At 59.7% G+C, this 55307-nt stretch carries 55 protein-coding genes and 3 pseudogenes (1 of these 58 running past the window's edge); 26 read left to right on the forward strand and 32 right to left on the reverse strand.

Annotated features, from left to right (window positions below; genetic code table 11):
- Window positions 1-127 precede the first annotated feature (127 nt).
- A pseudogene (locus tag BZ163_RS21630) lies at window positions 128-604 on the forward strand (sodium/glutamate symporter); the annotation flags it as partial.
- Between the two features lie 102 nt (window positions 605-706).
- Here the strand turns inward: BZ163_RS21630 and BZ163_RS21635 are convergent.
- A complete protein-coding gene (locus BZ163_RS21635; protein WP_007934608.1) occupies window positions 707-1486 on the reverse strand; it encodes an exodeoxyribonuclease III in 780 nt (259 codons plus the stop codon).
- A gap of 82 nt (window positions 1487-1568) precedes the next feature.
- Between BZ163_RS21635 and pyrE the strand changes: the two genes are divergently transcribed.
- On the forward strand, window positions 1569-2213 hold the full coding sequence (gene pyrE / locus BZ163_RS21640; protein WP_128872511.1) for an orotate phosphoribosyltransferase: 645 nt from the start codon (window positions 1569-1571) through the stop codon (window positions 2211-2213).
- A gap of 55 nt (window positions 2214-2268) precedes the next feature.
- Here pyrE and BZ163_RS21645 read toward each other — a convergent pair whose 3' ends face one another.
- From BZ163_RS21645 to coaBC, 9 genes and pseudogenes are all read right to left on the reverse strand, one after another.
- A complete protein-coding gene (locus tag BZ163_RS21645; RefSeq protein WP_128872512.1) occupies window positions 2269-3138 on the reverse strand; it encodes a hypothetical protein in 870 nt (289 codons plus the stop codon).
- Complete coding sequence (locus tag BZ163_RS21650) at window positions 3126-4250, reverse strand: type IV toxin-antitoxin system AbiEi family antitoxin (protein ID WP_256579086.1); 1125 nt, start codon at window positions 4248-4250, stop codon at window positions 3126-3128. The genes BZ163_RS21645 and BZ163_RS21650 overlap by 13 nt, the downstream gene beginning before the upstream one ends.
- A gap of 68 nt (window positions 4251-4318) precedes the next feature.
- The gene (locus BZ163_RS21655) at window positions 4319-4702 is read right to left on the reverse strand and encodes a hypothetical protein (RefSeq protein ID WP_128872513.1); all 384 of its coding nucleotides are present in this window, start codon (window positions 4700-4702) and stop codon (window positions 4319-4321) included.
- On the reverse strand, window positions 4689-5261 hold the full coding sequence (locus BZ163_RS21660) for a hypothetical protein (RefSeq protein ID WP_128872514.1): 573 nt from the start codon (window positions 5259-5261) through the stop codon (window positions 4689-4691). The genes BZ163_RS21655 and BZ163_RS21660 overlap by 14 nt, the downstream gene beginning before the upstream one ends.
- Before the next feature lie 18 nt (window positions 5262-5279).
- The gene (locus tag BZ163_RS21665) at window positions 5280-5540 is read right to left on the reverse strand and encodes a hypothetical protein (RefSeq protein ID WP_128872515.1); all 261 of its coding nucleotides are present in this window, start codon (window positions 5538-5540) and stop codon (window positions 5280-5282) included.
- A gap of 204 nt (window positions 5541-5744) precedes the next feature.
- Window positions 5745-6650, reverse strand: a complete 906-nt coding sequence (gene argB, locus BZ163_RS21670) for an acetylglutamate kinase (protein ID WP_010465204.1) — start codon at window positions 6648-6650, stop codon at window positions 5745-5747.
- 39 nt (window positions 6651-6689) lie between these two features.
- Window positions 6690-8093, reverse strand: a pseudogene (locus BZ163_RS21675) (phosphomannomutase/phosphoglucomutase); the annotation flags it as partial.
- A 254-nt stretch (window positions 8094-8347) separates the two neighbouring features.
- A complete protein-coding gene (gene dut, locus BZ163_RS21685) occupies window positions 8348-8803 on the reverse strand; it encodes a dUTP diphosphatase (RefSeq protein ID WP_128872518.1) in 456 nt (151 codons plus the stop codon).
- 5 nt (window positions 8804-8808) lie between these two features.
- Window positions 8809-10017, reverse strand: coding sequence for a bifunctional phosphopantothenoylcysteine decarboxylase/phosphopantothenate--cysteine ligase CoaBC (gene coaBC / locus BZ163_RS21690; RefSeq protein ID WP_128872606.1), 1209 nt, complete (start codon window positions 10015-10017; stop codon window positions 8809-8811).
- 136 nt (window positions 10018-10153) lie between these two features.
- On the opposite strand from coaBC, the gene radC reads away from it, so the two are divergent.
- The gene (gene radC / locus BZ163_RS21695) at window positions 10154-10828 is read left to right on the forward strand and encodes a DNA repair protein RadC (RefSeq protein ID WP_128872519.1); all 675 of its coding nucleotides are present in this window, start codon (window positions 10154-10156) and stop codon (window positions 10826-10828) included.
- Window positions 10829-10962: 134 nt separating this feature from the next.
- On the opposite strand, the pseudogene BZ163_RS21705 reads toward radC, so the two are convergent.
- Window positions 10963-12548, reverse strand: a pseudogene (locus BZ163_RS21705) (ABC transporter substrate-binding protein).
- Between the two features lie 447 nt (window positions 12549-12995).
- Between BZ163_RS21705 and rpmB the strand changes: the two are divergent.
- Window positions 12996-13229 carry a 50S ribosomal protein L28 gene (rpmB, locus tag BZ163_RS21710; protein WP_007894701.1) on the forward strand — a complete coding sequence of 78 codons (234 nt, stop codon included), beginning with the start codon at window positions 12996-12998 and terminating at the stop codon, window positions 13227-13229.
- Window positions 13230-13240: 11 nt separating this feature from the next.
- The gene (gene rpmG / locus BZ163_RS21715; RefSeq protein WP_007894709.1) at window positions 13241-13396 is read left to right on the forward strand and encodes a 50S ribosomal protein L33; all 156 of its coding nucleotides are present in this window, start codon (window positions 13241-13243) and stop codon (window positions 13394-13396) included.
- A gap of 105 nt (window positions 13397-13501) precedes the next feature.
- Here the strand turns inward: rpmG and BZ163_RS21720 are convergent, their stop codons facing one another.
- Window positions 13502-13864, reverse strand: a complete 363-nt coding sequence (locus BZ163_RS21720) for a cupin domain-containing protein (RefSeq protein ID WP_128872520.1) — start codon at window positions 13862-13864, stop codon at window positions 13502-13504.
- A 238-nt stretch (window positions 13865-14102) separates the two neighbouring features.
- Between BZ163_RS21720 and BZ163_RS21725 the strand changes: the two genes are divergently transcribed.
- Both BZ163_RS21725 and BZ163_RS21730 read left to right on the forward strand, forming a co-directional pair.
- Window positions 14103-15596, forward strand: a complete 1494-nt coding sequence (locus BZ163_RS21725; RefSeq protein WP_128872521.1) for an aldehyde dehydrogenase — start codon at window positions 14103-14105, stop codon at window positions 15594-15596.
- A gap of 190 nt (window positions 15597-15786) precedes the next feature.
- The gene (locus tag BZ163_RS21730; protein WP_128872522.1) at window positions 15787-16932 is read left to right on the forward strand and encodes an MFS transporter; all 1146 of its coding nucleotides are present in this window, start codon (window positions 15787-15789) and stop codon (window positions 16930-16932) included.
- Between the two features lie 30 nt (window positions 16933-16962).
- On the opposite strand, the gene BZ163_RS21735 is transcribed toward BZ163_RS21730, so the two are convergent.
- Together BZ163_RS21735 and BZ163_RS21740 are read right to left on the reverse strand one after the other, a co-directional pair.
- Complete coding sequence (locus BZ163_RS21735; protein WP_128872523.1) at window positions 16963-18528, reverse strand: phospholipase D family protein; 1566 nt, start codon at window positions 18526-18528, stop codon at window positions 16963-16965.
- Between the two features lie 59 nt (window positions 18529-18587).
- Window positions 18588-20021 (reverse strand): PLP-dependent aminotransferase family protein, encoded by a 1434-nt coding sequence (locus BZ163_RS21740; protein ID WP_128872524.1) that lies wholly within the window; start codon window positions 20019-20021, stop codon window positions 18588-18590.
- A gap of 179 nt (window positions 20022-20200) precedes the next feature.
- On the opposite strand from BZ163_RS21740, the gene BZ163_RS21745 reads away from it, so the two are divergent.
- A complete protein-coding gene (locus BZ163_RS21745; protein ID WP_128872525.1) occupies window positions 20201-20446 on the forward strand; it encodes a DUF1127 domain-containing protein in 246 nt (81 codons plus the stop codon).
- A gap of 143 nt (window positions 20447-20589) precedes the next feature.
- Here the strand turns inward: BZ163_RS21745 and BZ163_RS21750 are convergent, their stop codons facing one another.
- Window positions 20590-21903: an FAD-binding oxidoreductase gene (locus tag BZ163_RS21750; protein WP_128872526.1), complete on the reverse strand. Its 1314-nt coding sequence runs from the start codon at window positions 21901-21903 to the stop codon at window positions 20590-20592.
- Window positions 21904-22050: 147 nt separating this feature from the next.
- Here BZ163_RS21750 and BZ163_RS21755 point away from each other — a divergent pair, with 147 nt between their 5' ends.
- Window positions 22051-22404: a YkgJ family cysteine cluster protein gene (locus BZ163_RS21755; protein ID WP_064680422.1), complete on the forward strand. Its 354-nt coding sequence runs from the start codon at window positions 22051-22053 to the stop codon at window positions 22402-22404.
- Between the two features lie 125 nt (window positions 22405-22529).
- Here BZ163_RS21755 and BZ163_RS21760 read toward each other — a convergent pair whose 3' ends face one another.
- Window positions 22530-23018: an Lrp/AsnC ligand binding domain-containing protein gene (locus BZ163_RS21760; RefSeq protein ID WP_003206849.1), complete on the reverse strand. Its 489-nt coding sequence runs from the start codon at window positions 23016-23018 to the stop codon at window positions 22530-22532.
- Window positions 23019-23174: 156 nt separating this feature from the next.
- Here BZ163_RS21760 and dadA point away from each other — a divergent pair, with 156 nt between their 5' ends.
- The 6 genes from dadA (at window position 23175) to BZ163_RS21790 (ending at window position 29459) form a co-directional block, all read left to right on the forward strand.
- Window positions 23175-24479, forward strand: coding sequence for a D-amino acid dehydrogenase (gene dadA / locus BZ163_RS21765; RefSeq protein ID WP_128872527.1), 1305 nt, complete (start codon window positions 23175-23177; stop codon window positions 24477-24479).
- On the forward strand, window positions 24451-24804 hold the full coding sequence (locus tag BZ163_RS21770; protein WP_128872528.1) for a RidA family protein: 354 nt from the start codon (window positions 24451-24453) through the stop codon (window positions 24802-24804). The genes dadA and BZ163_RS21770 overlap by 29 nt, the downstream gene beginning before the upstream one ends.
- A 125-nt stretch (window positions 24805-24929) precedes the next feature.
- A complete protein-coding gene (gene alr / locus BZ163_RS21775; protein WP_128872529.1) occupies window positions 24930-26003 on the forward strand; it encodes an alanine racemase in 1074 nt (357 codons plus the stop codon).
- 126 nt (window positions 26004-26129) lie between these two features.
- Window positions 26130-26678, forward strand: coding sequence for a cupin domain-containing protein (locus BZ163_RS21780; RefSeq protein WP_008150195.1), 549 nt, complete (start codon window positions 26130-26132; stop codon window positions 26676-26678).
- Between the two features lie 170 nt (window positions 26679-26848).
- Entirely contained in the window at window positions 26849-27274 is a 426-nt protein-coding gene (locus BZ163_RS21785; protein WP_305881750.1) for a cytochrome c5 family protein, read from the forward strand.
- A 262-nt stretch (window positions 27275-27536) separates the two neighbouring features.
- Window positions 27537-29459, forward strand: coding sequence for an acetyl-CoA hydrolase/transferase C-terminal domain-containing protein (locus tag BZ163_RS21790; protein WP_128872530.1), 1923 nt, complete (start codon window positions 27537-27539; stop codon window positions 29457-29459).
- Window positions 29460-29586: 127 nt separating this feature from the next.
- Here the strand turns inward: BZ163_RS21790 and BZ163_RS21795 are convergent, their stop codons facing one another.
- Together BZ163_RS21795 and rep are read right to left on the reverse strand one after the other, a co-directional pair.
- On the reverse strand, window positions 29587-30159 hold the full coding sequence (locus BZ163_RS21795; protein WP_128872531.1) for a xanthine phosphoribosyltransferase: 573 nt from the start codon (window positions 30157-30159) through the stop codon (window positions 29587-29589).
- Window positions 30160-30215: 56 nt separating this feature from the next.
- Entirely contained in the window at window positions 30216-32225 is a 2010-nt protein-coding gene (gene rep, locus BZ163_RS21800) for a DNA helicase Rep (protein ID WP_128872532.1), read from the reverse strand.
- Between the two features lie 260 nt (window positions 32226-32485).
- Between rep and BZ163_RS21805 the strand changes: the two genes are divergently transcribed.
- Window positions 32486-34159, forward strand: coding sequence for a bifunctional diguanylate cyclase/phosphodiesterase (locus BZ163_RS21805; RefSeq protein ID WP_128872533.1), 1674 nt, complete (start codon window positions 32486-32488; stop codon window positions 34157-34159).
- Window positions 34160-34306: 147 nt separating this feature from the next.
- Here the strand turns inward: BZ163_RS21805 and BZ163_RS21810 are convergent, their stop codons facing one another.
- Complete coding sequence (locus BZ163_RS21810) at window positions 34307-35704, reverse strand: NorM family multidrug efflux MATE transporter (RefSeq protein ID WP_128872534.1); 1398 nt, start codon at window positions 35702-35704, stop codon at window positions 34307-34309.
- A gap of 158 nt (window positions 35705-35862) precedes the next feature.
- Here BZ163_RS21810 and BZ163_RS21815 point away from each other — a divergent pair, with 158 nt between their 5' ends.
- Together BZ163_RS21815 and BZ163_RS21820 are read left to right on the forward strand one after the other, a co-directional pair.
- Entirely contained in the window at window positions 35863-36783 is a 921-nt protein-coding gene (locus BZ163_RS21815; protein WP_128872535.1) for a LysR substrate-binding domain-containing protein, read from the forward strand.
- A 75-nt stretch (window positions 36784-36858) separates the two neighbouring features.
- The gene (locus tag BZ163_RS21820) at window positions 36859-38073 is read left to right on the forward strand and encodes an aldose 1-epimerase family protein (protein ID WP_128872536.1); all 1215 of its coding nucleotides are present in this window, start codon (window positions 36859-36861) and stop codon (window positions 38071-38073) included.
- A gap of 5 nt (window positions 38074-38078) precedes the next feature.
- Here the strand turns inward: BZ163_RS21820 and BZ163_RS21825 are convergent, their stop codons facing one another.
- A complete protein-coding gene (locus BZ163_RS21825) occupies window positions 38079-39572 on the reverse strand; it encodes a YifB family Mg chelatase-like AAA ATPase (protein WP_128872537.1) in 1494 nt (497 codons plus the stop codon).
- Window positions 39573-40332: 760 nt separating this feature from the next.
- Window positions 40333-40572 (reverse strand): hypothetical protein, encoded by a 240-nt coding sequence (locus tag BZ163_RS34920; protein WP_168187392.1) that lies wholly within the window; start codon window positions 40570-40572, stop codon window positions 40333-40335.
- Between the two features lie 192 nt (window positions 40573-40764).
- On the opposite strand from BZ163_RS34920, the gene BZ163_RS21830 reads away from it, so the two are divergent.
- The gene (locus BZ163_RS21830) at window positions 40765-41028 is read left to right on the forward strand and encodes a HigA family addiction module antitoxin (RefSeq protein ID WP_128872538.1); all 264 of its coding nucleotides are present in this window, start codon (window positions 40765-40767) and stop codon (window positions 41026-41028) included.
- Window positions 41029-41033: 5 nt separating this feature from the next.
- Here the strand turns inward: BZ163_RS21830 and BZ163_RS21835 are convergent, their stop codons facing one another.
- Both BZ163_RS21835 and BZ163_RS21840 read right to left on the reverse strand, forming a co-directional pair.
- Window positions 41034-41561 carry a Bro-N domain-containing protein gene (locus BZ163_RS21835; RefSeq protein ID WP_128872539.1) on the reverse strand — a complete coding sequence of 176 codons (528 nt, stop codon included), beginning with the start codon at window positions 41559-41561 and terminating at the stop codon, window positions 41034-41036.
- Window positions 41562-41979: 418 nt separating this feature from the next.
- A complete protein-coding gene (locus BZ163_RS21840) occupies window positions 41980-42240 on the reverse strand; it encodes an accessory factor UbiK family protein (RefSeq protein ID WP_128872540.1) in 261 nt (86 codons plus the stop codon).
- 414 nt (window positions 42241-42654) lie between these two features.
- Here BZ163_RS21840 and glnK point away from each other — a divergent pair, with 414 nt between their 5' ends.
- From glnK to sutA, 4 genes are all read left to right on the forward strand, one after another.
- Complete coding sequence (gene glnK, locus BZ163_RS21845; RefSeq protein WP_002555808.1) at window positions 42655-42993, forward strand: P-II family nitrogen regulator; 339 nt, start codon at window positions 42655-42657, stop codon at window positions 42991-42993.
- A 35-nt stretch (window positions 42994-43028) separates the two neighbouring features.
- Complete coding sequence (locus BZ163_RS21850) at window positions 43029-44366, forward strand: ammonium transporter (protein WP_128872541.1); 1338 nt, start codon at window positions 43029-43031, stop codon at window positions 44364-44366.
- A 213-nt stretch (window positions 44367-44579) separates the two neighbouring features.
- Window positions 44580-45005 (forward strand): secondary thiamine-phosphate synthase enzyme YjbQ, encoded by a 426-nt coding sequence (locus BZ163_RS21855; protein ID WP_128872542.1) that lies wholly within the window; start codon window positions 44580-44582, stop codon window positions 45003-45005.
- Window positions 45006-45107: 102 nt separating this feature from the next.
- The gene (gene sutA / locus BZ163_RS21860) at window positions 45108-45434 is read left to right on the forward strand and encodes a transcriptional regulator SutA (protein WP_064680405.1); all 327 of its coding nucleotides are present in this window, start codon (window positions 45108-45110) and stop codon (window positions 45432-45434) included.
- Between the two features lie 199 nt (window positions 45435-45633).
- Here the strand turns inward: sutA and BZ163_RS21870 are convergent, their stop codons facing one another.
- From BZ163_RS21870 to BZ163_RS21895, 6 genes are read right to left on the reverse strand one after another with little or no spacing between them, the layout of a single operon-like run.
- Window positions 45634-46341 carry an HAD family hydrolase gene (locus BZ163_RS21870; RefSeq protein WP_128872543.1) on the reverse strand — a complete coding sequence of 236 codons (708 nt, stop codon included), beginning with the start codon at window positions 46339-46341 and terminating at the stop codon, window positions 45634-45636.
- Complete coding sequence (gene xerC, locus BZ163_RS21875; protein ID WP_128872544.1) at window positions 46338-47237, reverse strand: tyrosine recombinase XerC; 900 nt, start codon at window positions 47235-47237, stop codon at window positions 46338-46340. Before xerC ends, BZ163_RS21870 begins: the two co-directional genes overlap by 4 nt.
- A gap of 2 nt (window positions 47238-47239) precedes the next feature.
- Complete coding sequence (locus BZ163_RS21880; RefSeq protein WP_128872545.1) at window positions 47240-47965, reverse strand: DUF484 family protein; 726 nt, start codon at window positions 47963-47965, stop codon at window positions 47240-47242.
- Between the two features lie 13 nt (window positions 47966-47978).
- Entirely contained in the window at window positions 47979-48809 is an 831-nt protein-coding gene (gene dapF / locus BZ163_RS21885) for a diaminopimelate epimerase (protein ID WP_128872546.1), read from the reverse strand.
- A gap of 4 nt (window positions 48810-48813) precedes the next feature.
- Window positions 48814-50061: a diaminopimelate decarboxylase gene (gene lysA / locus BZ163_RS21890; protein WP_128872547.1), complete on the reverse strand. Its 1248-nt coding sequence runs from the start codon at window positions 50059-50061 to the stop codon at window positions 48814-48816.
- 9 nt (window positions 50062-50070) lie between these two features.
- Window positions 50071-50256, reverse strand: a complete 186-nt coding sequence (locus BZ163_RS21895; protein ID WP_064680399.1) for a lipoprotein — start codon at window positions 50254-50256, stop codon at window positions 50071-50073.
- A 234-nt stretch (window positions 50257-50490) separates the two neighbouring features.
- Between BZ163_RS21895 and cyaY the strand changes: the two genes are divergently transcribed.
- The 3 genes from cyaY (at window position 50491) to rnk (ending at window position 51652) form a co-directional block, all read left to right on the forward strand.
- Window positions 50491-50823 carry an iron donor protein CyaY gene (gene cyaY / locus BZ163_RS21900; protein WP_128872548.1) on the forward strand — a complete coding sequence of 111 codons (333 nt, stop codon included), beginning with the start codon at window positions 50491-50493 and terminating at the stop codon, window positions 50821-50823.
- 4 nt (window positions 50824-50827) lie between these two features.
- Window positions 50828-51046 (forward strand): DUF1289 domain-containing protein, encoded by a 219-nt coding sequence (locus BZ163_RS21905; protein ID WP_128872549.1) that lies wholly within the window; start codon window positions 50828-50830, stop codon window positions 51044-51046.
- Between the two features lie 195 nt (window positions 51047-51241).
- A complete protein-coding gene (gene rnk, locus BZ163_RS21915; RefSeq protein WP_128872551.1) occupies window positions 51242-51652 on the forward strand; it encodes a nucleoside diphosphate kinase regulator in 411 nt (136 codons plus the stop codon).
- A 7-nt stretch (window positions 51653-51659) separates the two neighbouring features.
- Here rnk and BZ163_RS21920 read toward each other — a convergent pair whose 3' ends face one another.
- The 3 genes from BZ163_RS21920 to BZ163_RS21935 all read right to left on the reverse strand — a co-directional run.
- Entirely contained in the window at window positions 51660-54506 is a 2847-nt protein-coding gene (locus tag BZ163_RS21920) for a class I adenylate cyclase (protein WP_128872552.1), read from the reverse strand.
- Window positions 54507-54725: 219 nt separating this feature from the next.
- Complete coding sequence (locus tag BZ163_RS21925; RefSeq protein ID WP_128872553.1) at window positions 54726-54971, reverse strand: TIGR02647 family protein; 246 nt, start codon at window positions 54969-54971, stop codon at window positions 54726-54728.
- Between the two features lie 231 nt (window positions 54972-55202).
- Window positions 55203-55307: the 3' end of a hypothetical protein gene (locus BZ163_RS21935; protein ID WP_128872554.1), read on the reverse strand. 192 nt of this gene lie beyond the right edge of the window; 105 of the gene's 297 nt are visible here — the last part of the coding sequence; its start codon lies beyond the right edge, outside the window; the stop codon is at window positions 55203-55205.

The raw sequence follows: 55307 nt of genomic DNA on the forward strand, positions 1-55307 counted from the left end.
CACCCGACCTCGTCAGACATTGGGCTGGAAATTCCCTGTTGAAGTGTTGACGGATCATCTGCAACTGCTGGCAACCAATCGGCTCAACATTATCAACTGACTGTTGCACTTGGAACCTGAGGCCGCCTTGCCTACATTTGTTTGCGTCTTGTTCGTGGGTGTTGTTTTACGCAACGGACTTTCAGCACTGGGTTTGTATCAGGTGTTCGAACGTGAAGTCTCGGTGCTGGGTAATGTCAGCTTGTCGCTGTTTCTGGCGATCGCGTTGATGTCACTCAAACTGTGGGATCTGGCTTCGCTGGCGTTGCCGATCTTCATCATTCTGGCTGCGCAGACGTTGGTCATGGCGCTGTTTGCGATTTTCGTGACGTTCAGGGTCATGGGCAGTAACTACGACGCCGCCGTACTGGCAGCAGGGCATTGCGGTTTTGGACTGGGTGCCACGCCAACGGCCATCGCTAACATGCAAGCGGTGACACAGCGCTACGGACCTTCACAGATAGCGTTCCTTGTGGTGCCAATGGTGGGGGCTTTTTTCATCGATATCGTTAATGTCATTGTGATCAAGTTGTACCTAGCACTGCCATTCTTCGCCGCTGCATAAGAAAGATGCCCGTATCTCGCGATACGGGCATTTCCTGTCATCGGCCAGCAGATGGCCCGGTTCACACCGTTTTCTCGCGTTGGCTGGTGCGCCAGCGAAAAACTAGATGGTCAGCGTCCAGTCGTAGTCCACGATCAGCGGTGCGTGCTGCGAGAACCGCGGCTGGCGTGGCAAACGTGCGCTGCGTACAAAGCGGCGCAAGCCCGGCGTCAGCAACTGATAGTCGAAACGCCAACCGAGGTTGAGCATTTCCGCCTGTTCATTGTCCGGCCACCAGCTGTACTGGTCGCCTTCACGGCTGACTTCGCGCAGGGCATCGACATAGCCCATATTGCCGACAATCTCGTCCATCCAGGCACGTTCAGGTGCCAGGAAGCCCGGGGATTGCTGGCTGTCGCGCCAGTTCTTGATATCCAGCTTCTGTTGCGCCACGTACAGCGAGCCACAATAAATGTACTCGCGACGCTTGCGTCGCTGTTTATCCAGATAACGGGCGAAATCGTCCATTAGCTTGAACTTCTGGTTCAAATCTTCATCGCCGTTCTGCCCCGAAGGGAGCAGTAAGGTCGCGATGCTGACCTTGTCGAAATCGGCTTGCAGGTAGCGCCCGTAGCGGTCGGCTGTCTCGAAGCCGAGACCGCTGATGACTGCCTTCGGTTGCAACCGCGAATACAAAGCCACGCCACCCTGGGCGGGAACTTCGGCTTCGCAGGCATAAAGGAAGTAGCCATCCAGTTGGAAGGCTGGATCGTCCAGTTCAAAGGCGGAGGCGCGGGTGTCCTGCAGGCAGATGACGTCGGCATTCTGTGCTTGCAGCCAACTGAGCAACCCTCGCTCCACTGCAGCCTGAATACCATTGACGTTCACACTGATGATCCGCATAAATGGCCCCAAAAATCGCGTGCGTGTATGATACACGGCGTCAACCTAATTAGCTAAATCCGTGGTATTTGGGGTTTTTTTCATGCAAGCGTATCAGCGCGATTTCATTCGTTTTGCCATCGATCGCGGCGTTTTGCGCTTCGGCGAGTTCACCCTGAAGTCCGGGCGCACCAGTCCTTACTTCTTCAACGCCGGCCTGTTCAACTCGGGAAAGGCCCTGGCGCAGCTGGGTCGTTTCTATGCGGCAGCCATCGTCGAGAGCGGCATTCCCTTCGACGTACTGTTCGGTCCGGCCTACAAAGGCATCCCCCTGGCAGCGACCACTGCAGTGGCCCTGGCCGAACACCATGGGCGTGATTTGCCATGGTGCTTCAACCGCAAGGAGGCCAAGGCCCACGGCGAAGGCGGCAGCCTGGTGGGCGCACCATTGACCGGAGAGGTGCTGATCATCGACGACGTGATCACCGCGGGCACCGCGATCCGTGAGGTGATGCAGATCATCGCTTCCCAGGACGGTGCCAAGGCGGCGGGCGTGCTGATCGCGCTGAATCGCCAGGAGCGAGGCAACGGCGAGTTGTCGGCGATCCAGGAGGTGGAGCGTGACTTCGGCATCCCGGTGATCAGCATTGTTTCGCTGAACCAGGTGCTCGAATTCCTCGCGGACGATCCGCTGCTCAAGCAACACTTGCCGGCCGTAGAAGCGTACCGCGCCCAATTCGGCGTCTAAAGAAAAGGCCCTGTGAGAACAGGGCTTTTTTTGAGTGCTGGTATCAGGGTAGCTGTTACTCCCGTAGTCGCAATGCGCGCAATAAGGCATCAATCTGCCCGAAAGCGTCCTGTTGCCACTGACCCGGTGTGCGATCTCCCAGGATTTGGCTGTCTTCGACGAAGCGTCTTACTGAGGTCGGGCCGTAGCCCTCGGCGATATCAAACTTTTCGCAAATGAACTGAAAACCCTGTTCGCCACTTCCCGTTTCAAGTACTGGTCGACACTCTTCTGCAAGTGCTTCTATGCCTCCGGGATAATTGCGAATGCAGTAGTAGATGTCGTATGCGTCCTTCTGTTTGTGCCTTCCGTTCAGGGCATATCCCTTCATCGCGAGCAGTGCAGGGATCGAGCACACAGCGACCTCGACACGATTTTTTCCGCCCGTAGGCATGGGGCCTTCAATTGCAACCATCTGATAGAAACGCATGGCCAAGTCGGCGCCGTCGGCGCGTTGAACTGCAAAGTCGTTGAGAATGGGTGGCTTGTTTTGGATGATTTCGGCGTCGCGCGGCATCAAGAAATCCACGATCACATCTATCGCAGCTCCACCGTCCTGCACGGGAACCTGGCGGACTAGTTGGAATCGCCGAAGTGCTCCTCTTTGCTCGTATCCATTGCCCATCAGTGCTTCGATCAATGTTGCGTACTCGCCATCACCGAGAGCCTCTGCGTTCAGGCTTAAATCGACATCAAGGGTACCAACGTGTTGCATATCGTCATTCGCAAGCAGAAGCCACGGCACCGCTCCTCCGATCACTGCAAACTTGCCTCTGAAGGAACCAAGAATTTGACCCATTTCGACTAATACCGCCTTCACTGCAGTCGTCGTTCTGTCGTCATAATCTGAAGCGGATTGAGGCTCTTGAGGTGCTAACGGGGCCATGTCAATTTTTCCTGTCGTAGATACTCGGCAGCTTCCTTTCCTCGCTCTCCTGCTACCGATAGATCCAGATAGGTCTGAACTGGACTGGTGCATATGGCGCCCGGCGCGGCTTCAACGGTGTCCAGTAGAAGTCCTTCGTCCTTGGGTAAAGTGATCACTACGTTTTCTCCCTTTGACGCGGGAACTAGCTGCAGTGCTTTGACCAATTTCTCTAGACCTTGAATGTCCGCATAAAAGTAATTCGTGCTGACTCGAGCATAGGGCGCAAGCCATTGAGCGGCAGAAAATGAGGAAAAAAGCGCGTGTGCGTTTCTGCTTTCTCCGATAGCGTTCCGCGCCGCATTTTCCAATGCGCTGCCATGTAAGGTTGTATAGAACTTTTTACGGTCCCCTGATGGAGGCTCGTATGTTTCGACCCATGCATCCAAAAGGGCTTTAGGATCGGATAGACATACACCCTCGTTTGTTGTTTTTGCCCATTCTCGATTCAGCAGAGCGGTGCGGACATTGCTGACTTGACCCAGACTCGCTCCGGAAGCTTCGGAAAGCTCCATCACCCGCCAGACTCTGTCCGGTTCCCGAAGCATCATACGAATGATCTGAGCTGATTTTGGTTTGAAGAGAGACTTCAGCTCCCTGTTCTCCGAGGGTGGCCTGTCAGCAACTTGGTGGTCAATGAATACACCATCGAATGAAATCCAGGAATTGCCTTCCAGGTCCAGATATCCCACACCTTTTTCCCGACACGCTTGTCTGGTTACGGGTGAAAGATAAGGTGCGACCACGATAGGCGTAGCCTGTGTGTTCCGCTCGTTCACGTAGTCGCGAAGCTGAAGTATGGCTGCGTTTATGAATCTGGGCTGACCACTTGCTTTGACCTCGCAGACGAGAGAGTGCGATTTACCTGATGTGTTTACCTCGACAACGAAGTCGGGAGTCCAGGCTTTTGAAAGCGGGACAGATTTCAGGCTTTTAATCTCGAGGATCGGTATTTTACTCAGGAGGTTTCGCAACGCGTCTCTTGCGTGCATTTCGAGTTCTTTCATTGATTTAGCCCTTTTCAACGAATGCTGAAAATAGCCATTCTGGTGAAAACTGTCGATGATTTTCATCCAGCATGATTATTTCAGCGAATGTTGAAAATAGGGATAGCAGTGAAATATGGAAAGCGGACGTGCTACTAGCCCAGCTTCCGCCATTTATCGATAAGCCGCACAGCGAGCCATACATTGAGCAGCGCAAACACCAGCAGCGCCAAGACGACGAACACGTAAAGCGTGCGATCCACGTCGAAATCCCACAGGTCCAGCGTGCTGCTGCCCATGATTCTCACTGCAGCAGGAAAGTTGACGTAAAACAGCGCCAGGAAGGCGCTTGTCAGAGGGAGGGCGCAGGCGAACAAAACGTTCGTTACCTTTTTTCGGCTACGTTTTCTGGCGAGCGGACCAGATAGGCTTTCATCCAGCTCCAGTGCTTCATGCAGCCTCTGCCACGCCAGGTTGAACATGAAGGTGGTCAAGGTCAGCAGCAATCCACTGACCGCCACGATGTCACTGAACGGCATTGATCCCCAGCGTTGCGCAGAGCAAGTCGTGAGAATCCTCGCTGATCTCGAACTGCCCGGCGCTGCCTTTACGTTTTGTGATGGGTTTGAAGGTCGGTTCGTTCTGTGTGATCAGCATGTTCAGCTCATCACGAATGACGTCCGAACTGATCACCACCAGGTACACCGTCTGCGCATGTTCCGCAGACTCGATCACGGCTCGCATGCTGTGTCGCAAGATTTCGTCCAGCTGATTGCGAAAGCGTGAAACCGTGTTTTTCAGCAAGGTTTTGCTCTGGCTTTGGGTCAACTGGAAAATCGTCGATATCTGCGATTCGGTCGGCAATGTTTGCCCGAAGTAGTTTTGAATCAAGTACAGCAGGCGATCCTGTTTAGCTTCATCGGCCCGACTCGGCATGCCGCCTTCGACCAGCATCTTCAAATATTCGGTCAGGCTGGCCTTGGCGATACGCTGCAAAGCATGAGCGATTTCGCTATCGGAAATCTTCAGGGTCTTTTTGACCGGCTCCTTCTGTTCCTGCTCGAAAGCCTGGGCGTCGATCGTGAACGAGATCTGCATGGCCTAATGTCTCCGAGGCTATTTTTCGCTGGCAGGGTTGGAAGTTTCGACCTGCTTGATCCCGGTGGGTTTGTCGGTTTTTTTCGGATATGGATCAACCACGGCGTCGCCTTGGCCGGTAAGAACTTTCCATCCATTGCGTGTGTGCGTCGATTTCTGGTGCTGAGGGCACGGTGGGATCGAGGTTTTTGCCTGATTCGAATACTTATGCCCGCAGTCCACGCATTCAAAGGTGCCTGCTGAAACATCGCTGCCGTAAGGAACGTATTCTTTTTGCATGAGGTCGATCTCCTGTGGATTCAGGGAAGATCCTATTCGGACTAATGCTGGCCGGATGTCGGACGTTTCGCTTAGTTAGGTCAGACATTTCCTATGCGCATAAAAAAGATCGCAGACTTCGTCAATTCCTACAGGGTTTTCGTATATCCGAAAATCCGTCGTTGCAGGAGTTGCCGAAGGCTGCGATCTTTTGCTATTGCTGAATCAGTGACGCTTGCGATTACTGATCAAAGTACCCACACCAGTGTCGGTGAAGATCTCCAGCAGAATCGCATTCGGCACCCGGCCATCGATGATCAGCGAACTGCCAACGCCGCCTTGCACGGCTTCCAGCGCGCAACGGATCTTCGGCAGCATGCCGCCGTAGATGGTGCCGTCGGCGATCAGTTCGTCGACCTGTTGGGTGGTCAGGCCGGTCAGGACCGTGCCCGACTTGTCCATCAGGCCGGCGATGTTGGTCAGCAGCATCAGCTTTTCGGCTTTCAGCGCTTCGGCGACTTTACCCGCCACCAGGTCGGCGTTGATGTTGTAGGACTCGCCGTTGGCGCCGACGCCGATTGGCGCGATCACCGGGATGAAGTCGCCTTTGACCAGCAGGTTCAGCAGGTCGGTGTTGATCCCGACCACTTCGCCCACCTGGCCGATGTCGATGATTTCCGGCTGGGTCATCTCCGGTGTCTGGCGGGTCACGGTGAGCTTTTTCGCGCGAATCAGCTCGGCGTCTTTACCGGTCAGGCCGATGGCGCTGCCGCCATGACGGTTGATCAGGTTGACGATGTCCTTGTTCACCTGGCCCCCGAGGACCATTTCCACCACGTCCATGGTCTGCGCGTCAGTCACGCGCATGCCATCGATGAAGTGGCTCTCGATCGACAAGCGCTTGAGCAGGTCGCCGATTTGCGGGCCGCCACCGTGCACCACCACCGGGTTGATGCCCACGGCTTTCATCAGCACGATGTCGCGGGCGAAGCCGGTTTTCAGCTCCTCGCTTTCCATCGCGTTGCCGCCGTATTTGATCACCAGCGTCTTGCCGACATAGCGGCGGATGTAAGGCAGCGCTTCGGACAGGACCTTGGCGGTGTTGGCGGCGGCTTCGCGTTCGAGGGTCATTCAGGGCTCCGGCACTTCGATAAAAGGCGCTTCAATAAATCAAAACGGTAGTTGGAGATCAGGTGCAACACGCTTCAACTGGACTTTGAATACGTCCTTGATGCGCTGCAATTCCGCCTCGTCATCGGCCTCGAAGCGCAGCACCAGCACCGGTGTGGTGTTGGAGGCGCGAACCAGGCCCCAGCCTTTGGCGTAGTCGACTCGCACGCCGTCAATGGTGGTCAGGTCAGCGCCTTCGCCCCACTTCGCGTCGTGCAATGCATCAATGATGCTGAATTTGCTCTCTTCGGTCACATGGATATTGATTTCTGGCGTAGAAATATCGTTCGGGAAGGTCGCAAACAACTCTTCCGCGGTGGATTTTTCCTTGCTGAGGATCTCCAGCAGGCGCGCGGCGCTGTAGATGCCGTCGTCGAAACCGAACCAGCGCTCCTTGAAGAAGATGTGGCCGCTCATTTCGCCGGCCAACAGGGCGCCGGTTTGTTTCATTTTCTTTTTGATCAACGAGTGACCGGTCTTCCACATAAGCGGACGACCGCCATATTCCTTGATCAGCGGCGTCAGGCGACGGGTGCATTTGACGTCGAAGATGATTTCCGCGTCAGCGTTGCGCGCCAGTACGTCGCGGGCGAACAGCATCAGCAGGCGGTCCGGATAGACGATGCTGCCGGTGTTGGTCACTACGCCGACGCGGTCGCCGTCGCCGTCGAAAGCCAGGCCGAGGTCAGCGTTGGTTTCCTTGACCTTGGCGATCAGGTCCACCAGGTTTTCCGGCTTGCCTGGATCCGGATGGTGGTTCGGGAAGTTGCCGTCGACCTCGCAGAACAGCGGAATGACTTCGCAGTTCAGGGCTTCGATCAGCTGCGGGGCAATTACGCCGGCCGCGCCGTTGCCGCAGTCGACCACGACTTTCAGGCGGCGGGCGAGTTTGATGTCCTGGACGATTTCGGTGTTGTAGCGATCGAGGATCTCGACCTGGGTGATGCTGCCCTGGCCGCTGCTCAGGTTGTTGGTCTTGAGGCGATCGTGCAGGGCCTGGATCTGTTCGTTGGCCAAGGTGTCGCCAGCGATGACGATCTTGAAGCCGTTGTAGTTCGACGGGTTGTGGCTGCCGGTCAACATGACACCGGATTTGCCGGCCAGTACGTTGGCGGCGTAGTACAGCGCAGGGGTTGGCACCAGACCGACGTCGCTGACGTGGCAGCCGCTCTCGGCCAGGCCTTTGATCAGTTGTTCTACCAGTTCCGGGCCGGACAGGCGCCCGTCGCGGCCAACGGAAACGTTGGGTTCGTTCTGGGCCAGGCTCTGGGAGCCGATGGCGCGACCAAGCCAATAAGCGGTTTCAGCGTTCAAGAATTCCGGGACGGTGCCGCGAATATCGTAGGCGCGGAAGATGCTGTCGGGGAACTTGGGTGCAACATTTGCCGGGGTGCTCATTACTGGGAATGCTCCATCTTGAAAGTGGCTGGGCCTGTCGGCGAAAAACTCACCGGCTGGCTCAAACTGAAGGGTATGACGGCGTTTTCGGCAGAGAGTTCGTGGTGTGTAAAGGCCATGCCACCTGCTTTTGCGGGGGAATCACCGGCCAATGCCTTGATTTTGAGCCGTAAACCTTCCAGATGAACTTTGTGCAAATTTCAGCAAACAAAGCACCTGTGGCGAGGGAGCAAGCTCCCTCGCCACAGGTATCGTGCTGATCAGTGGCTGCCGGAATGCCCGAAACCACCCGTGCCGCGCTGGGTTTCGACGAACTCTTCGACCATCTCGAAGTGCGCTTGAACCACCGGCACCAACACCAGCTGAGCCAGGCGTTCGCCGACCACCATGTTGAATTCGGTCTGGCCACGATTCCAGCACGACACCATCAGCGGGCCCTGGTAATCGGAATCGATCAGACCGACCAGGTTACCCAGCACGATGCCGTGTTTATGACCCAGGCCGGAGCGCGGCAGAATCAGCGCCGCCAGGCCGGGGTCGCCGATGTACACCGACAGGCCGGTAGGAATCAGCAGGGTTTCGCCCGGCTTGATGACAGTGTCTTTTTCCAGCATGGCGCGCAGGTCAAGGCCGGCGGAGCCGGGCGTGGCGTACTGCGGCAGCGGGAATTCGGTACCGATGCGGGGGTCGAGGATCTTGGCTTGCAAAGCGTGCATGTAAATTAAACCTGGTTCAGACGTTCGGCGATAAAAGTGATCAGCTGGCGGGCAATCTTGCTCTTGCTGGTCTGGGCGAAAAGTGTGGCGTGTAACTCACGGTCGATCACGCTGCAGGCGTTTTCTTCGCTGTTGAAGCCAATGCTCGGGTTGGCGACGTCATTGGCGACGATCAAATCGAGGTTCTTGTCTTTCAACTTGCGGGCAGCGTAGTCGAGCAGGTGTTCGGTTTCGGCGGCGAAGCCGACACTGAATGGACGGTCGGGACGGGTGGCGATGGTGGCCAGGATGTCTGGGTTGCGCACCATCTGTAGCAACAAGCCGTCGCCGTTCGTAGGATCTTTCTTGAGTTTCTGTGGGGCAACGACTTCCGGGCGGTAGTCTGCGACTGCTGCCGAGGCGATAAACAGGTCGCAGGGGATCGCGGCTTCACACGCGGCGAGCATGTCGCGGGCGCTGACCACGTCGATGCGGGTGACGCGATCCGGCGTCGGCAGGTGCACCGGCCCGGTGATCAGCGTGACACGGGCGCCGGCTTCTACCGCGGCTTCGGCCAGGGCAAAGCCCATTTTCCCTGAGCTGTGGTTGGTGATGTAGCGCACCGGGTCGATGTTTTCCTGGGTCGGGCCGGCGGTGATCAGCACGTGTTTGCCGGTCAGTGCCTGACGCTGGAAGCAGTCCGCCGCACACTGGGCGAGGTCGGTGGCTTCGAGCATGCGGCCCATGCCGACGTCGCCGCAGGCCTGGCTGCCTGAGGCCGGGCCGAAGACTTTGAGAGCGCGGTTTTCGAGGGTTTGCAGGTTGGCCTGGGTGGCTGGATCGCGCCACATGGCCTGATTCATCGCCGGGGCAACGGCGACCACGGCGTCGGTGGCCAGCACCAGCGTGGTCAGCAAGTCGTCGGCAATGCCTTGGGCCAGGCGGGCGATCAGGTCCGCGGTGGCGGGGGCGATCAGCACCAGGTCGGCCCATTTGGCCAGTTCGATGTGGCCCATGGCGGCTTCTGCCGCAGGGTCCAGCAGGTCGAGGTGGACCGGGTGCCCGGAGAGGGCCTGCATGGTCAGCGGGGTAATGAACTCACTGCCACCGCGGGTCATGACCACGCGCACTTCGGCGCCCTGGTCGATCAAGCGGCGAACCAGATCGGCGCTTTTATAGGCAGCAATGCCACCGCCGACGCCCAGAACGATGCGTTTCCGATACAGCCGCTGCATAGGTCTGCCTTTCATTTCGTTGATGACTGCATGGCGATACCCCCTCCCCAGGGATGAAATCGCCCGCAAAAAAGATGGGCTACGATATCACAGCGACCGCTACGGAACAGCGGCGCCCATATTCCAGGGAGGTGTTATGAGTATTCGCGATTGGCCGGCAGCCGAGCGGCCGCGGGAGAGATTGCTTGAACTGGGGGCAGCGAGTCTTTCGGATGCCGAACTGCTGGCCATTTTTTTACGAACCGGTGTGGCCGGCAAAAGCGCGGTGGACCTGGCGCGACACCTCTTGAGTCAGTTTGGCAGCCTGCGCTCGTTATTCGAGGCTGATCAGGCCGAGTTCAGCAGGCACTTGGGGCTTGGGCCGGCGAAGTTCGCTCAGTTGCAGGCGGCGCAGGAAATGGGCAGGCGGCATTTGGCCGAACGGGCGCGCCAGAAATCGGCGCTGGAAAATCCGCAGGCGGTTCGGGATTACCTGAAGTCGATGCTCCGCCACGAGCCTCATGAGGTGTTCGGCTGTCTGTTTCTGGACTCCAGGCATCAAGTGCTGGCCTTCGAGGCGTTGTTTCGCGGCTCGATCGACAGCACCAGTGTCCATCCCCGGCAGGTGGTCAAGCGTGCCCTGGCCCACAACGCCGCAGCATTGATCCTCTGCCACAATCACCCGTCGGGCAATACCAACCCCAGTCAGGCCGACCGCACGTTGACCAAGCGCCTGCAGGAGGCGCTGGATCTGATCGATGTGCGGGTGCTCGACCATTTCATCATCGGGGATGGCGAGCCGCTGTCCATGGCCGAGTATGGGTGGCTGTAGCGGGAAGCCCGACAAACACAAATTCCCTGTGAGCGGGCTTGCTCGCGAAAGCGGTGTGTCAGGCAACATTGATGTCGACTGACACGCCCCCTTCGCGAGCAAGCCCGCTCCCACAGGATTTGTGGCGACGCTGATTATTTGAGGCTGACCTTGGAGTAATCCTGGCGGCCAAACGGGCTGACCGAGTACCCCTCGACATCCTTGCGCGTCAGCGCGAAGGCGGTCGGGTGGGCCAGCGGCAGCCATAACGCCTGCTGCTGGATCTGCGCCTGGGCCTGTTCGTAGAGCTTGGTGCGCACACCTTGCTCGCTGGTGGTCTTGCCGGCGTTGATCAATTTGTCCAGGTCCTGGTTGCAGTAGCGGGCAAAGTTGGTGCCCGACTTGAGCGCGGCGCAGGAAAACTGCGGCGTAAGGAAGTTGTCCGGGTCCCCGTTGTCGCCGGCCCAGCCCATGAACAGCAGGTCGTGTTCACCGGCCTTGGCGCGGCGAATCAACTCGCCCCATTCGATCACCCGAATCTCGGCCTGAATACCGATCTGCGCGAGGTCCGATTGCAGCATTTGAGCGCTGAGGCTCGGGTTCGGGTTGAGCAGGCTGCCGGAAGGTCGGGTCCAGATGGTGGTCTTGAAACCGTCCTTGAGCCCGGCCTTGGCCATCAAGGCTTGCGCCTTTGCGACGTCATGCGGGTAGCCCGGCAAACCTTTGGCGTAACTCCAGGTGTTCGGTGGATACGGGCCATTGGCGGGCTCGGCGGTGTCTTCGAACACGGCCTTGACGTAGTTGGCCTTGTCGAACGCGAGGTTGATCGCCTGGCGCACTTCAGGCTTGTCCAGCGGTGGATGCTGCTGTTGATGGCGACGAACGCGGTCATGAATGCGTCCGTCTTTTCCACTTTCAGGTTGGGTTCCTTCAGCGCCGATTGCACGTCCAGGGGCTTGGGCGACAGGGCAATCTGGCACTCGTTGCGGCGCAACTTCTGCAGGCGCACGTTGGCATCCGGGGTGATGGCGAAGATCAGCGGGTCGACCGACGGCTTGCCACGGAAGTAGTCGGCGTTGGCCTTGTAGCGAATCGAGGCATCTTTCTGGAAGCGCGTGAAGATGAATGGGCCGGTGCCGATCGGCTGGCTGTTGAGCTTCTCCGGGGTGCCGGCCTTCATCAGTTTGTCGGCGTATTCGGCGGAATAGATCGAGGCGAAACCCATGCTCAGGGTCGCAAGGAAAGTCGAGTCGGGATGGTCGAGGGTGAAGCGCACGGTCAATGGGTCCAGCGCGTCGATCTTCTTGATCAATGCCGGCAACTGCATCGACTGGGCATGCGGAAAGCCGCTCTGGGCCACTTTGTGCCACGGGTTGGCAGGGTCGAGCATGCGGTCGAAGCTGAACTTCACGTCTTCGGCGGTCAGGTCGCGGGCCGGGCTGAAGTATTCGGTACGGTGGAATTTCACTTTCGGGTGCAGCTTGAAGACATAGGTCAAGCCATCGGGGGTGACTTCCCAGCTGTCCGCGAGTCCGGCGACCACGTTGGCGCTGGCCGTATCGAAATCCACCAGGCGGTTCATCAGCACATCGGCCGAGGCGTTGGTGGTGGTCAGCGAGTTGTATTGCACCACATCGAACCCTTCCGGGCTGGCCTCGGTGCAGACACTCAAGGCGGCTGCCATAGCCTGTGGGCTCAGCAGAAGCGGGGCAAGCAACAGCGGTAGGGCAGCGAGGCGCATGGTCGGATTCCTTTACAGATCGAAGGCCCATCTGCAAGTGCAGTCTGGAAAAGGCTTACCCTAGTGGGCTCTTTTGCAAATGACTATCCCCTTTTTCATTTTAAGGGGAGTATGTGCGATTGATGTGGGTGTGCGGCGGTTGGCAAAAAACCTCGATAGGTGGCTCGGCCGATTTTCTGCGACGAGCGGTCGCTATCGACGACAGCCTTTGTCTTGGGCGCTCGAAGCCAGAAAAAACCGCTTTTTATCAGCTCCACGCACACGGAATGTTGTTGCTTTCCAGTCTTTCTGGTATAAAGCAGCGCTCTTTTCTAGGGGCCCGGTTCCTTCACTTGTAGGTGTAGCCGGTAAGACCTCTAAAGAAACGCGGCGCCTGGCGCCAAATGACTGAGAGATTAAGCGGCCAACCCATGCCGGGTTGGGCATGTGGTTTTAGAGGGCTGAGGCATGTCGAGAGTATGTCAAGTTACCGGTAAGGGTCCGGTAACTGGGAATAACATTTCCCACGCAAATAACAAAACCCGTCGTCGTTTCCTGCCGAACCTGCAGCATCACCGCTTCTGGGTTGAAGAAGAGAAACGTTTCGTGCGTCTGCGCGTATCTGCCAAAGGCATGCGTATCATCGACAAGCGTGGCATCACTGTCGTGCTGGCCGAAATCCGCAAAGCTGGCAAGATCTAAGGGAGCTAATCATGCGTGAATTGATTCGTTTGATTTCGAGCGCCGGTACTGGTCACTTCTACACTACCGACAAGAACAAGCGTACTACCCCGGACAAAATCGAGATCAAGAAATTTGATCCGGTTGTTCGCAAGCACGTGATCTACAAAGAAGGCAAAATCAAGTAATTGATTTTTCCTCTTACGAAAAAGGCCCGTATCGCGAGATACGGGCCTTTTTTGTCGCTTGGGGTTTTGTGTTGCTCTTCAGGCCGGCCTGGACAACCCAAATCTTCAGACCTTCTGTTCAAACGCCACGTAGATCTTGCGGCATGGCTCCAGCACCTCCCAAGTGCCCCGAAACCCGGCCGGAATGACGAAGCGATCGCCCGCGCGCACGGTTTTGCTGTTGCCGTCGTTGTCGCGCAGCACTGAAACGCCCTGAACGATCTCGCAATATTCGTGTTCGGTGAAGTTCACATGCCACTGACCGACTGCACCTTCCCAAACACCAGCGTTCAGCTGACCGCAAGGGCTGTTGTAGTGGTTGTAAACCACTTGCTCGGGATCGCCCTTGAGGATTTTCGCTTGATCCGGCTTATAGCGCTCGGGCTCGGTAGCGGCCTGGTTGAAGTCGACGATGTCCTGGATGCTCATTGTTGTAATCCCCCGTGATTGCGGCGCGAGTGGCTGGAATACGCAAAGTCTATGTTTATTAAAATGAACACCGCAAGCCCGTTTACCGACCTTGTGTCAAATATATTGAAACAACCCCGGCCACTGGTTTAGGGTGGCGGTTGCCCTGGGCCGAAAGTGCAGGCTGGCCGGGCAGCATTCCTGAGATCGCCCGCGAAGAACGCGGGGCGCTCGCATTCAACAAGAGGAGGACACTCGTATGACCACCCTGACTCGTGCCGATTGGGAGCAACGGGCTCGCGATCTGAAGATCGAAGGCCGCGCCTACATCAATGGCGAATACACCGATGCCGTCTCCAGCGAGACCTTCGAGTGCATCAGCCCCGTCGATGGCCGTCTGCTGGGCAAGATCGCCAGCTGTGACGCCGCCGACGCCCAGCGCGCTGTTGAAAACGCTCGCGCCACGTTCAATTCCGGCGTCTGGTCGCGCCTGGCACCGACCAAGCGCAAAGCCACCATGATTCGCTTCGCCAGCCTGCTCAAGCAGCATGCCGAAGAACTGGCGTTGCTTGAAACCCTGGACATGGGCAAGCCGATCAGCGATTCCCTGTACATCGACGTTCCCGGCGCGGCGCAAGCCCTGAGCTGGAGCGGTGAAGCCATCGACAAGATCTACGACGAAGTCGCCGCGACCCCGCACGATCAGCTCGGCCTGGTCACTCGCGAGCCTGTCGGTGTGGTCGGCGCCATCGTGCCGTGGAACTTCCCGTTGATGATGGCCTGCTGGAAACTCGGGCCAGCGCTGTCCACCGGTAACTCGGTGATCCTCAAGCCGTCCGAAAAATCGCCGCTGACCGCTATTCGCATCGCTGCGCTGGCCGTCGAAGCCGGCATTCCGAAAGGCGTGCTGAACGTCCTGCCGGGCTACGGTCACACCGTCGGCAAAGCCCTGGCCCTGCACAACGACGTGGATACCCTGGTGTTCACCGGTTCGACCAAGATCGCCAAGCAACTGCTGATCTACTCCGGCGAATCGAACATGAAGCGCGTCTGGCTCGAAGCCGGCGGCAAGAGCCCGAACATCGTGTTCGCCGATGCACCGGACTTGCAAGCCGCTGCCGAATCGGCTGCCAGCGCCATCGCCTTCAACCAGGGCGAAGTCTGCACGGCGGGTTCGCGTCTGCTGGTCGAGCGTTCGATCAAGGACACTTTCCTGCCACTGGTGATCGAGGCCCTCAAAACCTGGAAGCCGGGCAACCCGCTGGACCCGGCGACCAACGTCGGCGCACTGGTGGATACCCAGCAGATGAACACCGTCCTGTCCTACATCGAATCCGGGCACACCGACGGCGCCAAGCTGGTGGCGGGCGGCAAGCGTATTCTTCAGGAAACCGGTGGCACCTACGTTGAGCCGACGATTTTCGACGGCGTCAACAATGCGATGAAAATCGCTCAGGAAGAGATCTTTGGCCCGGTGCTGTCGGTGATTGCGTTCGATACCGCCGAGGAAGCTATTCAGATCGCCAACGACACGCCTTACGGCCTGGCCGCAGCGGTGTGGACCAAGGATATTTCCAAGGCGCACCTGACCGCCAAGGCACTGCGCGCCGGTAGCGTGTGGGTCAACCAGTACGACGGTGGCGACATGACCGCGCCGTTCGGTGGTTTCAAACAGTCCGGCAACGGTCGCGACAAGTCGCTGCACGCGTTCGACAAGTACACCGAGCTGAAGGCGACCTGGATCAAGCTGTAAGCCAGTGACGGCGCCCGGCTTTCAACCGGGCTCCTGAACGACGCAGATCCCTTGTGGGAGCGGGCTTGCTCGCGAAGGCGCCGTAACAGCCAACGATGATGTTGGATGTGATGGCCTCTTCGCGAGCAAGCCCGCTCCCACATTTGTTTTGTGTCGTCTGTGAAAAATAATATCCACAGGAGCGTGGAACATGCGTTGGGCGACTTATTTCGCCGTGTTGGCGTCTGTCTTGAGTGTCGGCCTGGCCTTGGGCGTCAGCATGCCGTTGGTATCGTTTCGCCTCGAAGGCTGGGGTTACGGTTCGTTTGCCATTGGTGTCATGGCGGCCATGCCGGCCATTGGCGTGCTGTTGGGTGCGAAGATCTCCAGCCATCTGGCGGCGCGCCTCGGTACGGCCAATCTGATGCGCCTGTGCCTGTGGGCCGGGGCGTTGTCCATCGGTTTGCTCGCACTGCTGCCGAGCTATCCGGTGTGGCTGGTGCTGCGGCTGATGATCGGGGTGATCCTGACCCTCGTGTTCATTCTTGGTGAAAGCTGGATCAACCAATTGGTGGTCGAGCAATGGCGCGGCCGATTGGTGGCGCTGTATGGCAGCAGCTACGCATTGAGTCAGCTGGCCGGGCCGTTGCTGCTGGGCGTGGTGGGCACTGAGCATGATTACGGATTCTGGGTCGGCGTCGGTTTGTTGACCGCGGCACCGTTTCTCTTGCTGGGTCGCAGCGGTGCACCGACCAGCGAAGCCTGCAGCGTGACCTTCAGGGACTTGCTGGGCTTCTGCCGTGGCCTGCCGGCGATTGCCTGGGCGGTGTCATTGTTTGCCGCGTTTGAGGCGATGATCCTGACTCTGCTGCCGGTCTATTGCCTGCGGCAAGGCTTCTCCACCGACATTGCCTTGGCGATGGTCAGCACGGTGGTGGTGGGCGATGCGTTGCTGCAGTTGCCGATTGGCGCGTTGGCCGATCGCTTGTCGCGGCGCACGCTGTTTACCGGCTGTGCGGTCGTTTTGCTGGTGTCGAGCCTGGCGATCCCGTTGCTGATCGACACGCTGCTGATCTGGCCCCTGTGGGTGTTGTTCGGCGCCAGTGCCGGCGGCCTGTTCACCTTGTCCCTGATCCTGATCGGCGAACGCTATCGCGACGACGCCCTGGTGCGCGCCAACGCGCATATTGCACAGCTGTGGGGGATCGGTTGCCTGATCGGCCCGTTGGCGGCCGGTGCCGGCAGTCAGTGGATCAGCGGGCATGCGTTGCCGTTGTTGATGGCGGCCGGGGCGTTCGGATTGGTGATTCTGCTGTCGCGGCAAGGGGCGTTTGGCGCAGTCGCCGAGCCTGCTTGACGCAAAACTGCCAGTCAGCCACCTACAGGGTTACAACATGCGCTCCAGGCCGACCGCCGTGCTGAACCAGGCGTTGAACCGCCGCCACCAGCTCCCCGGCTCTTTGGTCAAGACGTGCATTTTGCCGTCGTCTTCAGTCACCCAGACGACCTGGTCATTCTCCAGCTTCACCTGATAGCTCAGCGCCGGCGCCATACCCTCCAGTGCCGCTTTTTGCACGTATGCGGCCAGTTCCGGGCTGTCTACCAGCACGCCAACCTCTGTGTTCCACAGTACCGAGCGCGGATCGAAATTGAACGAACCGATGAATGCTTTCTGCTGGTCGAAAATCATCGCCTTGCTGTGCAGGCTGGAATCGGAGCCCCGGTAAGAGCGGCTGTAGAAGACTGGCCCGCTGCCGCCACCTTCGCCGGGCTGGCGGCGCAATTCGTAGAGTTTCACCCCATGTTCCAGCAACGCCTTGCGATAGGGCGCGTAGCCGCCATGCACTGCCGGTACGTCGGTGGCTTCGAGGGCGTTGGTCAACAAGCTCACCGACACCCCGGCATCGGCCCGGCCGGTGAGGTAAACCAACCCCGGCTGACCGGGCACGAAGTACGCCGAAATCATGATCAGCTCTTTGCTGACACCCGTCAGTTCAGGTGCCAATTGCGTGGTCAGCAGCAAATGCGGATCGGGTTCACCCTTGGACAGTACTTTGCTGGGTGCATCCCACAACGCCTGGTTCCAGGCCCAGATCAACTCACGGCGCCAGATATCCATGCGTGGGTTGGTGGTGAAGGTCATCAGTTGTTGATACAGCGCATGATTCTGTTTGCGCGTTTCTTCCAGCGATTCTTCCAGGCGGGTCCGGCTGTTCTGCAGGTCCCTCTGCGTCGGTTTGCGCGACAGAAACTCATCGATCGGTTTACTCAGCGCACTGTTCCAGTATTGATCGAAGCTGTGTCCGAGTTGTTCGGCGACCGGACCGATGCCGAGCATGTCGATGTCGGTAAAATTCAGGTTAGGCTCGGCATCGAAATACTCGTCGCCCAAATTGCGCCCGCCCACGATCGCCGCGCTGTTATCCGCCAGCCACAACTTGTTGTGCATGCGCCGGTGTTGCAACGACAGGTCGAACAGCCGGCCCATGGCGCGCGTCACGCCCGTGGCACGGCCCAGGTGCAGCGGATTGAACAAGCGGATCTCGATCTGCGGATGCGCTGCCAGCGTGCCGATGGTCCAGTCCAGACCGTCGCTGGTGGTGTCGTCGAGCAGGATCCTCACCCGCACACCGCGGTCGGCAGCCTTGAGCAGTTCTTCCACCAGCATCCGGGTGCTGATCCCGTCATGGACAATGTAGTACTGCAGATCGAGGCTGCTTTGGGCGTTGCGAATCAGTTCGGCGCGGGCAGTGAAGGCTTCACTGCTGTTGGACAGCAAGCGAAATCCGGATTTGCCCTCATGGGGCGCCGCCTGAGTCTGGATCGAGCGACCAAACGCCGAGTCGCTGGCAGGCAGCGCCTGGCTCGGTTCGCGTTGAACGTCGAAGCTGGCGCAACCGCCAAGCAAGGAAGTGAGAAGGAGAAGCGCAAGCAGGGGCAGTCTGGATCTCACGTAGGATTGTTCCGATTGGCGGCCGTTGTCGGCATAGGACGCCGATTCCCAGAGAAAGGTCAGTCGGTGCAGCTGTCTGTTTCCGCCAGCAGCCTGATTGCCGCAGCGCCGACCCGGCGCACCGCTTCTTCTATCTGTGGTGTTGGTTTGGCAGCGTAGTTCATCCGCAGGCAATTGCGGTACTTGCCCGAAGCGGAAAAGATGCTGCCGACGGCAATCTGTACGCCCTGGTCATGCAAGGCGCGATTGAGTTTCAGGGTGTCGAAGCCCTCTGGCAGTTCGACCCAGAGCATGAAACTGCCTTGCGGGCGACTGGCGCGGGTGCCCGCCGGAAAATAGCGCGTGACCCAGTCGATCATGGCGTCGCGATTGCGTTGGTATTGGCTGCGCATCCGCCGCAAATGCGGCTCGAAGTGCCCGGCCTTGAGGAATTCGGCAATGGCGATCTGTGGTTGTGGCGCGGTGGAGCCAGTGCTGATGTATTTCATGTGCAGCACCCGCTCCAGATAACGCCCCGGTGCCACCCAGCCGATGCGCAGGCCCGGTGCCAGGGTCTTGGAAAAGGAGCTGCAGAGCAGGACGCGGCCGTCCTCGTCGAAGGACTTGATCGTGCGCGGCCGCGGGTAGGTGTAGGACAGTTCGCCATACACATCATCCTCGATGATCGCCACGTCAAAGCGCTGTGCCAGGTTCAACAACGCGCGTTTTCGCGGTTCCGGCATGATGTAGCCCAACGGGTTGTTGCAGTTGGGGGTCAACTGTATGGCCTTGATCGGCCATTGCTCCAGTGCCAGTTCCAGCGCGTCGAGGCTGATCCCGGTGAGCGGGTCGGTGGGGATTTCCAGGGCTTTCATGCCCAGGCCCTTGAGGGTCTGCATGGCGCCATGAAAGCTGGGTGAATCCACGGCGACGATGTCTCCCGGCTCGCAAATGGCACGGATGCTGGTCGACAGCGCTTCGTGGCAACCGGTGGTGACCACCAGGTCGCTGGCGCTCAACTGGCAGCCGGAGTCGAGCATCAGGCGGGCGATCTGTTCGCGCAGTTCGAGGGTGCCGTGGATGTTGTCGTAATACAGGCCGGGCATGTCCTGCCGCCGGCTGATCCGTGCGAGGCCGCGCAGCAGCGGTTTCATGGTCGGCGTGGTGATGTCCGGCATGCCGCGACCCAGTTGCACCACGTCCTTGCGTGGCACCGCGCGAATCAACTCCAGGACCTGATCCCATTGCGAAATATCCACCGGCCGTTGCGCCGGACGGCCAATCGCCGGCAACTCCGGCAGCGCTCGACTCACCGGCACGAAATAGCCCGACTTGGGTTTCGGCATCGCCAGGCCGCTGTCTTCCAGCACCCGATAAGCCTGCTGCACGGTGCTCAGGCTGACGCCGTGCTCGACGCTCAACGCCCGCACCGACGGCAGCCGGTCACCCGGGCGATAGAAGCCCTGTTCGATACGCGTGCCGAGCAGCTCGGCAAGGTTGACGTAGAGGGTCATGGCGCTGTCTCGGTGTGGTTCATTAGGCAAACCCATACAGATGAGGCGAAAAATTGCGATTCAGAGGGCAAAACAACGAATCTGTATGGACTTAATAGTTTTCTGTTGAATCTGTAATGCTTTTCGCCGTCCACGCATCATGAAAGCTCTGGTGACCCAAGTAAACAGGAGCGATCAATATGAATGGCTTAAGCGATGTGCGACTGACGTTACGCAGTCAGGAACTGGCGGCAGGGCAAAATCACCGAGCATGCGAGACGATCCTGCGCAACGCACCGTCCGGCTTGGGTCGCTGGGGTCTGTTCTGGCATCGTTTGCACACACGCAAGGCGTTGCTCACGCTCACGCCGGAGCAACTCAGGGATGTGGGGTTGAGTCGGGAGCAGGCGCGGGAGGAGGGGCTTAAGCCGTTTTGGCGGATCTGATTCTTGCAGTGTTTTTTAGATCCATTCGCTGGCAAGCCAGCTCCTACAGGGGACCGCGCGTGACAGAAGATCTGTGACCCACACGCAACCCCCTGTAGGAGCAGGCTTCCAGCGAAGGCGCCCGCAAAAACGCAACAAATCCCTCAGACCAACTCCTTAAGCCGATGCCACAACATCCCCAACGCCAACAACGGCGACCGCAAATGCTTGCCGCCCGGAAAGGTAATGTGCGGCACCCGGGCAAACAGATCGAACCCACCACTGTGCTGCCCGCTGATCGCCTCAGCCAACAACTTGCCCGCCAGGTGCGTGGCATTCACCCCGTGACCGGAATAAGCCTGGGCGTAATACACATTCGGCTGATCCTTGAGCCGGCCGATCTGCGGCAGGCGATTGGCACCGATGCCGATCATCCCGCCCCATTGATAGTCGATCTTCACCCCGGCCAGTTGCGGGAACACCTCCAGCATCTTCGGGCGCATGTAGGCGGCGATGTCCTTCGGGTCGTGTCCTGAATAATGACACGCGCCGCCGAACAGCAAACGTCGATCCGCCGAAAGTCGGTAGTAATCCAGCGCCACCCGCTGATCACAGACCGCCATGTTTTGCGGCAGCAGCGAGTGGGCCAGTGCTTCGCTCAAGGGTTCGGTGGCGATGATGTAACTGCCGGCGGGCAGCACCTTGCCGCTGAGTTCGGGGTTGAGATCATTGAGGTAGGCGTTGCAGCCCAGCACCAGCGTCTTGGCGCGAACCGAGCCCTGGAGGGTATGGACCTTGACCTCTGGGCCGTATTCGATGCGGGTGGCGGCCGAGCGCTCGAACAGTTTCGCCCCCAGTTGCTGTGCGGCGGCGGCTTCGCCCAAGGCCAGATTGAGCGGATGCAAATGCCCCGAGCCCATGTCGATCAGGCCACCCACATAACGGCTGGAACCCACTACCGAGTGCATTTCGTTGGCTTGCAGCAACCGGGTTTCGTAACGGTAGCCGAGGCTGCGCAGTTCTTCGGCGTCTGCGGCAAAGCCTTCCAGGTCGCGAGGCTTGTTGGCGAGATCGCAGTAACCCCAGGTCAGGTCGCAGGGAATCTGAAAACGCTCGACCCGTTGTCGGACGATTTCCACCGCTTCCAGCCCCATGAGTTTCATCTGACGCACGCCGTCTGCACCGATTACGTTGGCGAATTGATCGAGCCCATGGCCAACGCCGCGAATCAATTGCCCGCCGTTGCGCCCGCTGGCGCCCCAACCAATCTTGTGGGCTTCGAGCAGCACTACGCTCAGGCCGCGCTCGGCCAGCTCGAGCGCCGTGTTCAATCCGGAGAACCCGCCACCGACCACGCACACATCGGCCACCAGGTCGCCTTGCAGCACCGGGTGATCAGGCTGCGGCAGACTGCTGGCGGCGTAATAGGACGCCGTGTGCCGATGGCTTGGGACAGGTTGCTGAGCACGGGCATTCATGTGCGTGTTCCTGATTCGGGTGTATAGAAAATTTGACGGAGCATAAGCCTGACCTTCCGTTACGGGCAACACTGGTCGGTTGTTGCTGTCTGGATCGCGGTTTTTGCGTCAGAATCCCGGTCTATCCCGCATTCGGTCAATGCTTCGATGAGCTGCAACAGCCAGAAAATTCGCACGCTGCGCCAGCAGATTCCCTCGTTCGAGTGCGTGCCCGGTTGCCATGACTGCTGTGGACCGGTGACCACCTCGCCGGAAGAAATGTCCCGCCTGCCGCGCAAGACCCGGGCCGAGCAGGACGCGGCGATGGATGAGCTCAATTGCGTCCACCTGGGGCCTGACGGCTGCACCGTGTATGACGAGCGGCCGTTGATCTGTCGGCTGTTCGGCACTACCAAGACCTTGCCATGCCCTAATGGGCGCGGGCCGGTGGAGTTGATTCATCCGCGGGTCGAGAAACAGATTCATGAGTACATGGCGTCGACCCGGCAGGTGCTTGTCTAAGGGGAAACCGAGTCGCCTTCATTCGCGAGCAAGCCCGCTCCCACAGTTGAAATGCATTCCATTGTGGGAGCGGGCTTGCTCGCGAAAGCGTCCGCTCAGGCAACAAATCCCTCTGAGTCAGACCCTCAATCCGGAATCGGCAGATTCAAGCTCTCCTTCACCTCTTCCATCACGATATAGCTCTTGGATTCGCGCACATGGGGCAGCTTGAGCAGAATATCGCCCAGCAGTTTGCGGTACGAAGCCATCTCGGAAATCCGCGCTTTCACCAAATAGTCGAAATCCCCTGACACCAGATGGCACTCCAGCACGTGAGGCAGTTTCAGCACTGCGCGTCGGAACTCTTCGAAGGTATCGCCGGATTTGTAGTCGAGACTGATCTCGACGAACACCAGCAGACTGCCCTTGAGGTGCTGCGGATTGAGCCGCGCGTTGTAACCCATGATGATCCCTTCGCGCTCCAGGCGCCGGACCCGCTCGGTACAGGGCGTGGTCGAGAGCCCGACCTTTTCCCCGAGCTCGGTGAAGGAGATCCGCCCGTCCGCTTGCAGGATCCGCAGGATATTGCGGTCGATCTTGTCCAGCTCACGTTTGGTCTGAGTGTTGGTACGCATAGGGGATGCGCCTCCGTGAAAAGGGTTTTTGCCGAGAATTGTCGCCAAATATAGGCATTTATACAGTGAAAAGCACTGGCTAATCTTTTTTACACTGCCAGCATCAACGGTCTGAACAATAAACGTCAGCGGCAAGCCGCGATGAGGGATATGAAAATGCGCGTTATGGTCTTGGGTAGCGGCGTCATCGGTACGACCAGTGCTTATTATCTGGCCCGCGCCGGGTTTGAAGTGGTGGTGGTGGACCGTCAGCCGGCTGCGGCCATGGAGACCAGTTTCGCCAACGCCGGGCAGGTATCGCCGGGTTATGCCTCGCCGTGGGCCGCGCCGGGTGTGCCGCTCAAGGCCATCAAATGGCTGTTGCAGCGCCACGCACCGCTGGCAATCAAGGCCACCGCCGACATCGATCAATACCTGTGGATGGCGCAGATGCTGCGCAACTGCACCGCCAGCCGTTATGCGGTGAACAAGGAGCGCATGGTCCGTCTGTCCGAGTACAGCCGTGACTGCCTCGACGAGTTGCGCGCCGAAACCGGCATTGCCTACGAAGGCCGCAGCCTCGGTACGACCCAACTGTTCCGTACCCAGGCTCAGCTCGACGGCGCCTGGAAAGACATCGCCGTACTGAAAGAGTCCGGCGTGCCGTTCGAACTGCTCGACCGTGCCGGCATTGCCCGGGTTGAGCCGGCGCTGGCCAGCGTCACCGACATCCTCGCCGGTGCCCTGCGCCTGCCGAACGACCAGACTGGCGACTGCCAGATGTTCACCACCCGTCTGGTCGAAATGGCGACCAAGCTGGGTGTGGAATTCCGCTTCGAACAGGACATTCAGCGCCTCGACTACGCCGGTGATCGCATCAATGGTGTCTGGATCGACGGCAAGCTGGAAACCGCCGATCGCTATGTACTGGCGCTGGGCAGCTACTCGCCGCAACTGCTCAAGCCGCTGGGCATCAAGGCGCCGGTGTATCCGCTCAAGGGTTATTCCTTGACTGTGCCGATCACCAACCCGGCGATGGCGCCGACTTCGACTATCCTCGACGAGACCTACAAGGTCGCGATCACCCGTTTCGACAACCGTATCCGCGTGGGCGGCATGGCTGAAATCGCCGGTTTTGACCTGTCGCTGAACCCGCGTCGACGCGAAACCCTGGAGATGATCGTCAATGACCTCTATCCTCAGGGCGGCGATCTGACCCAGGCGAGTTTCTGGACCGGCCTGCGTCCGACCACACCGGATGGCACGCCGATCGTTGGCGCCACTCCGTTCAAGAACCTGTTCCTGAACACCGGTCACGGCACGCTCGGCTGGACCATGGCGTGCGGCTCCGGTCGTTTGCTGGCTGACCTGATGGCGAAGAAAACGCCGCAGATCAGCGCCGAAGGCCTCGATATTTCCCGTTATGGAAGCAAAACCCAGGAGTCCGCAAAACATGTCAATCCAGCGCCAGCTCACCAATGAGCGCATGAGCCAGATCGTTGTCCACAGCGGCACCGTCTATCTGGCAGGGCAAGTCGGCGACGACATGAGTGCCGGGATTGAACAGCAGACCCGTGAAACCCTCGCCAACATCGAGCGTTTGCTGGACTTGGCCGGGACCGACAAGAGCCGTCTGTTGTCGGTGACGATCTACCTGAAAGACATTGAAGCGCACTTCGAAGGCATGAATGCGGTCTGGGACAAGTGGCTGCCAAAAGGCGTCGCACCGGCTCGCGCGACGGTTGAATCAAAGCTGTGCGAACCGCAAATCCTGGTGGAGCTGTCGGTTGTAGCGGCTCTGCCGTGATGGCTCTGAAGTAACTGCTCTGAAAGGAGTAGCTCGGAACGATCCCTCTCCCGGCGCTGCAGGCGGTTTATACCCTCAGCCAGCGCCGGTTTTTCTTCCCATTGACCGACCAGAAGTCTGCCGCCATGCGTCCTGCCCGTGCCCTGATCGACCTTCAAGCCCTGCGTCACAACTACCAGATCGCCCGTGAAGTCTCGGGTGCCCGCGCCCTCGCGGTGATCAAGGCCGATGCCTATGGCCATGGCGCAGTGCGTTGCGCCCAGGCACTGGAAGCCGAGGCGGACGGGTTCGCCGTGGCCTGCATCGAAGAGGCCCTGGAGCTGCGCGCCGCCGGCATTCGTGCGCCGGTGTTGCTGCTCGAGGGTTTTTTCGAAGCCGATGAGCTGTCGCTGATCATCGAGCATGACTTCTGGTGCGTGGTGCATTCGCTGTGGCAGCTTGACGCCATCGAGAAGGCCGCACTGAGCAAGCCGATCACGGTCTGGCTCAAGCTCGATTCGGGCATGCACCGGGTCGGCCTGCATCCGAAGGATTATCAGGCGGCCTATCAACGGTTGCTGGCCAGCGGCAAGGTCGCGAAGATCGTGCTGATGAGCCACTTCGCCCGGGCCGATGAGCTGCACAGTCCAGCCAGCTCCGAGCAAGTGGCCGTCTTTGAAGCCGCGCGCCAGGGCTTGTCCGCCGAGGTCAGCCTGCGCAACTCGCCGGCGGTGCTCGGTTGGCCGCAGATTCCGAGTGATTGGGTGCGCCCGGGCATCATGCTCTATGGTGCTACACCCTTCGAAGAAGCCAATGCCGTGGCATCACGCCTGCAACCGGTGATGACCCTCGAATCGAAAGTGATTTGCGTGCGTGAACTGCCGGCCGGCGAGCCGATCGGTTATGGCGCGAAGTTCATCACCGCCAAACCGATGCGCGTTGGCGTGGTGGCCATGGGTTACGCCGATGGCTATCCACGTCAGGCGCCGACCGGCACCCCGGTGATGGTCGCCGGCCAGCGCAGCCAATTGATCGGGCGGGTGTCAATGGACATGCTCTGCATCGATTTGACCGATGTGCCGCAAGCGGGCCTGGGTTCGACCGTGGAATTGTGGGGCAAAAATATCCTCGCCAGCGACGTGGCCAAGGCCGCCGACACGATTCCTTACCAGATATTCTGCAACCTGCACCGGGTGCCGAAGCTCTATTCCGGGGTTTAGCCCAAGGCACCCCGGACCGAAAGTCGCCTCGCCGCACAGGATTCAGGCCAAAGTGTTGTAAATACTGAACGCTGTCGCCATGATAACGCTCAATATTCCAATAACCTGAATCCTGGAGGCGCAAGCTTGGACGTCGGTGAACGACTGCAATCCATCCGTAAGCTCAAGGGCCTTTCCCAGCGTGAACTCGCCAAACGGGCGGGTGTCACCAACAGCACCATTTCGATGATCGAGAAGAACAGCGTCAGCCCCTCGATCAGTTCGCTGAGGAAGGTACTGGGCGGGATTCCCATGTCCATGGTCGAGTTCTTTTCCGAAGAGATCCTGCAGGAAAAACCGACTCAGATCGTCTACAAGGCTAACGAGCTGATCGACATTTCCGATGGCGCAGTGACCATGAAGCTGGTCGGCCGGGCCCACCCGAGCCGGGCTATCGCCTTCCTCAATGAAATCTATCCGCCAGGCGCCGACACCGGTGACGAGATGCTCACCCACGAGGGCGAGGAAACCGGGATTTTGCTCGAAGGCAGACTGGAACTGGTGGTCGGGCTGGAAACTTTTGTACTCGAAGCCGGCGATAGCTACTACTTTGAAAGCACCAAGCCGCATCGTTTTCGCAATCCGTTCGATGCGCCGGCGCGACTAATCAGCGCAGCTACACCCGCGAACTTTTAACAAAAGAGGCGCCCTGCCAGCATGGCGGAGGTGCCCGGACTGTTTTTCCGCTGCACGACAAGACCCCTTCGACTTTGGGGTTGTTTCAGTGTGGCGGGCTTACCGTTATACTTGCGCCCGCCTGCGAACCGTGGCCGTGGGCGTGACTAGCCACCATTGAGGGTGAACGCGTGAATCTAATTATGAAAATGCTGGCTGCACCAGCAACCGTATTGGCCCTATGGGCAGTCAGCGCGCAAGCTGCGACTAACGACGATATTGCAAAACGCCTTGAACCAGTCGGCAAGGTTTGTGTTCAGGGGCAAGAGTGCAAGGGCATGGAAGTGGCCGCTTCTGCGGGTGGCGGTGATGCCAAGACTCCAGACTCGGTGATTGCGAAACATTGCAATGCTTGCCACGGCACCGGCCTGTTGGGCGCGCCGAAAGTTGGCGATGCCGCCGCTTGGGGCGAGCGCGCCAAGAAGGAAGGCGGTCTTGATGGTTTGCTGGCAAAGGCGATCTCCGGGATCAACGCGATGCCGCCTAAAGGCACCTGCGCCGATTGCTCCGATGACGACCTCAAGGGCGCCATCCAGAAGATGTCCGGCCTGAAGTAAGGCTTCATCATTCGCAAAAAAGCCGCTTACAAACGAATTGTAGGAGCGAGCTTGCTCGCGATGGATTCAAGACCGCCGCGGTTAACCAGTTAACACGCGTCATCGTTACCGACCATCGCGAGCAAGCTCGCTCCTACAGTGGACATCATGCCGCTTGCGAGCGGCTTTTTTGTGCCTGCGATTTGCCCTTGGGACTATTCTTTGCAGCAAAGGCCCGGCAAGTCCGGTCCAACCCCATTCACGGAACGTAAGGGAGGATCAGATGGTGCAGCTGTGTTCTATCGAGCAGGCGGTCGATGACGTGTTGGCACGATTGCCGGCGCATATCCACATGGGCCTGCCCCTTGGCCTGGGCAAACCCAACCACTTCGTCAACGCGCTGTTTCAACGCATTGCACAATTGCCCGAACGGCAACTGACCATGTACACCGCCCTGTGCCTCGGCCGCCCGGCGTTAGGCGACGGCCTGCAAAAGCGCTTCCTGGAACCCTTCATCGAACGGGTGTTCGGCGACTATCCGGAACTGGATTTCCTTGCGGGTCTGCACCAGGACAACCTGCCGTCGAACATTCGCATCCAGCAATTCTTCCTGCAGCCTGGCAGCCTGCTCAACAGCGCACCGGCGCAGCAAGATTACGTCAGCAGCAACTACAGTCACGCCGCCCGGGACATCAACGCCGCCGGCTTGAACCTGGTGGCGCAATTGGTGGCCAGTCACAGCGAGCATCCCGACCGCCTGAGCCTGAGCTGCAACCCGGACATCACCCTCGACCTGTTGCCGATGATCGCCAAGCGCCGTGCGGCAGGGGAGACGATTCTGCTGTTGGGACAGGTGCACAACGACTTGCCGTACATGCCCGGCGACGCGGAAATGGGCATTGATGCCTTCGACCTGTTGATTGACGAGAAAGACAGCACCACGCTGTTCTCCACGCCGAACATGCCGGTGGGTTTTCAGGATCACTTCATTGGCCTGCATGCCAGCACGCTGGTGCGCGATGGCGGTACCTTGCAGATCGGCATCGGCGCCATGGGCGATGCCCTGACCGCCGCGTTGCTGGCGCGACAAGCTGACAATGACGGCTACAAGGCATTGCTCGCGGACATCAATCTCAGCCAGTGGGCGCAACTGATCGACCGTGAAGGCGGCGTCGAACCCTTTGCCAAGGGCCTTTACGGCTGCAGCGAGATGTTCGTCAACGGCTTGCTGGTGCTGGCGGATGCCGGGATCGTGCGGCGCAAGGTCTACCCCGATGTGCCGACCCAGCAACAGGCGAATGCCGGCACCCTGGATGAAGCCGCGCAAAGCGACGGCATCTCGGTGCATGGTGGCTTTTTCCTCGGGCCGCGCAGTTTTTATGAACGCCTGCGGGCGTTGCCCCAGAGCAAGCGGCTCGAATTCAATATGACCCGCATCAGCTACATCAACGAGCTTTATGGTCAGGAAGAGCTCAAGCGTCTGCAGCGCCTCGATGCGCGCTTTATCAATACCGTATTCACCATGACCCTGCTGGGCGCCGGGGTGGCGGATCAGCTGGAAGACGGGCGGGTGCTCAGCGGTGTGGGCGGGCAGTACAACTTTGTCGCCCAGGGCCATGCGCTGGAAGGTGCGCGTTCGGTGCTGCTACTGCGCAGCTGGCGCGAGTCGGGGGGTGACGTCAGTTCGAACATCGTCTGGGAATACGGCCATTGCACGATCCCGCGGCACCTTCGGGACATCGTGGTGACCGAATACGGCATCGCCGATTTGCGCGGCAAGACGGATGCGGCAGTGATCGAGGCCTTGCTGAACATCAGCGATTCACGCTTTCAGCCGGGGTTGATCGAGCAGGCGCAGAACGTTGGCAAGTTGCCGAAGAACTTCCGCCTCGATCCACGGTTTGCGCAAAACAATCCGCAGCGTTTGCAGGCGATTCAGGCGCTACATCCGAATCTGTTTCCGGAGTATCCGCTGGGGTGTGATTTCACCGAGGTGGAACGGGATGTGTTGCGGGCGCTGAATTGGTTGAAGAGCAAGTTCAAGCTCACGCAGATTCTGGAGTTGGGTAAGGCTGCCTTGGATGCGCCAGAGCCGTCGGCGTTTCCCGGGCATCTGGAACGGATGCAGCTGACTGACCCGCAAGGGATGAAAGAGGATTTGTTTCAGCGGTTACTACTCACCGGCCTGAAGGCCACTGCGCAATAACCGCCCACTCAAACCCCTGTAGGAGCTGGCTTGCCAGCGAAGGCGGTGGGTCAGTTAATACATGTGTCGACTGACACACCGCTTTCGCTGGCAAGCCAGCTCCTACAGGGGGTGCGGTGTGAGGGCTTTATTCGATGAAGGTCACGACGCCGCCAACCAGCGACTGAACGCGAGCCAACGACTCAACCCGATAACCCTGCGCATCCAGCTCCGCACGCCCACCCTGAAACGACTTCTCGATCACGATTCCCAAACCCGCGACGGTAGCGCCGGCCTGTTTGATGATCGAAATCAGCGCTTGCGACGCCTTACCATTGGCCAGAAAGTCATCGATGATCAGCACGCGGTCGCTGCTGGTCAGGTGGCGCGGGGAGATCGCCACGGTGCTTTCGGTCTGCTTGGTAAACGAGTAGACGGTCGCCGACAGCAGGTTTTCGGTCAGGGTCAGGGACTGATGCTTGCGCGCGAAAATCACCGGCACGCCGAGGTTCAGACCGGTCATGATCGCCGGGGCAATGCCCGAGGCCTCGATGGTGACGATCTTGGTGATGCCCGAGTCCTTGAACAGCGAGGCAAATTCATCGCCGATCAGCTTCATCAGGGCCGGGTCGATCTGGTGGTTCAGAAAGGCGTCGACTTTCAGGACCTGGTCGGAAAGCACGATGCCTTCTTCGCGGATTTTCTTGTGCAGTGCTTCCATGAAGCGTTCCTCTAATGACGCCTGTGCGTCCAGGGCTGGTTAAAAAGTAGTCAATTTTAGCGCTTTAACATCGCGCGTATATCCGCCAATGCGGTATTGCCACGGACGGCTTTGACTTCAACGGGGGTGTCGTCGGTGCCTTCCCAGGCCAGGTCGTCCGGCGGCAGCTCATCCAGGAAGCGGCTCGGCGCGCAGTCGATGATCTCGCCGTATTGCTTGCGCTTGGCGGCGAAGGTGAAGGCCAGGGTCTGGCGCGCACGGGTAATCCCGACGTAGGCCAGGCGGCGTTCTTCCTCGATGGTGTCGGCTTCGATGCTGGAGCGGTGCGGGAGGATTTCCTCTTCCATGCCCATGATGAACACGTAGGGAAATTCCAGGCCCTTGGAGGCGTGCAAGGTCATCATCTGCACGCCTTCGGCGCCGTCTTCCTCTTCCTGCTGACGCTCCAGCATGTCGCGCAGCACGAGTTTGCCGATGGCGTCTTCGACAGTCATCTCGCCTTCTTCGTCTTTCTCGAGCGTGTTCTTCAACGCCTCGATCAGGAACCACACGTTACCCATGCGGTAGTCGGCGGCCTTGTCGCTGGAGCTGTTGGTGCGCAGCCAGTTTTCGTAGTCGATGTCCATGACCATGCTGCGCAGCGCCGAGATCGGGTCTTCGCCGGCGCATTGCTCGCGAACCTTGTCCATGAAGCGCTTGAAGCGCGACAGGCGATCGGTGAAACGGGCATCCAGGTGTTCGCCCAGGCCGATTTCGTCGGTGGCGGCGTACATCGAGATTTTTCGCTCGGTGGCGTAGTTGCCCAGCTTTTCCAGCGTGGTCGAACCGATTTCCCGGCGTGGGACGTTGATCACCCGCAGGAAGGCGTTATCGTCATCCGGGTTCACGATCAGGCGGAAGTAAGCCATCAGGTCTTTCACTTCCTGACGTCCGAAAAAGCTGTTGCCGCCGGACAATCGGTAAGGAACCTGGTGATGCTGCAACTTCAGCTCGATCAACTTGGCCTGGTAGTTACCGCGATACAGGATCGCGAAATCGCTGTACGGCCGATCGGTGCGCAAATGCAGGCTGAGGATTTCCACGGCCACGCGCTCGGCTTCGGCGTCTTCGTTGCGGCAGCGGATCACCCGGATCTCGTCGCCGTGCCCCATTTCACTCCACAGCTGCTTTTCGAACTCGTGCGGGTTATTCGAGATCAGCACGTTGGCGCAGCGCAGGATGCGACTGGTGGAGCGGTAGTTCTGCTCGAGCATGACGACTTTCAGGGACGGGTAATCGTCCTTGAGCAACATCAGGTTTTCCGGGCGGGCGCCGCGCCAGGCGTAGATCGACTGGTCATCGTCGCCGACCACGGTGAATTGGTTGCGGGTGCCGATCAGCAGCTTCACCAGCAGATATTGGCTGGCGTTGGTGTCCTGGTATTCGTCCACCAGCAGGTAGCGGACTTTGTTCTGCCACTTTTCCAGGATGTCGGCGTGTTCCTGAAAAAGTTTTACCGGCAGCAGGATCAGGTCGTCGAAGTCCACCGCATTGAACGCCTTGAGCGTGCGCTGATAGTGGGTATAGACGATGGCGGCGGTCTGTTCCTTGGGGTTGCGCGCATTTTCCAGGGCTTCGGGCGGCAGGATCAGGTCGTTTTTCCAAGAGCCGATCATGTTCTTGATCTCGTCGACACCGTCGTCGCCCGAGTATTCCTTCTGCATGATGTCGGTCATCAAGGCTTTGACGTCGGTCTCGTCAAAGATCGAAAAGCCCGGCTTGTAGCCCAGGCGAACATGTTCCTTGCGGATGATGTTCAGGCCCAGGTTGTGAAAGGTGCACACCGTCAGGCCGCGGCCTTCGCCGCCCTTGAGCAGGGTGCCGACCCGTTCCTTCATCTCGCGCGCGGCCTTGTTGGTAAAGGTCATGGCGACGATGTACTGGGCGCGAATGCCGCAGTTCTGGACCAGGTGCGCGATCTTGCGCGTGATCACGCTGGTCTTGCCGGAGCCCGCGCCGGCGAGCACCAAAAGAGGGCCGCCGACGTAGCTCACGGCTTCTTGCTGCCGGGGATTGAGTCGGGACATACGAAATAAGGGAGTCGTTTGCGAAATGGGCGGGCATTTTAACAGGCTCAGCGAATTGTGCTGCTCTCTCCGACTTGTGACGCAGTGCGCTTTCGCCGATTGCCGGTTTTGTTACTTTCGCGCAGGATGCGCGGTGAATTTGCGACCAGGGTTCGACATTCGAGTTCATGGTTGCGTAACAACCGATGTCATTTGGTCATTGATGACCGGCGCTGCATAATGCCCGCCGCCTACATCATTGCAGAGTCTGGGGAGCCAGCTTGTCTACGCCCGTCGAACCCTTGCGTTTGCTGCTGCTGGCCGAAGAGCCGGAGTGGGCGGCGTTGTTGCGCGAGTGTCTGGCTCCGATGGGGAGCTCGGTCGTGCTGATCAGTGCGCCGAGTTGGGAGTCGGTCAGCCGTCTGTTCGATGACAACCGCAGCGCGGTGTTATTGACGATCCCGGCGCTTGCGCCTCTGCCGGGTCGTTGCAATCTGCCGACGGTATTGCTGCTCGAACATGAGCCGCTGTCGCCGCCCGATGGTGTGAGCGACTGGCTGGTGCGCGATCTGCTGGATGCGGGCATGCTGCGCCGTTGCCTGCGCCATGTGCGTGAGCGCGGCCTGCTGGAAAACACCCTGCAGCGCCTGGCCGAGCAAGACCCGCTGACCGGCATCGCCAATCGCCAGGGGTTCCAGACCTTGCTGGCAGCGCGCCTGGCGGAAAACGAAGGCCGCGGCCTGGCGCTCGGCCACCTCGACCTCGACAACTTCCGTCATGCCAACGACTCCCTCGGTCATCAGGCCGGTGACCGATTGATCCTGCAAGTGGTCGCTCGGCTCAAAAGCCAACTCGAAGCCGGCGATCAGCTGGCGCGGTTGGGCAGCGATGAGTTTGCCTTGTTGATCGACACCCGTCGCGCGCCCGAACGCGCCGAGTGGATGGCCGAACGCATCACCGAAGCGCTGGCCGAGCCCTATTGGATCGACGGCGAAAGCCTGCTGATCGGTTCCAGCCTCGGTATTGCCCATGCCCGGGCCCAGGCCGGTGCCGACCCGCTGATGTGGCACGCGCACATTGCCATGCAGCAGGCCAAGAGCACACAGGGCTGCACCTTTCACATCTTCAATGAGCGCATCAATCGCAATGCCCGCAGCATGGCTGACCTCGAAAGTGAGCTGCGCCGGGCCTTGCGTCGCGATGAGCTGGAGTTGCACTACCAACCACGACTGAACCTCGCGGACGGGCAGATCGTCGGCCTCGAAGCCCTGGTGCGCTGGCGGCATGCGGAACGCGGCTTGCTGCCACCGAGCGAATTCGTGCCGCTGGCCGAGCAAAGCGGTTTGATCGTGCCCCTCGGTTACTGGGTGATTTCCCGCGCCTTGCGGGACATGCAGGCGCTGCGCGAACGGGGTTTGCCGGCGTTGCACATGGCGATCAACCTGTCGTTCCGCCAGTTTCAGGACAGCCAATTGCTGTCGACCCTGAGCCGGCTGATTGCCGAGCGCGGCGTCGAGGCGCAGTGGCTGGAGTTCGAGCTGACCGAAACCGCGGTCATGCGCCGCAGCGATCTGGTGAAACAGACCATGGATGCCCTGGGGCGCCTGGGCGTACGCTTCTCCCTGGACGACTTCGGCACCGGATTCTCTTCGTTCGTGCACCTCAACAGCCTGCCGATTGCCTTGCTGAAGATCGACAAGAGCTTTGTCGGCGGCATGGAACAGCGCGAAGAAAATCGCAAACTGGTGCATGCGATGATCAACCTGGCTCACAACCTCAATCTCGAAGTGGTCGCCGAAGGGGTGGAAACGCCGGAGCAGCTGAGTCTGTTGCGCGGGTTTGGGTGTAATCAGGTGCAGGGGTATCTGATCAGCAAACCGTTGCCGTTGGCGGAGTTGATTGAGTATCTGAGTTTTGGCAGCGGTCAGCAGCCGATGATGGATGTGGGGATCTGACGGCCACCGCAACCCAGAGGGTCATGGCGGTCCGACGGCCGCCACAACTCCTGTAGGAGCTGGCTTGCCAGCGAAAGCGGTGTGTCATTCAACATATGGGTCGTCTGACACACCGCCTTCGCTGCAAGCCAGCTCCTACAGGGGATCTCAGTCGGCCTGGGCGATTTGGAAGTTGGCCCCTGAGGTCGGCTCCCGCCGAATCATCCGCTTCATCTTCCACTCAAACGCCAGCGTCAGGCTCACCGCCGCGCACGCCAGCCCCAGTGCCAGGCCCCACCAGACACCGGTCGGTCCCCCATCCAAATGGAACGCCATCCACCAGGCGGCCGGCGCACCGATCAGCCAATAGCAGCCCAACCCGACCAGGAACGTGGTCTTGGCATCCTTGAGCCCGCGAATGCAGCCCATGGCAATGGTTTGCACGCCGTCGAACAGCTCGAACCATGCCGCCACCGCCAACAGGCTCACAGCCAGATTGATGACCTCGCGGAACGCCGGGTCGTTGTGGTCCAGGAACAGGCCGATCAACTGATTCGGCAGCAGCCAGAAGACCATCGCAAAGCCCAGCATCGCGGCCGCCCCGAAAGCAATCCCGACTCGTCCGGCCAGCCGTGCGCCCAACAGTTGCCCCGCACCGTAGTGCTGGCCGATGCGCATGGTGATCGCGTAGGAGAGCCCCGCCGGAATCATGAACGCCACCGAGACGATCTGCAGGGCGATCTGATGCGCCGCCAACTGCGTACTGCCCATGGTGCCCATGCACAACGCGGCGAAGGCAAACAGCCCGACTTCCACCGCGTAGGTACCGCCAATGGGCAGGCCGAGGCGCCACAGTTCCTTCAGATACTGACGGTTGGGCCGCGACAGGCCCTGGCGCAGAGGATAAGCGTCGTAGGCCGGATGCCGACGGATGTGCAGCGCGAGCGCCAGCGCCATGAGGTTGGCAACGATCGCCGTCACCAGGCCGATGCCCACCAGGCCCATTTTCGGCAAGCCGAACATACCGGTGATCAATGCATAATTGAGCAGAAAGTTGGCCACCGTGCCGCCGAGGCTGATGACCATCACCGGCGTCGCGCGGCCGATGGCGCTGGTGAAACCGCGCAGGGCCATGAAGCTCAAATAGCCGGGCAGGGCGAACGGCAGGATCAACAGGAACTGCCCGGCCGCCTCGACGTTGGTTTCGGTCTGGCCGAACAGCAACAGCAGCGGTTTGAGGTTCCACAGCGCCAAACCCGCCACCAGCGCCATCAACCACGCCAGCCACAAGCCGGCCTGGGTCAGGCGCGCCGCACCGACGATGTCGCCGGCACCCTGACGGATCGCTACCAGGGTGCCGACCGCCGCAATGACGCCGATGCAGAAGATCGACACGAACGAATAACTGGCCGCGCCAAGGCCGCCGCCGGCGAGTGCCTCGGGACTCAGGCGCGCCATCATCAAAGTGTCGGTGAGGACCATCAACATGTGCGCCAACTGCGAGGCAATCAACGGCCCCGCCAGCCGCAGGATGGCCCAGAGTTCAATGCGCGCTGGATGCTGCATGGTCATCACGCTCGATCGATAAAGTTAGCAGGAGAGCGTCGATTCTCGGCGCTTTGCGAGCATTTCACAAAGGGATAAAAAGGATGGGTGGCATGATTAAAACTCATGCTAAGAAGTTTCTGTTAGCTTCGTCTCATTACGTTGTAGGAGTCTTCCTGATGTCCCGTCGTCTTCCTCCCTTATATGCCCTTCGCGCATTCGAAGCAGCGGCGCGGCACAGTTCATTCACCCGCGCCGCCGAAGAATTGTCGATCACTCAGAGTGCAGTCAGTCGGCACATCCGTACGCTCGAAGAGCATTTCGCCTGTCGGCTGTTCCACCGCAGCGGGCGCAATTTGCAACTCACCGAGTCAGCGCGGCTGATCCTGCCCGGCATCCGCGAAGGCTTCACGGCCCTGGAACGAGCCTGCAATACGTTGCGCGCCGAAGATGACATCCTGCGCATGAAAGCGCCGTCCACCCTGACCATGCGTTGGCTGCTGGCGCGGCTCAGCCGTTTCCGCCATCTGCAACCGGGCAACGAGGTGCAACTGACCAGCGCCTGGATGGACGTCGACTCGGTGGACTTCAATCATGAGCCGTTCGACTGCGCCGTCATCCTCAGCAACGGCAATTTTCCTCCAGACTGGGAGGCCAGTTTCCTGTTTCCAGAAGAGCTGATTCCCGTCGGCGCGCCGAATCTTCTGAACGATCAACCGTGGGACCTCGCGCGCTTGGCCAATGCCGAACTGCTGCACCCGACCCCGGACCGCCGTGACTGGCGCAACTGGCTGGAGCGCATGGGCCTGGCGGATCAGGTGTCGCTCAAGGGCGGGCAGGTGTTCGACACGCTGGAGCTGGGCATGATCGCTGCCGCCCGAGGGTACGGCGTGTCCATGGGGGATTTGTTGATGGTGGCGGAGGATGTTGCACAGGGACGTCTGAGTTTACCTTGGCCCACGGCCGTCGCCAGTGGTGAGAAATATTACCTGGTCTGGCCAAAAACCCGACCGGGTGGTGAGCGTATGCGCCGGCTCAGCGATTTCCTGCAGGGCGAAGTGCGGGCGATGGAGCTGCCGGACGTCGAGCGTCTGGGCTGAACCTTATCTATAAGACTTGATGAATCGTTTCAGCAAGTCTATAAAAATGGCACAACTCCAAGAAAGGCTCCTGCCATGACCCCGCTAAAACTTTTCGTTGCCCTCAGCGCACTGTCCGCCGCCTCCCACGCCATGGCCTGGGACTACGTCCTGCTCGATACCGACAAGGCCGCCCAGAACTGGCAGATCACCAGTCAGCAACTCGGCGTGAAAACCGATAAACCCTTCTCCGTTACCCTGCGCACCTTGCACGGCGGTCGGCAAGAAGGCGTCAGCATCGTCGACATCGATAACGGCACCATGAAACTCTCGGTGGTGCCGACCCGTGGGATGAACGTCCTGCAGGCCTCGGTAGGCGATGTGCGCATGGGCTGGGATTCGCCGGTCAAGGAGGTGGTCAATCCATCCTTCATCGAACTCAACGGTCGCGGCGGCCTGGGCTGGCTGGAAGGCTTCAACGAACTGGTCACCCGCTGCGGCTACGAATGGGTCGGCCACCCCGGCATGGACAACGGCGAACTGTTGACCCTGCACGGTCGCGCCGCCAACATCCCGGCCAATAAAGTCACCCTGCACATCGACGAAAAACCGCCGCACGCCATCAGCCTGCGCGGCGAGCTGAAAGAGCAGGCGTTCAAGAAAGTCGACTTCTCCGTCGCGACCGAATTGGTTACCGAACCTGGCAGTGCGAGCTTTAGCCTCAACGATACCCTGCGCAATAACGGCGACTATTCGAAAGAATACCAAGCGCTCTACCACAGCAACTTCAGCACCCCATTCCTCGAGCAGGGCGCCCGCTTTGTCGCGCCGGTGAAACAGGTATCGCCATTCAACGACAAGGCCAAAGGCGATCTGCCGGACTGGCAAACCTACCGCGCACCGACCAAGGACTACGACGAAACGGTTTACAACGTGGTGCCCTATGCCGACGCCAAGGGCGATACGCTGACCGTGCTGCACAACAAGGCGGGCAGCCTGGGTGTCTCGGTCGGCTTCAATACCCAAACGTTGCCCGTGTTCTCCCTGTGGAAAAACACCGATACCCAAGGGCAGGGCTATGTCACGGGTCTTGAGCCCGGAACGAGCTTTTCCTACAACCGCCGGTATCAACGGCCACTGGGTCTGGTGCCGACGATTGGGCCGAAGGAGCAGAAGGAGTTCCGGATCAGCTATAGCTTGTTGGCGGACAAGGGCGCTGTGGATAAGGCGCTGAAGCGGGTGAGCGAGATTCAGGATGGGCGGGAAACCGAGGTGCGGCAGGTGCCGTTGGTGGATCTCACCAAGGAGTAAGGCCATCAGTGAGTGGTTGGCCGGTACTGCAGCGCCTCAGCCAGATGTTCACGGGTGATGCCATCAACTTGCTCAAGGTCCGCCAGGGTGCGCGCTACCTTGAGCAGTCGATGGGCCGCCCGCAACGACAGGGTCAAGCGCTCGCAGGCGGATTCCAGCCAGTTTTCATCGGCTGTGGATAACTTGCAGTGCCGGCGCAGGCCTGGCAGGTCGAGGAAGGCATTGGCGCAGCCTTGGCGTTTATGTTGCCGCTCCCTGGCATCGGCAACCCTCGCGGCGGCAGTCGCCGTGTCATCGCCGGGCTTCGACGAGGGGGTCAGCGCCGTGGCCTCCCGTGCGACGGTCAGGTGCAGGTCGATACGATCCAGTAACGGGCCCGACAGCTTGTTGCGATAACGCTGGACCATGTCCGGTGTGCAGGAACAGCGACCACTCGGTTCGCCAAGATATCCACAGGGGCAAGGATTCATCGCTGCGACCAACTGAAAACGCGCCGGAAAGCGTACGCGGTCCCTGGCGCGGGAGATCACGATGTGGCCGGATTCCAGTGGCTCCCTCAATACCTCCAATACTTTGCGGTCAAATTCCGGGAGTTCATCGAGGAACAGCACGCCATGGTGGGCAAGGGTGATCTCACCGGGTTGAGGTTTCGAGCCGCCACCCACCAGTGCCGGCCCGGAAGCGGAGTGATGGGGTTGGCGAAACGGTCGCTGCGGCCAATGGCTCAACGGCACACAACTGGCGACCGATTGAATCGCCGCGACTTCCAGCGCCTCGCTTTCTGCCAATGGCGGTAACAACCCCGGCAGACGACTCGCCAGCAGGGTCTTCCCCGTTCCCGGTGGCCCGCTGAACAGCAGGTTATGCGCGCCCGCCGCCGCAATCAGCAACGCTCGCTTGGCCGCGAGTTGGCCCTGCACTTCATTCAAGTCGGGATAGGGTTTGCTGGCGTGCATCAAGCCATCCGAAATGTAAGGCTCGATGGGCATATGACCATTGAAATGCGCAACGGCTTCCAGCAGATGATCCACCGCAATCACCTTCAACCCCGACGCCAGGCACGCCTCTTCGGCATTGGCCCGCGGCACCAACAATGTCCGTCCGGCCTTGCGCGCGGCCAGTGCCGCTGGCAATACCCCTCGAACCGCTCGCACTGCACCGGACAGCGCCAATTCCCCAAGGCATTCCACATCGTCCAGCGTCAGCGTCGGCACCTGGACACTGGCCGACAGGATCCCCAGGGCAATCGCCAGATCGAATCGTCCGCCGTCCTTTGGCAAATCGGCGGGAGCGAGATTCAAGGTGATACGCCGCGCCGGAAATTGCAGACCCGAATTGATGATCGCGCTGCGCACGCGGTCCTTGCTTTCCCTTACGGCTGTTTCGGGCAAGCCGACCATCGTCAGCGAAGGTAAACCGTTGGCCAGATGGACTTCCACGGTGACGGCGGGTGCATCCACGCCAATCTGGGCGCGGCTGTGGACGATGGAGAGGGACATGGTCGTTCCTTGAGCTGATGGAGAACCGCTTCCTGCGGTTTTTGAAGGGTAGTCGAGCTGGAATACAGTGCTCAAGCAGAGATTTACAAGACGTATCAATGACTTCTTTGCAGTCCGCCGATTGGCAGTATTTAGTCAATGAATTAGTCAGCTATTCGTTGAATAGGCCCTCTGCAATTGCTAGATTTTGGTCCAGGGCTCTTATAAAGCAGGGGTGTTGAGGTTCATTACGATATTGCCTCAATACTGTGGATGTGCAGGATTCGTGGATCCTGTGGTAGCGGCAACCGGCAACAATGGTGGCTTTCGACCCCTTCCGAGAGAGGTTTCTCGGACGTGCTAAGCGAGCGCTGCGACTACCAGCCCTGAATACATTAAAAAAAGGCGCCTACGGCGCCTTTTTTGCTTTCAGAGTGCCCACATTCATTGCGCCTCGATTGCGAGCTCATGATTCATTTGTCCTCCGTATTGCTGTCCAGTCAGCGGCACTAGGTGATTGATTGGCAAGCTCCGAAATGGGGCGTTTCACGGAAGATTTACACTTGAAATATTGACTAGAGGTTGGCATTAACGGGTCATCGTTTTTGAGGACTGCAACTGCGCATTCGTCGGGACTGGGCACCAGCTAAGGCCCCCCCGCATTTTTGGCAGCAGAGAAAGCTGGTTTCTCTGAAGTAGTGACGATGGGTTCGCCTATCGGATTCTGAACCCAAGGTCGCAAGGCTGGGAGCTAAAGAATCGCTGCGACTACTCCTCAAAATTACCTAAAAGGCGTCCGTTGGACGCCTTTTTTTTCTGATTCGGTATTGCGCGTGGCACCTGTCCGACTACCTTCGTTTGCCGGCCAGTAAACCAACTGGCTCAAGTTCTTTGCCGTGCGCGGCGGCGACTTCAAAAAGGCGGCGTTGGCTGGCCGATATATTTCCGACCAGCCGAAGCGCTTCGGCGTGAAACGCTGCAACATGTAGCAGTTTTGCCTTTCGCTTTTTTTTTGGCTCATACACACCTCCTGCTAGATCTGACCACAGAAGGTAACGGAGAGAGACGGGATTACGAATCAGGTGTGAGAGGCAGTTTTTGTAGGACTGTTCCGAAATGTATGAAGGCCAATGCCTGAATAGCGGGGGCGCTCTTGTGTGCTCGAGGGTGCTGCTTATGATCACAGCAGATCAAGCCACCCGGAGAAGGGAACATGAACACTAATGGAATGCGCTCGATTCATCCCGGAGAAATCCTTGAGCAGGAGTTTCTTGAGCCACTGGGCGCCACGGTGGCTGATCTTGCTTGCCAGCTTCCTGATTTCGAGATTGAACTGACAAAACTTGTAGCGCAGAGCACGGGAGTCAGTCCGGATCTTGCCAGGAAGCTGGCCACTCACTTCAATACCACGCCCGATTTTTGGCTGAATCTGCAATCGACCTACGAAGTGCGCAGTGACGATATCGAGCGTGGTTAGGTTGTCTATAACGACTGGAGTACTCGCGACGCTTTTTTCCACCACGGCACATTGACCGCATGTTGTGCCGATTCTTCATTCGACAGCAGGTGCGGCACATCCTGCAGCCGAATCCACGGCTGGTTGTTCCAGTGCAGCAAACTCAACGACATCTGAGGCCATTTCAGCCGGCTCAAAATCGGGCGTTCGGTTGAGGCGGGTTGCTGGGCGTCTCTGAGGGCCGGGACTACTTCGTGGGTTAGCCATTCGCGAAGGGCTCGGTATTCGGGGCAGTAGTGATAGACCAGGAGTGCGTAGACACCGGATTCGCTGATTAGCACGGTATGTTCGACGCGGCCGTGGGTGAGTGTTTTTGCGGTTTGGCGTTGGTCGGGGTCGAGTTTTCGGAGGGTGCGTTCGTCGAGGAAGAGGCGCAGCAGTCGGCCGAGGTCGCGGGCGCTGAACCAGGGTTGGTTTTGCAGGAGGAAGGCGTGGAGGTGGAGGTTGTGGCGGGTGAAGATGTGAGGGGTTAGATAAGTGTCATCGTTATTCATTGATACAGCTCCTTTTGCTTGAAAGGGCTGCCAGCAATCGTCGCCAAACGATTGGGTGGCAGCTGTACGCGGGTTGGCGAACCGGAGCAAAAGGAACCCGGCAGACCCGAAGGTCTCCCACGCACAACCGCCATGACTCGAGTCGATGGTCTTAGTGCGCCTTAAGCTTTCCAGGTCGCCAAACCCAGTGCTGAATATTCAGCATTGGGTGAGCTTAGGAACCGGGGCTTTGCGGCGCAATCGGACGGCGGTGGTGATCTTTGTAGGACGTTGCTGAGATGGTTGCGGGGCGTAGGATCAGGAGATCGTCCGAGGACGCGCGGCCTGAGCCTTCGACTGCTTCTACATCTTTGTTGGCAGATAGGCCGCCTTCGCTGGCAAGCCAGCTCCTACAGGGGGCTGCATTTCAACTCAGGAGTTATTCGGTTGGCGGGTTGAGCTTGGCTTCCAGCTCGGCCACTTTCGCTTCAAGACTCTCCAGCCGTGCCCGGGTTCGTGCCAGTACGACCATCTGGCTGTCGAATTCTTCCCGGCTCACCAGGTCCAGCTTGGTGAAGCCGCTCTGCAACAAAGCCTTGAACTGGCTTTCGATTTCGCTTTTCGGCAGTGGGTTGTCGCCGCTGAAGAGGCGGGAGGCGGTGCCGCTCAGGGCGTCGAGGAAGTCTTTGGGCGCAAGCATGGGAAAGGTCCTGGAAACAATGGCGAGCAGTGTATCACGCAGTGTCTATAGTCAATCCCGACTGCAGGGATGCACGCTTTTCGCGCATGCGGACGGACGGTATCGCACTGTTGTTGTGCGTATTCGGCGGACCCTTCTGGCGCAGGGTCGGATGGTTGCGATCAAGCCATTGAATTCATGGGTATTTGTGGAGATGGCAAGCTTTCTGCTTAGTGCCTGGTGACCCATGCACTGATGCAGTCGCTGTGACGAATGCAGTGCGCCAAGCGAAACGGGGAGTTTCGTGAGGAGCGGTTAGCTGGCGTCGGACGGGCAGGTAAGGCCGACGATGCGTTACAAAGCCAGGCACTGCGCTTAGACTTGAGTCGGGTTTGTTTTCCTGGGGCAAGTCCACCAATTCGGGAGAGAGTTTTCATGAAGCTAGTCACTGCCATCATCAAGCCGTTCAAGCTGGACGACGTACGCGAGTCGCTGTCCGAGATCGGCGTGCAGGGCATTACCGTCACTGAAGTCAAAGGCTTCGGCCGGCAGAAGGGTCACACCGAGCTGTATCGCGGCGCGGAATACGTGGTCGATTTTCTGCCCAAGGTGAAAATCGATGTCGCCATTGACGACAAGGATCTGGATCGGGTTATCGAGGCGATAACCAAGGCTGCCAACACCGGCAAGATCGGTGACGGCAAGATCTTCGTGGTCAATCTGGAACAGGCGATTCGCATCCGTACCGGCGAAACCGATACCGACGCAATCTAAGCCGCCACCACCCCAACGCCCCAGGAGAAAACAATATGACTCTGCGTAAATTCGCAGGGCTAGGAGCCCTGTTGTCCCTCGTAATGCCCAGCCTGGTCATGGCGGCAGACGAAGTGGCGGCCCCAGTCCTCAATTCGGGTGACACTGCCTGGATGCTGACCTCGACAGCCCTCGTGCTGTTCATGACTATTCCCGGCCTCGCGCTGTTCTACGGCGGCATGGTTCGGTCGAAAAACATTCTTTCCGTGATGATGCAGTGCTTCGCCATTACCGGTCTGATCAGCATCCTGTGGGTCATTTATGGCTACAGCATCGCGTTCGACACCACCGGCATGGAGCAGGGCGTCGTCAACTTCAACTCGTTCTTCGGCGGCATGGGCAAGGCGTTTCTCGCCGGTGTCACGCCATCGAGTGTGACCGGTCCCGCGGCGCTGTTCCCTGAGGCGGTGTTCATCACCTTCCAGATGACCTTCGCCATCATCACCCCGGCGTTGATCGTCGGTGCCTTTGCCGAGCGGATGAAGTTCTCCGCCATGCTGATCTTCATGGGCATCTGGTTCACCCTGGTGTATGCACCGATCGCGCACATGGTCTGGTCCGGCAACGGCGGCCTGATGTGGGACTGGGGCGTGCTCGACTTCGCGGGCGGCACCGTGGTGCATATCAACGCCGGTATTGCGGGTCTGGTCTGCTGCCTGGTACTGGGCAAGCGCAAAGGCTTCCCGACCACCCCGATGGCGCCGCATAACCTCGGTTACACGCTGATGGGCGCTGCCATGCTGTGGGTCGGCTGGTTCGGTTTCAACGCCGGTTCCGCCGCAGCGGCCAACGGCACTGCCGGTATGGCGATGCTGGTCACTCAGATCGCCACCGCGGCTGCCGCACTGGGCTGGATGTTCGCCGAGTGGGTCACCCACGGTAAACCAAGCGCACTGGGTATCGCTTCGGGCGTGGTAGCGGGTCTGGTCGCCATCACGCCGGCCGCAGGTACCGTGGGCCCGATGGGCGCGCTGGTGATCGGTCTGGCAGCGGGCGTGGTGTGCTTCTTCTGCGCCACCACCCTGAAACGCAAACTCGGTTATGACGATTCCCTGGACGCGTTCGGCGTGCACGGTATCGGCGGTATCCTCGGCGCGATCCTGACCGGTGTATTCGCCGCTCCGGCCCTGGGTGGTTTCGGCACAGTGACCGATATCGGTGCACAGGTCTGGATCCAGCTCAAGGGGGTGGGTTTCACCGTGATCTACACCGCGATCGTCACCTACATCATTCTCAAGGTGCTGGACGCCGTCATGGGTCTGCGCGTTACCGAAGAAGAAGAGGCTGTCGGCATCGACCTGGCACTTCACAACGAGCGCGGCTACAACTTGTAAGAACGCGCATAAAAATTTGCCCGGCTTGCCGGGCATTTTTTTGTCTGGAGTTTGTCAGTGAAGGAACAGCTGAAAGGTTTTTTCGGACAGGTTTCGCGGCGTTTACGCAGCGTGTTTTTGTACGGCCAATGGCTTACATGATTGAAGGAATATTAGGGCCTTTGTTTTTTCCCAGAGCGCGCTAGAATGCGCCCCGAACGTGCGGAGAACTGTATGTGGCAACAGACTCTGATTACCTTGCGGGCGAGGCCCCGGGGCTTTCATCTGGTAACGGACGAGTTACTCGCCGGCCTGCCTGAAATCAAGGCATGTCGGGTCGGTCTGTTGCATTTGTGGCTACAGCATACCTCGGCGTCGTTGACCATCAACGAGAACGCCGATCCGGCGGTACGTCGCGACTTCGAACGTTTTTTCAATCGTCTGATCCCACAAGGAACGGACGGCTATGAGCATAACGACGAAGGCCTGGACGACCTCCCGGCGCACTTCAAGGCCAGCGTGCTTGGCTGTCAGCTCAGTTTGCCGATTCAGGCGGGCCGATTGGCGCTGGGGACCTGGCAAGGCGTTTATCTGGGCGAGCACCGTGATCATGGCGGTGCCCGTAAAGTCCTCGCCACCTTGCACGGTGAAGGGGAATAAGCCGTTGGGCATCAACGGCGGTTGAATTTTTTCCGGCAGCCGTCGACAGACGGCAAAGCTGGGCTATAACTAATCTGCTTTTCGCAAGTCATGAGGTAGAACATGAGCGACGATGATCTGGAAAACGACGACCTCGAAGTAGGCGACGACGACGAAACCGAAGAAGGCCTTGAAACGGCGGCAGAAGACGTCGCTGAAGACGACGATGGCGGTGATACGCCCGTTCCGACGGCCAAAGGCAAGGCCAAGGCTGCGGTGTCGGTCGATGAGCTGCCGAGTGTCGAAGCCAAGAACAAGGAACGCGACGCCCTGGCCAAGGCCATGGAAGAGTTTCTTGCGCGCGGCGGCAAGGTGCAGGAAGTGGAGGCCAATGTGGTCGCCGATCCTCCCAAGAAGCCTGACAACAAGTACGGTAGCCGGCCTATCTGAGCCTCTGCCCGTGCTTGCTGAAAAAGCCCGCCGTCGCTGCGGGCTTTTTCATGGGTGGAATAAAATCCGGCGTTCGGCAAAACCCTTGTAGGAGCCGGCTTGCCGGCGAAGGGGCCTTCGGATCTTGTGCAATGCTGGAGGACGCCTTCGCTGGCAAGCCAGCGCCTACAGGGGTTTGCGGTGTTTGTTGGGTTGAGGTTCAGGCCGAGCCGGCGTTCCACCGCGCCAGCAACGCCGGCAAATCGCTCAGGCTGCGAATTTCCGCGTCCGGCAATCGATCCGCTTCCCAGGCTTTGCCCGTCGGGTTGAACCAGATCGCCCGCAACCCCGCCTGCTGCGCTCCTGCAATGTCATCGCCCGGATGATCGCCGACATGCACGGCCGTCTGCGCCGTTGCCGCACCACGCTGCAAAGCCTCATGGAACAGTCGCGCATCGGGCTTGGCGATGCCGATGTCTTCGGCGCACAGCGCAAATTTGAAGTAGTCCGCCAGCCCTAATCGACGCACATCGGCGTTGCCATTGGTGACCACGCCCAAGGCGTAGTGCCTGGCCAGAATCTCCAGGGTCGGTTCGACTTCAGGGAACACTTCGATCTGGTGCCGCGCATGCAAAAACACTTCAAAACCCTTGTCAGCCAGGTCCGAAGCCTGGCCATGGTCGTAGCCGGCTTCTTCCAGCGCGTGGAACAGCACCCGCCGACGCAGGGCGCTGATGCGGTGCTTGAGGCTCGGTTCGCTGCTCAGAATCCGCTCACGAATCGCCCACAAATGCTCCACGGGCAGCGCGCCCAGGGTGGGGGCGTGCTCGGTCAGCCATTCACGCAATACGGCTTCGGCGCTGACGATCACCGGCGCGGTGTCCCACAGGGTGTCGTCGAGGTCGAAGGTGATCAATTGGAGGGTCATGAATCATCGCCTTTAATGCGTTTGGCCCGTGGATGGGCGCTGTCGTAGACCGTCGCCAGGTGCTGGAAGTCCAGGTGGGTGTAGATCTGGGTGGTCTTGATGTCCGAGTGGCCGAGCAGCTCTTGGACCGCTCGCAGGTCCTGTGAGGATTCCAGCAAATGGCTGGCAAAGGAATGCCGCAACATGTGCGGGTGCAGGTTCTGTCCCAGCTCGCGTTCTCCAGCGGCCTTGACCCGTACCTGAATCGCCCGGGGGCCGAGGCGGCGACCTTGCTGGCTGACGAACACGGCATCGTCCGCCGGATTGGCCATGGCCCGCAACGCCAGCCACTGCTCCAGCGCTTCGCGCGCTTTCTTGCCGACGGGCAATAGCCGCGTCTTGCTGCCCTTGCCGAGTACCTGGACCATCCCGTCGGCCAGATCCAGCTGATCGAGATTGAGCCCGGTCAGCTCCGAAAGGCGCAATCCCGAGGAATAGAACAACTCCAGAATCGCCTGGTCGCGACGCGCCAGGAAGTCATCTTCCACCGCGCCTTCAAGCAATTGCAGCGCGCGGTCGGTATCGAGGGTTTTCGGCAGGCGGCGTTCGCCCTTGGGCGGTGCCAGGCCGTTGGCCGGATCGTGGTCGCAGAGGCCTTCGCGGTTCAGATAATGATACAGCCCGCGCACTGCCGAGAGCAGCCGCGCCAGGCTGCGCGACGACTGGCCCTGGGCATGCAGGCGCGCGATCAGGCTGCGCAGGCGCTGGATATCCAGCGCGGCCCAGCTGTCGATGTTCTGTTTGACGCACCAGCCCAGCACTTTGTCGAGGTCGCGGCGGTAGGCGTACAGCGTATGAGGCGACACCTGTCGCTCACTGCGCAGGTGTTCGCAGTAAGCGTCCAGTTGCCGTTCCACGATCAGCGTACCGAGCGCGCAGAGCTGTTGACCCGTGGCAGCACACGGCCCATGACTTCGGCGATGTAGCTCAGGAACAGCGTGCCCACCGAGCTCTTGTAGTGCTGCGGGTCGCGACTGGCGATGGCCAGGACGCCGTGGATGCCTTGATGGCTGATGGCGACGACGGCGGTGGAGCCGATCTGCTTGCGCTGTTCTTCGCCGAACAGGAAGTCCAGTTCGTGCTCGCGCAGGCTGCCGCTGACGCTCTTGTCTTCCGAGAGCAGGCCGCCAATGGCCGTTTGCGCGTCGGCATGGGTCACCCAGCGGCCGACCGGCATCGGGTTGTCGCCCAGCAGGATCAAGCTGACAAAGGGCACCTGGAAGTCCTGGCGCAGGCTGTCTTCGACGCTGATCACCACGTCTTCCAGGCTGGTGGCGTCCATCAGCGCGAGAATCAGGCGGCGGGTCTTGTCGAAGAGACGGTCATTGTCGCGGGCGACGTCCATCAAGTGCGACAGGCGATGACGCAAGTCGATGTTGCGGTCGCGCAGGAGGGTCATCTGGCGTTCCACCAGCGATATGGTGTCGCCGCGTCGGTGGGGAATGCGCAAGGCCGGGAGCAGTTCTTCGTGTTCGACGAAAAAATCCGGATGAGCCTCCAGGTACGCGGCAATCGCCGCCGCCTCAAGGCTTTCGGAAGGGGATTCGTCGGGCTGTAGGGCGGGAACCTGAGGCTTATCTTTCATGGATTTGACTCTCTCAAAGACGCACTTGTCCTTCATAAACGCGCACTGCCGGGCCGGTCATCATCACCGGTTCGCCAGGGCCTGCCCATTCAATGGACAGGCGCCCGCCGGGCAGGTCGATCAATAGGGGCGAATCCATCCACCCCTGGCTGATCGCGGCCACTGCGGCAGCACAGGCGCCGGTTCCGCAAGCCTGGGTTTCCCCGGCCCCGCGTTCCCAGACGCGCAGCTGCGCACGATTGCGGTCGATGACCTGGAGGAAACCGACATTGACCCGCGATGGAAAGCGCGGATGGTGTTCGATTTTCGGCCCCAGTTCATGCACCGGGGCGTTGTTGATGTCGCTGACCCGCAGCACGGCATGGGGATTGCCCATGGACACGGCGGCCAGTTCGATCACAGCACCCTCGACATCAACCCGATAACTCAGGGCCTGTTCCGTTGCGTCGAACGGAATCTCGGCCGGCACCAGGCGCGGCGCGCCCATGTTGACCCCGATCTGTCCGTCGCTGCGGATATCCAGCTCGATGATGCCACTTTTGGTTTCGACGCGGATCTGCCGTTTCGCGGTCAGGCGCTTGTCGAGCACAAAGCGGGCGAAACAGCGCGCACCGTTGCCGCACTGTTCCACTTCGGAGCCGTCGGCGTTGAAGATCCGGTAACGGAAATCCACGTCCGGGTTGCTCGGCGCTTCGACGATCAGCAGCTGGTCGAAGCCGACTCCAGTGTGTCGATCACCCCATTGCTTTGCGTGCTTGGGCAAAATATGCGCGTGCTGGCTGACCAGGTCGAGGACCATGAAGTCATTGCCCAGGCCGTGCATCTTGGTAAAACGCAGCAGCATGGTTTTACTCCGGCAGCAGGCTTTCGCCAGCGAACAACTCGGCTACCGTCTCACGGCGACGCACTTCAAATGCCTGATCACCGTCCACCAACACTTCGGCGGCGCGGCCGCGGGTGTTGTAGTTGGAACTCATGACAAACCCGTAGGCACCGGCCGAATGCACGGCCAGCAGGTCGCCTTCTTCCAGGGCCAGCTCACGATCCTTGGCCAGGAAGTCGCCGGTCTCGCAGATCGGCCCGACGATGTCGTAGGCACGGGCTGCGGTGGTGCGCGGGCGCACGGCGGTAACGTCCATCCAGGCCTGGTACAGCGCCGGGCGGATCAGGTCGTTCATGGCCGCGTCGACGATGGCGAAGTCTTTGTGTTCGGTGTGCTTGAGGTACTCGACCTGGGTCAGCAGTACGCCGGCGTTGGCGACGATGAAACGACCCGGCTCGAACACCAGCGCCAGGTCACGACCGTCGAGACGCTCGCGCACGGCTTTGATGTAGTCGGCAGCCAGTGGCGGCTCTTCATCGCGATAACGCACGCCCAGGCCGCCACCGAGATCGATGTGGCGCAGGTAGATCCCGCACTCGCCGAGGCGGTCGACCAGGGCCAGCAGGCGGTCGAGGGCATCGATAAAGGGCGGCAGGGTGGTCAGTTGCGAGCCGATGTGGCAGTCGACGCCGACCACTTCGAGGTTGGGCAACTGCGCGGCGCGGATGTACACATCTTCGGCGTCGGCGATGGCGATGCCGAACTTGTTTTCCTTGAGACCGGTGGAGATGTACGGATGCGTGCCGGCATCGACGTCCGGGTTCACGCGCAGCGAGATCGGTGCACGCACGCCCAGTTCGGCGGCGACCACCTGCAGGCGCTCGAGCTCGTCGGTGGATTCGACGTTGAAGCAATGCACGCCGACTTCCAGGGCGCGACGCATGTCGTCACGGGTCTTGCCGACACCGGAGAACACGATCTTGTCGGCGCTGCCGCCAGCGGCCAATACGCGTTCCAGCTCGCCACGGGAGACGATGTCGAAACCGGCGCCCAGGCGCGCCAGGACATTCAGTACACCCAGGTTGGAGTTGGCCTTGACTGCAAAGCAGACCAGGTGGGGCGTGCCGGCCAGTGCGTCGGCGTAAGCCAGGTACTGGGCTTCGATGTGGGCACGGGAGTAGACGTAAGTCGGCGTGCCAAAGCGTTCGGCGATGGCGGACAGGGCAACACCTTCCGCGAACAGCTCACCGTCACGGTAGTTAAAAGCGTTCATGATGTTCCCTTATTGGTAGACGTCGTGCTTGTGTGCTTTAGACGCAGGCTGCTGTTGGGACGACTTGGCCTGTTCGACAGGGTCCTGGTTCTCATCAGGCAGGTACAGCGGGCCTTTTTGACCACAGGCCGATAACACGCTGGCAAAAGCGACGAGCGAAGCAAGCGCAGCAAGGGAAGAGATCAGGCGCTTCATGGCGAAATCCTTGAAAATGCGTTAATTGCGCCGGAGTATACCGGCCACCCGACAGCTTGCCTATGTAACGGAGTTCCCGTCCGGCGGGGCTTGGGCTGATGCCAGCCCCTGCAGGAGCGGGATCGTGTTTGATGTACCTATATCGGCGCTTGATCGGTATCCTTTGCATTCACCGTAGCTCGCCCGTATCTTGCGGCGCTTGAGCGTGAGTAGATACTTTTCGAGGTTGCCGCAATGAGTTTGACCGAAGCCCGTTTCCACGATCTCGTCGATGCCACCCAGCAATCGCTGGAGGATATTTTTGACGAGAGTGACCTGGATCTCGATCTGGAAAGTTCGGCCGGTGTGCTGACCGTCAAGTTCGAAAACGGCACGGCGCTGATCTTCAGCCGCCAGGAGCCGTTGCGTCAGCTGTGGCTGGCGGCAGTGTCCGGTGGCTTCCACTTCGACTATGACGAAGAGAGCGAGCGCTGGATGTGCGACAAGAGCGAAGAGCAACTGGGCGAAATGCTCGAGCGCATCGTCAAGCAGCAGGCTGGCGTCGAACTCGATTTCGAAGGTCTGTGAGGTCGTGACCCAGCCTGTGCCCGTTCGAGCGCCCAAACCGCTCTACAGCAATGTCAGCCCGGCGGTGCCTTCGCCGTGCAGCGGTGTGTGTCGGCTGGATGAGCAGAAGGTCTGCCTGGGGTGTTTTCGTCATGTCGAAGACATCCGCGAATGGCGCTCGGCCGATGATGAACGGCGCCGGGTGATTTGCGTCCAGGCCATCCAGCGCAAATCCCACGCCTGACGCATAACCACAGGGTTTCTACTTCGCCCGCCTGCAATTCCCCGCTGTCGGGCCCGTGGTCGCCCCTCACTTGTATATTTATTGAGCTGTGATAGTGTCCGGGTACGCCTCAACCCATCGAGGCTCGTGAAAACCCCGCCTTTCTCTGGCGGGGTTTTGCTTTTTTCGTGCAGAAGAAAGGAGTCTGCCCTGATCATGACCGCACCTTCCATCACCCTTACCCGTCTGGACGTACAACGTCTGGAGCGCCTGATCGACAGCCTGGATGACACGCTGCCGGGCGTTATCGCGCTGCAAACCGAACTGGATCGCGCCGATACCCTGGTCGGTCACGATGAAGTGCCCGCCGATCTCGTGACCATGAATTCCCGTGTGCATTGCCGTGAAGAGAGCAGCGGCAAGGATTACCACCTGACGCTGGTCTACCCCAAGGATGCCAATGCCGACGAAGGCAAGATTTCCATCCTGGCGCCGGTAGGCAGCGCATTGCTCGGCCTCAAGGTTGGCCAGCATATCGATTGGCCGGCTCCGGGCGGCAAGACCCTCAAGCTGACCCTGCTGGAAGTCGAATCACAGCCTGCCAATGGCGGCGCCTTCCCGGAATGACCTGCCCTCAGATCTGCTCGAGCGCTTCATTCAATGCGCGCTCCAGATCGGCCTTGTAGCGCAAGTACAAATGGCTTGAACGCTGACCATCACCGAGCAGGCCGGACAAGTCCAGGTCGGTGATGTAGCAACGGTAGCGCTCGGTCTCGCGGCGCTGCCCGACGATTTCCCTGGCGACCACGCTGAACAGCTGGTCGCCATGTTCCAGCGCTGAAAACTCCCGCTGATTGCAATACAACGTGACCTGCACTTGTCCCGGTGCGGCTTCGCCGACGATCGCCTGCACGTCGTAGAACGGTTCGTTGACCGGGGTTTGCGGCGCCGGGCGGGCTTCGACCCGACGGGCCCGCACGGGGCCCGATGGCAGCAGCTGGAAATATAAGGTGTCCAGGCTCAGGGGCTGGGCAGCGTCCACCGGCAGCAAGGCGTCGCGTCGGTAGTGGATCGATTGCAGGAATCTCTGCAACGGCACCAGCAGGCTTGGCTCATCGTGGTAGGGCAAACGCTGGTGCCACAGGGCATTGAACTCATCCAGTACATACAGCGTGGCGTGGGGCTCGCTGATCCGATAGAACACCTGAACGCATTCGGGCTGCCCCATCGGCAATACCAGCGCCAGATCCTGGTCTTCAAGCGCCATCGGGTCCAGGTGCAACGGGCTGTAGCGGGCGAGGTCCGTGCCCAGGTAGTCGACCAGCGCCGGCAGCGAGGCGAGGACGACGTGGTTGACACGGCCGGGCACCAGTTCCAGCACGTGGAAATGCTGCTGGACCTGAATCAGGTAGCGATGGTTGAGTTCGCTCAGCAGCAGGCTCTGCGCGGTGTCGAGAATCTCTTCGACCCGCCGGGCGATGAATTGCGCACGGTTGTGGCAGAAGCAATGAACCCGCAGCCTGGGCTGAGGCAGCCCCTTCGGCAGGTTGTTCAGGTAATCGCGTACGCAGGCGAGCAAGGCATGGGGGCCATCAAAGCGGCTGACCAGTACCTCGTTCCAGCTGTTGAGCGTGACCTGGTCCAGGGACAACACCAGGTTTTCCCGAACACCGGCATAATTCAGGGAATCGGTGCGTTCGGTGGTCATCAGGATATTCAGGTCGCGGTGGTGCTTGAGCGGATCGATGCCGACGTTTACCAGGATCAGCACTTCGCTGGGCACACTCGCACGCAATAGCGCTTCTTCGGTGACGGTCGCCAGGGGCAGGGCGATGCTCTGTTGCAGGCTGCCGAGCAGGTTGAACAGTTCGAATTCGCTCAGGTCGCTGCTGCCGGGATGCAAGGCCAGGCGGGTGCTGCCGTCGATGACGCCATTGCGGTGGCACCAGGTCAGCAGTTCCAGCAGTTGGCGGCTGCGCTTGATCGGCGCGAAATGCGCCCACTCATGGGCGCTCAGGCTGCCGTTATACAAACCCCATTGAAGTTGCCCGGACGCTTTCCTGTTCGGCGCCTGCACCAGGGTCAGGGTGTCTTCGGCCAGGTCCGGGGCGATGCCCGGGTTGATGAACTCGACCTTGTTCGCCTTGCGCTCGAAGGCCGCATACAACCGTCGACCCAGCACGTTGAGCTCGCGTTTGTTGATCAGGCTGACGGTGTGGTCATTGCGGGCGAACCGGGTCAGGAAGCGGTAGCTGTATTTGAGCTCATTGACCAAGGCCCGGCGCTCCGCGTCGACCTGACGAACCTTCCACTGGCTGCGGCTATCGAGCAAGGCCAACTGACGCTGATCCCAGTGCCATTCGCGGGCCAGGCGTTCCAGCAGCGAACGTTGCCAGCTTTCGCTGCGACTGCTGTTGCCGGTGAGCTTGCGATTCACCTTCAAATACAGCGCGCGCCGAACCAGCTCCAGCCGTTCCGGCTCGTCGCGGGCGCGGAGGTATTCCTCGAGGCGTCGGTAAACCATAACGTAGGGGTCCAGCTCATCGAGGTCGAGCTGGTTGGCGAATACGGCGTGTTTGAAGCGCAGGCTGAGGCAGTGGACTTTGGGGTGTTCGCTGGCATAGACCTCAGTCAGCAGTAGCTTGAGCACCGACTTGTACGGCGATTCGATGCCCTTGAATAACTGCCACAGCCCGGCGCCGATGAATTCGCCGGGCGGAATGTACGCCAGATGCCCAAGGTCCAGGGTTTCGTCGGCCCGGATGAAGCGTTTGGAAAGCAATGCGTGGGTGTAGCGTTCGTAGGCGTCCTCTTCGTAAACCGGTACCAGCCACCAGATGGGCGTGCGTCCGGCCAGCCAGATCGCGGTGCGGTAGAACTCGTCCAGCAGCAGATAGTGCTGGGTGCTGCCACAGTCTTGCGAACTCAATGGACTGTCGCGCTCGCCGAGCACGAAGCGGGCCGGGTCGATCAGGAAAAAATGCGCCTCGGCGCCCTGGCTGTGGGCCCAGGTTTCGAGTAGCTGGCACTTTTTACGCAGCTCGGTCAGTTCGCTTTCGCTCACATCCGGCGAGTGACAGACCCATACGTCCATGTCGCTCTGATCGGACTGGGCCAGGGTGCCGAGGCTGCCCATCAGGAACAGGCCGTGAATCGGTCGGGGCGGATTGCTGCCGTGGCGCGGTTTATAGGAGAACGAACGGGTCAGGCGCTGGGCTTCGGCGAGGACGTTGGCGTCCGGTTCGTAGTTCGATAAGCCGGCCGGCGTGCTGCCCGAAACGTAACCTGGCAGCAGCGGGTGATTGACGTGAAAAAACAGCGGCAGCAGGGTCAGCACGCCTTGCTGGCGGGTCGAAAGTCCACCCATGGCCCGCGCCAGGCGGCCCTCGTTGAGCGTCAGGAACCGTGCACGCAGTTGGCTCAGCACCTTGCGGTCGATGCCTTCTTCCAGGTCGGGGCGGATTTCATGGGTGCGGGTCATGTCAGCTCAAACCGGCTCGATGGGGCCGGACGTGGAAGGCCTCAGGATGAGGGGCAGTTTAGCGCCTCGGCCCCGGGACTTTTAAGCTGATTTTCTGGTTTTCTGGCGTCAGATTTCCATCGCTGGGCACGACAGAGAGCCGGCAATTAGCCATGCCGGTAAGAAGGTGTGCCCGCGGAAATCCCGTGGCAGGGGTCTCCGCGGGCGACGCGATGAAACTCAGGCTGTTTCCTGGACGCTCAGAATGGTCAGGACGGTTTGTATATTTTGCGCGGCGTCACGGCCCAGACTGGTCAGGTACCCGCCATCGGGCTGGTCGATCAGCTCTTTTTCGTGCAGGCGTTTGGCGGCGGCAATGGCTTTCGGGGCAGCGGTCTGATGAATTTTCAGGCCTTCCTGGGAACTGTCCAGGTTGAAGAGTGCGAGGATTTCCAGTTCGGCAACCAACTCAGGGGTAAGCGACATAAGGACTCCAGACTTTCTAGGAATTGGACGACAGCGCCCCTAAGGTGAGCCCACTTGTGCGGCATGTCCAGTGCTCGCGACAGGGTTTTTTCGCCTCGGCTTGCATTCCTCGATTGCAGGGCGGTTTCCGTAGGCGCGAGGCTTGCCCGCGAAGGCTTCACCGCGGTATGCCTGAAGAACCGCGTTATCGTTCTTCGCGGGCAAGCCTCGCTCCTACGGCCGGGGGGTGGGTTACTTCTTTTCCGGCGGCAACTCTGGAAGAGCACGCAGCGCCGTTTCGTACCATTCGGTGTTGAACGCGCGGTCTTCTTCGAGGATCGCGTCGATTTCCACCGC

Origin of the sequence: Pseudomonas sp. VI4.1 (assembly GCF_002029345.1) — a bacterium.
Classification (GTDB): Bacteria; Pseudomonadota; Gammaproteobacteria; order Pseudomonadales; family Pseudomonadaceae; genus Aquipseudomonas.

Excerpts from the sequence above, each read along its gene's own strand:
- BZ163_RS21635 (WP_007934608.1), bottom strand. The coding sequence starts at position 1,486 with ATGCGGATCATCAGTGTGAACGTCAATGGTATTCAGGCTGCAGTGGAG.
- pyrE (WP_128872511.1), top strand. The coding sequence starts at position 1,569 with ATGCAAGCGTATCAGCGCGATTTCATTCGTTTTGCCATCGATCGCGGC.
- BZ163_RS21645 (WP_128872512.1), bottom strand. The coding sequence starts at position 3,138 with ATGGCCCCGTTAGCACCTCAAGAGCCTCAATCCGCTTCAGATTATGAC.
- BZ163_RS21650 (WP_256579086.1), bottom strand. The coding sequence starts at position 4,250 with ATGAAAATCATCGACAGTTTTCACCAGAATGGCTATTTTCAGCATTCG.
- BZ163_RS21655 (WP_128872513.1), bottom strand. The coding sequence starts at position 4,702 with ATGCCGTTCAGTGACATCGTGGCGGTCAGTGGATTGCTGCTGACCTTG.
- BZ163_RS21660 (WP_128872514.1), bottom strand. The coding sequence starts at position 5,261 with ATGCAGATCTCGTTCACGATCGACGCCCAGGCTTTCGAGCAGGAACAG.
- BZ163_RS21665 (WP_128872515.1), bottom strand. The coding sequence starts at position 5,540 with ATGCAAAAAGAATACGTTCCTTACGGCAGCGATGTTTCAGCAGGCACC.
- argB (WP_010465204.1), bottom strand. The coding sequence starts at position 6,650 with ATGACCCTCGAACGCGAAGCCGCCGCCAACACCGCCAAGGTCCTGTCC.
- dut (WP_128872518.1), bottom strand. The coding sequence starts at position 8,803 with ATGCACGCTTTGCAAGCCAAGATCCTCGACCCCCGCATCGGTACCGAA.
- coaBC (WP_128872606.1), bottom strand. The coding sequence starts at position 10,017 with ATGCAGCGGCTGTATCGGAAACGCATCGTTCTGGGCGTCGGCGGTGGC.
- radC (WP_128872519.1), top strand. The coding sequence starts at position 10,154 with ATGAGTATTCGCGATTGGCCGGCAGCCGAGCGGCCGCGGGAGAGATTG.
- rpmB (WP_007894701.1), top strand. The coding sequence starts at position 12,996 with ATGTCGAGAGTATGTCAAGTTACCGGTAAGGGTCCGGTAACTGGGAAT.
- rpmG (WP_007894709.1), top strand. The coding sequence starts at position 13,241 with ATGCGTGAATTGATTCGTTTGATTTCGAGCGCCGGTACTGGTCACTTC.
- BZ163_RS21720 (WP_128872520.1), bottom strand. The coding sequence starts at position 13,864 with ATGAGCATCCAGGACATCGTCGACTTCAACCAGGCCGCTACCGAGCCC.
- BZ163_RS21725 (WP_128872521.1), top strand. The coding sequence starts at position 14,103 with ATGACCACCCTGACTCGTGCCGATTGGGAGCAACGGGCTCGCGATCTG.
- BZ163_RS21730 (WP_128872522.1), top strand. The coding sequence starts at position 15,787 with ATGCGTTGGGCGACTTATTTCGCCGTGTTGGCGTCTGTCTTGAGTGTC.
- BZ163_RS21740 (WP_128872524.1), bottom strand. The coding sequence starts at position 20,021 with ATGACCCTCTACGTCAACCTTGCCGAGCTGCTCGGCACGCGTATCGAA.
- BZ163_RS21745 (WP_128872525.1), top strand. The coding sequence starts at position 20,201 with ATGAATGGCTTAAGCGATGTGCGACTGACGTTACGCAGTCAGGAACTG.
- BZ163_RS21750 (WP_128872526.1), bottom strand. The coding sequence starts at position 21,903 with ATGAATGCCCGTGCTCAGCAACCTGTCCCAAGCCATCGGCACACGGCG.
- BZ163_RS21755 (WP_064680422.1), top strand. The coding sequence starts at position 22,051 with ATGAGCTGCAACAGCCAGAAAATTCGCACGCTGCGCCAGCAGATTCCC.
- BZ163_RS21760 (WP_003206849.1), bottom strand. The coding sequence starts at position 23,018 with ATGCGTACCAACACTCAGACCAAACGTGAGCTGGACAAGATCGACCGC.
- dadA (WP_128872527.1), top strand. The coding sequence starts at position 23,175 with ATGCGCGTTATGGTCTTGGGTAGCGGCGTCATCGGTACGACCAGTGCT.
- BZ163_RS21770 (WP_128872528.1), top strand. The coding sequence starts at position 24,451 with ATGTCAATCCAGCGCCAGCTCACCAATGAGCGCATGAGCCAGATCGTT.
- alr (WP_128872529.1), top strand. The coding sequence starts at position 24,930 with ATGCGTCCTGCCCGTGCCCTGATCGACCTTCAAGCCCTGCGTCACAAC.
- BZ163_RS21790 (WP_128872530.1), top strand. The coding sequence starts at position 27,537 with ATGGTGCAGCTGTGTTCTATCGAGCAGGCGGTCGATGACGTGTTGGCA.
- BZ163_RS21795 (WP_128872531.1), bottom strand. The coding sequence starts at position 30,159 with ATGGAAGCACTGCACAAGAAAATCCGCGAAGAAGGCATCGTGCTTTCC.
- rep (WP_128872532.1), bottom strand. The coding sequence starts at position 32,225 with ATGTCCCGACTCAATCCCCGGCAGCAAGAAGCCGTGAGCTACGTCGGC.
- BZ163_RS21810 (WP_128872534.1), bottom strand. The coding sequence starts at position 35,704 with ATGCAGCATCCAGCGCGCATTGAACTCTGGGCCATCCTGCGGCTGGCG.
- BZ163_RS21815 (WP_128872535.1), top strand. The coding sequence starts at position 35,863 with ATGTCCCGTCGTCTTCCTCCCTTATATGCCCTTCGCGCATTCGAAGCA.
- BZ163_RS21820 (WP_128872536.1), top strand. The coding sequence starts at position 36,859 with ATGACCCCGCTAAAACTTTTCGTTGCCCTCAGCGCACTGTCCGCCGCC.
- BZ163_RS21825 (WP_128872537.1), bottom strand. The coding sequence starts at position 39,572 with ATGTCCCTCTCCATCGTCCACAGCCGCGCCCAGATTGGCGTGGATGCA.
- BZ163_RS34920 (WP_168187392.1), bottom strand. The coding sequence starts at position 40,572 with ATGAGCCAAAAAAAAAGCGAAAGGCAAAACTGCTACATGTTGCAGCGT.
- BZ163_RS21830 (WP_128872538.1), top strand. The coding sequence starts at position 40,765 with ATGAACACTAATGGAATGCGCTCGATTCATCCCGGAGAAATCCTTGAG.
- BZ163_RS21835 (WP_128872539.1), bottom strand. The coding sequence starts at position 41,561 with ATGAATAACGATGACACTTATCTAACCCCTCACATCTTCACCCGCCAC.
- BZ163_RS21840 (WP_128872540.1), bottom strand. The coding sequence starts at position 42,240 with ATGCTTGCGCCCAAAGACTTCCTCGACGCCCTGAGCGGCACCGCCTCC.
- glnK (WP_002555808.1), top strand. The coding sequence starts at position 42,655 with ATGAAGCTAGTCACTGCCATCATCAAGCCGTTCAAGCTGGACGACGTA.
- BZ163_RS21850 (WP_128872541.1), top strand. The coding sequence starts at position 43,029 with ATGACTCTGCGTAAATTCGCAGGGCTAGGAGCCCTGTTGTCCCTCGTA.
- BZ163_RS21855 (WP_128872542.1), top strand. The coding sequence starts at position 44,580 with ATGTGGCAACAGACTCTGATTACCTTGCGGGCGAGGCCCCGGGGCTTT.
- sutA (WP_064680405.1), top strand. The coding sequence starts at position 45,108 with ATGAGCGACGATGATCTGGAAAACGACGACCTCGAAGTAGGCGACGAC.
- BZ163_RS21870 (WP_128872543.1), bottom strand. The coding sequence starts at position 46,341 with ATGACCCTCCAATTGATCACCTTCGACCTCGACGACACCCTGTGGGAC.
- BZ163_RS21880 (WP_128872545.1), bottom strand. The coding sequence starts at position 47,965 with ATGAAAGATAAGCCTCAGGTTCCCGCCCTACAGCCCGACGAATCCCCT.
- dapF (WP_128872546.1), bottom strand. The coding sequence starts at position 48,809 with ATGCTGCTGCGTTTTACCAAGATGCACGGCCTGGGCAATGACTTCATG.
- lysA (WP_128872547.1), bottom strand. The coding sequence starts at position 50,061 with ATGAACGCTTTTAACTACCGTGACGGTGAGCTGTTCGCGGAAGGTGTT.
- BZ163_RS21895 (WP_064680399.1), bottom strand. The coding sequence starts at position 50,256 with ATGAAGCGCCTGATCTCTTCCCTTGCTGCGCTTGCTTCGCTCGTCGCT.
- cyaY (WP_128872548.1), top strand. The coding sequence starts at position 50,491 with ATGAGTTTGACCGAAGCCCGTTTCCACGATCTCGTCGATGCCACCCAG.
- rnk (WP_128872551.1), top strand. The coding sequence starts at position 51,242 with ATGACCGCACCTTCCATCACCCTTACCCGTCTGGACGTACAACGTCTG.
- BZ163_RS21920 (WP_128872552.1), bottom strand. The coding sequence starts at position 54,506 with ATGACCCGCACCCATGAAATCCGCCCCGACCTGGAAGAAGGCATCGAC.
- BZ163_RS21925 (WP_128872553.1), bottom strand. The coding sequence starts at position 54,971 with ATGTCGCTTACCCCTGAGTTGGTTGCCGAACTGGAAATCCTCGCACTC.